The organism is Thermaerobacillus caldiproteolyticus (genome assembly GCF_013761245.1).
Taxonomy (GTDB): Bacteria; Bacillota; Bacilli; order Bacillales; family Anoxybacillaceae; genus Thermaerobacillus; species Thermaerobacillus caldiproteolyticus.
This window is the reverse complement of record NZ_JACDUT010000005.1, coordinates 1-57092: the sequence shown is the minus strand read 5'-3', so window position 1 is coordinate 57092 and position 57092 is coordinate 1. Positions and strand designations below refer to the sequence as shown.

At 42.2% G+C, this 57092-nt stretch carries 67 protein-coding genes and 1 pseudogene (1 of these 68 running past the window's edge); 8 read left to right on the top strand and 60 right to left on the bottom strand.

Features of this window, described 5'->3' with window-relative positions:
* Positions 1-110, top strand: the 3' portion of a protein-coding gene (locus HNR31_RS08925) for a YitT family protein (protein WP_181555917.1). The gene continues 763 nt to the left of window position 1, outside the view; the window shows 110 of its 873 coding nt (coding positions 764-873); its start codon lies off the left edge, out of view; it ends in the stop codon at positions 108-110.
* Between the two features lie 86 nt (positions 111-196).
* Here HNR31_RS08925 and ypjB read toward each other — a convergent pair whose 3' ends face one another.
* The 39 genes and pseudogenes from ypjB to HNR31_RS08735 all read right to left on the bottom strand — a co-directional run bounded on the left by ypjB (position 197) and on the right by HNR31_RS08735 (position 32941).
* On the bottom strand, positions 197-982 hold the full coding sequence (ypjB, locus tag HNR31_RS08920) for a sporulation protein YpjB (protein ID WP_181555916.1): 786 nt from the start codon (positions 980-982) through the stop codon (positions 197-199).
* A 59-nt stretch (positions 983-1041) separates the two neighbouring features.
* Positions 1042-1635, bottom strand: a complete 594-nt coding sequence (lhaT, locus tag HNR31_RS08915) for a lipoprotein heptaprenylglyceryl N-acetyltransferase LhaT (protein ID WP_181555915.1) — start codon at positions 1633-1635, stop codon at positions 1042-1044.
* A gap of 78 nt (positions 1636-1713) precedes the next feature.
* Positions 1714-2481 carry a menaquinol-cytochrome c reductase cytochrome b/c subunit gene (locus HNR31_RS08910; RefSeq protein ID WP_181555914.1) on the bottom strand — a complete coding sequence of 256 codons (768 nt, stop codon included), beginning with the start codon at positions 2479-2481 and terminating at the stop codon, positions 1714-1716.
* Positions 2482-2529: 48 nt separating this feature from the next.
* On the bottom strand, positions 2530-3204 hold the full coding sequence (qcrB, locus tag HNR31_RS08905; RefSeq protein WP_181555913.1) for a menaquinol-cytochrome c reductase cytochrome b subunit: 675 nt from the start codon (positions 3202-3204) through the stop codon (positions 2530-2532).
* A 3-nt stretch (positions 3205-3207) separates the two neighbouring features.
* A complete protein-coding gene (locus tag HNR31_RS08900; RefSeq protein WP_181555912.1) occupies positions 3208-3714 on the bottom strand; it encodes a QcrA and Rieske domain-containing protein in 507 nt (168 codons plus the stop codon).
* Between the two features lie 146 nt (positions 3715-3860).
* Positions 3861-4322 carry a YpiF family protein gene (locus HNR31_RS08895; RefSeq protein WP_220129472.1) on the bottom strand — a complete coding sequence of 154 codons (462 nt, stop codon included), beginning with the start codon at positions 4320-4322 and terminating at the stop codon, positions 3861-3863.
* Positions 4323-4405: 83 nt separating this feature from the next.
* Entirely contained in the window at positions 4406-4939 is a 534-nt protein-coding gene (locus tag HNR31_RS08890; protein ID WP_181556109.1) for a ReoY family proteolytic degradation factor, read from the bottom strand.
* A gap of 62 nt (positions 4940-5001) precedes the next feature.
* Complete coding sequence (locus HNR31_RS08885) at positions 5002-6261, bottom strand: tetratricopeptide repeat protein (RefSeq protein ID WP_181555910.1); 1260 nt, start codon at positions 6259-6261, stop codon at positions 5002-5004.
* 15 nt (positions 6262-6276) lie between these two features.
* Positions 6277-7179 (bottom strand): hypothetical protein, encoded by a 903-nt coding sequence (locus HNR31_RS08880; protein ID WP_181555909.1) that lies wholly within the window; start codon positions 7177-7179, stop codon positions 6277-6279.
* Positions 7180-7273: 94 nt separating this feature from the next.
* A complete protein-coding gene (gene aroA, locus HNR31_RS08875; protein ID WP_181555908.1) occupies positions 7274-8563 on the bottom strand; it encodes a 3-phosphoshikimate 1-carboxyvinyltransferase in 1290 nt (429 codons plus the stop codon).
* A 15-nt stretch (positions 8564-8578) separates the two neighbouring features.
* Complete coding sequence (locus HNR31_RS08870) at positions 8579-9682, bottom strand: prephenate dehydrogenase (RefSeq protein WP_181555907.1); 1104 nt, start codon at positions 9680-9682, stop codon at positions 8579-8581.
* A 69-nt stretch (positions 9683-9751) separates the two neighbouring features.
* Entirely contained in the window at positions 9752-10849 is a 1098-nt protein-coding gene (hisC, locus tag HNR31_RS08865; protein WP_181555906.1) for a histidinol-phosphate transaminase, read from the bottom strand.
* Between the two features lie 52 nt (positions 10850-10901).
* Positions 10902-11666: a tryptophan synthase subunit alpha gene (trpA, locus tag HNR31_RS08860; RefSeq protein WP_228485718.1), complete on the bottom strand. Its 765-nt coding sequence runs from the start codon at positions 11664-11666 to the stop codon at positions 10902-10904.
* A gap of 4 nt (positions 11667-11670) precedes the next feature.
* Entirely contained in the window at positions 11671-12885 is a 1215-nt protein-coding gene (gene trpB, locus HNR31_RS08855) for a tryptophan synthase subunit beta (protein WP_181555904.1), read from the bottom strand.
* On the bottom strand, positions 12866-13519 hold the full coding sequence (locus HNR31_RS08850; RefSeq protein ID WP_374058299.1) for a phosphoribosylanthranilate isomerase: 654 nt from the start codon (positions 13517-13519) through the stop codon (positions 12866-12868). The genes trpB and HNR31_RS08850 overlap by 20 nt, the downstream gene beginning before the upstream one ends.
* Complete coding sequence (gene trpC, locus HNR31_RS08845) at positions 13503-14282, bottom strand: indole-3-glycerol phosphate synthase TrpC (protein WP_181555902.1); 780 nt, start codon at positions 14280-14282, stop codon at positions 13503-13505. The genes HNR31_RS08850 and trpC overlap by 17 nt, the downstream gene beginning before the upstream one ends.
* Complete coding sequence (gene trpD / locus HNR31_RS08840; protein ID WP_181555901.1) at positions 14275-15294, bottom strand: anthranilate phosphoribosyltransferase; 1020 nt, start codon at positions 15292-15294, stop codon at positions 14275-14277. Before trpD ends, trpC begins: the two co-directional genes overlap by 8 nt.
* Positions 15287-16813: an anthranilate synthase component I gene (trpE, locus tag HNR31_RS08835; protein ID WP_181555900.1), complete on the bottom strand. Its 1527-nt coding sequence runs from the start codon at positions 16811-16813 to the stop codon at positions 15287-15289. Before trpE ends, trpD begins: the two co-directional genes overlap by 8 nt.
* 200 nt (positions 16814-17013) lie before the next feature.
* Complete coding sequence (aroH, locus tag HNR31_RS08830) at positions 17014-17394, bottom strand: chorismate mutase (protein WP_181555899.1); 381 nt, start codon at positions 17392-17394, stop codon at positions 17014-17016.
* Positions 17387-18490, bottom strand: a complete 1104-nt coding sequence (aroB, locus tag HNR31_RS08825; protein WP_181555898.1) for a 3-dehydroquinate synthase — start codon at positions 18488-18490, stop codon at positions 17387-17389. The genes aroH and aroB overlap by 8 nt, the downstream gene beginning before the upstream one ends.
* Before the next feature lie 2 nt (positions 18491-18492).
* On the bottom strand, positions 18493-19656 hold the full coding sequence (aroC, locus tag HNR31_RS08820) for a chorismate synthase (protein WP_181555897.1): 1164 nt from the start codon (positions 19654-19656) through the stop codon (positions 18493-18495).
* 117 nt (positions 19657-19773) lie between these two features.
* Positions 19774-20547: a CheR family methyltransferase gene (locus HNR31_RS08815; RefSeq protein WP_181555896.1), complete on the bottom strand. Its 774-nt coding sequence runs from the start codon at positions 20545-20547 to the stop codon at positions 19774-19776.
* Positions 20548-20795: 248 nt separating this feature from the next.
* Entirely contained in the window at positions 20796-20999 is a 204-nt protein-coding gene (locus HNR31_RS08810; RefSeq protein ID WP_181555895.1) for a hypothetical protein, read from the bottom strand.
* Positions 20999-21445 carry a nucleoside-diphosphate kinase gene (gene ndk, locus HNR31_RS08805; protein WP_181555894.1) on the bottom strand — a complete coding sequence of 149 codons (447 nt, stop codon included), beginning with the start codon at positions 21443-21445 and terminating at the stop codon, positions 20999-21001. The genes HNR31_RS08810 and ndk overlap by 1 nt, the downstream gene beginning before the upstream one ends.
* Positions 21446-21634: 189 nt before the next feature.
* Positions 21635-22597: a heptaprenyl diphosphate synthase component II gene (gene hepT, locus HNR31_RS08800; protein ID WP_181556108.1), complete on the bottom strand. Its 963-nt coding sequence runs from the start codon at positions 22595-22597 to the stop codon at positions 21635-21637.
* 146 nt (positions 22598-22743) lie between these two features.
* Positions 22744-23448, bottom strand: a complete 705-nt coding sequence (gene menG, locus HNR31_RS08795) for a demethylmenaquinone methyltransferase (RefSeq protein WP_181555893.1) — start codon at positions 23446-23448, stop codon at positions 22744-22746.
* A 5-nt stretch (positions 23449-23453) separates the two neighbouring features.
* Positions 23454-24248 carry a heptaprenyl diphosphate synthase component 1 gene (locus HNR31_RS08790; RefSeq protein ID WP_181556107.1) on the bottom strand — a complete coding sequence of 265 codons (795 nt, stop codon included), beginning with the start codon at positions 24246-24248 and terminating at the stop codon, positions 23454-23456.
* 115 nt (positions 24249-24363) lie between these two features.
* On the bottom strand, positions 24364-24588 hold the full coding sequence (gene mtrB / locus HNR31_RS08785) for a trp RNA-binding attenuation protein MtrB (RefSeq protein WP_181555892.1): 225 nt from the start codon (positions 24586-24588) through the stop codon (positions 24364-24366).
* A 58-nt stretch (positions 24589-24646) separates the two neighbouring features.
* Complete coding sequence (gene folE / locus HNR31_RS08780; protein WP_181555891.1) at positions 24647-25216, bottom strand: GTP cyclohydrolase I FolE; 570 nt, start codon at positions 25214-25216, stop codon at positions 24647-24649.
* A gap of 145 nt (positions 25217-25361) precedes the next feature.
* Positions 25362-25634, bottom strand: coding sequence for an HU family DNA-binding protein (locus tag HNR31_RS08775; protein WP_149917072.1), 273 nt, complete (start codon positions 25632-25634; stop codon positions 25362-25364).
* A 339-nt stretch (positions 25635-25973) separates the two neighbouring features.
* Positions 25974-27452 (bottom strand): stage IV sporulation protein A, encoded by a 1479-nt coding sequence (gene spoIVA / locus HNR31_RS08770; RefSeq protein ID WP_181555890.1) that lies wholly within the window; start codon positions 27450-27452, stop codon positions 25974-25976.
* 159 nt (positions 27453-27611) lie between these two features.
* Positions 27612-28334 (bottom strand): hypothetical protein, encoded by a 723-nt coding sequence (locus HNR31_RS08765; RefSeq protein WP_181555889.1) that lies wholly within the window; start codon positions 28332-28334, stop codon positions 27612-27614.
* Positions 28335-28362: 28 nt separating this feature from the next.
* A complete protein-coding gene (locus HNR31_RS08760; RefSeq protein ID WP_181555888.1) occupies positions 28363-28566 on the bottom strand; it encodes a DUF2768 domain-containing protein in 204 nt (67 codons plus the stop codon).
* Between the two features lie 215 nt (positions 28567-28781).
* On the bottom strand, positions 28782-29825 hold the full coding sequence (locus HNR31_RS08755) for an NAD(P)H-dependent glycerol-3-phosphate dehydrogenase (protein ID WP_181555887.1): 1044 nt from the start codon (positions 29823-29825) through the stop codon (positions 28782-28784).
* Between the two features lie 19 nt (positions 29826-29844).
* A complete protein-coding gene (gene der, locus HNR31_RS08750) occupies positions 29845-31155 on the bottom strand; it encodes a ribosome biogenesis GTPase Der (protein WP_181555886.1) in 1311 nt (436 codons plus the stop codon).
* A 226-nt stretch (positions 31156-31381) separates the two neighbouring features.
* On the bottom strand, positions 31382-31492 hold the full coding sequence (locus HNR31_RS19270) for a hypothetical protein (RefSeq protein ID WP_374058298.1): 111 nt from the start codon (positions 31490-31492) through the stop codon (positions 31382-31384).
* Positions 31455-31586: a hypothetical protein gene (locus HNR31_RS18670; RefSeq protein ID WP_258561037.1), complete on the bottom strand. Its 132-nt coding sequence runs from the start codon at positions 31584-31586 to the stop codon at positions 31455-31457. The genes HNR31_RS19270 and HNR31_RS18670 overlap by 38 nt, the downstream gene beginning before the upstream one ends.
* A pseudogene (locus tag HNR31_RS08740) lies at positions 31586-32337 on the bottom strand (YIEGIA domain-containing protein). The gene HNR31_RS18670 and the pseudogene HNR31_RS08740 overlap by 1 nt, the downstream one beginning before the upstream one ends.
* A gap of 4 nt (positions 32338-32341) precedes the next feature.
* Complete coding sequence (locus HNR31_RS08735; protein WP_181555885.1) at positions 32342-32941, bottom strand: YphA family membrane protein; 600 nt, start codon at positions 32939-32941, stop codon at positions 32342-32344.
* 115 nt (positions 32942-33056) lie between these two features.
* On the opposite strand from HNR31_RS08735, the gene HNR31_RS08730 reads away from it, so the two are divergent.
* Positions 33057-33191, top strand: coding sequence for a YpzI family protein (locus HNR31_RS08730; RefSeq protein ID WP_181555884.1), 135 nt, complete (start codon positions 33057-33059; stop codon positions 33189-33191).
* A 391-nt stretch (positions 33192-33582) separates the two neighbouring features.
* On the opposite strand, the gene HNR31_RS08725 is transcribed toward HNR31_RS08730, so the two are convergent.
* The 13 genes from HNR31_RS08725 to prsW all read right to left on the bottom strand — a co-directional run bounded on the left by HNR31_RS08725 (position 33583) and on the right by prsW (position 45645).
* Entirely contained in the window at positions 33583-33810 is a 228-nt protein-coding gene (locus HNR31_RS08725) for a hypothetical protein (protein ID WP_181555883.1), read from the bottom strand.
* A complete protein-coding gene (locus tag HNR31_RS08720) occupies positions 33810-35009 on the bottom strand; it encodes a Ger(x)C family spore germination protein (protein WP_181555882.1) in 1200 nt (399 codons plus the stop codon). The genes HNR31_RS08725 and HNR31_RS08720 overlap by 1 nt, the downstream gene beginning before the upstream one ends.
* 41 nt (positions 35010-35050) lie before the next feature.
* The gene (locus tag HNR31_RS08715; RefSeq protein ID WP_181556106.1) at positions 35051-36160 is read right to left on the bottom strand and encodes a GerAB/ArcD/ProY family transporter; all 1110 of its coding nucleotides are present in this window, start codon (positions 36158-36160) and stop codon (positions 35051-35053) included.
* Positions 36161-36162: 2 nt separating this feature from the next.
* Positions 36163-37788: a spore germination protein gene (locus tag HNR31_RS08710; RefSeq protein ID WP_181556105.1), complete on the bottom strand. Its 1626-nt coding sequence runs from the start codon at positions 37786-37788 to the stop codon at positions 36163-36165.
* 214 nt (positions 37789-38002) lie between these two features.
* Positions 38003-39052, bottom strand: coding sequence for a type 2 isopentenyl-diphosphate Delta-isomerase (gene fni, locus HNR31_RS08705; RefSeq protein WP_181555881.1), 1050 nt, complete (start codon positions 39050-39052; stop codon positions 38003-38005).
* Positions 39053-39065: 13 nt separating this feature from the next.
* Entirely contained in the window at positions 39066-40226 is a 1161-nt protein-coding gene (rpsA, locus tag HNR31_RS08700; protein WP_181555880.1) for a 30S ribosomal protein S1, read from the bottom strand.
* Between the two features lie 177 nt (positions 40227-40403).
* A complete protein-coding gene (locus HNR31_RS08695; RefSeq protein WP_181555879.1) occupies positions 40404-40991 on the bottom strand; it encodes a lysophospholipid acyltransferase family protein in 588 nt (195 codons plus the stop codon).
* On the bottom strand, positions 40988-41662 hold the full coding sequence (gene cmk / locus HNR31_RS08690) for a (d)CMP kinase (RefSeq protein WP_181555878.1): 675 nt from the start codon (positions 41660-41662) through the stop codon (positions 40988-40990). Before cmk ends, HNR31_RS08695 begins: the two co-directional genes overlap by 4 nt.
* Positions 41663-41756: 94 nt before the next feature.
* On the bottom strand, positions 41757-41936 hold the full coding sequence (locus tag HNR31_RS08685; RefSeq protein ID WP_181555877.1) for a YpfB family protein: 180 nt from the start codon (positions 41934-41936) through the stop codon (positions 41757-41759).
* A 54-nt stretch (positions 41937-41990) separates the two neighbouring features.
* Positions 41991-42650, bottom strand: coding sequence for a flagellar brake protein (locus HNR31_RS08680; protein ID WP_181555876.1), 660 nt, complete (start codon positions 42648-42650; stop codon positions 41991-41993).
* Positions 42651-42727: 77 nt separating this feature from the next.
* Positions 42728-44059: a germination protein YpeB gene (ypeB, locus tag HNR31_RS08675; RefSeq protein WP_181555875.1), complete on the bottom strand. Its 1332-nt coding sequence runs from the start codon at positions 44057-44059 to the stop codon at positions 42728-42730.
* A gap of 17 nt (positions 44060-44076) precedes the next feature.
* On the bottom strand, positions 44077-44853 hold the full coding sequence (gene sleB / locus HNR31_RS08670) for a spore cortex-lytic enzyme (RefSeq protein ID WP_228485719.1): 777 nt from the start codon (positions 44851-44853) through the stop codon (positions 44077-44079).
* A gap of 117 nt (positions 44854-44970) precedes the next feature.
* Positions 44971-45645 (bottom strand): glutamic-type intramembrane protease PrsW, encoded by a 675-nt coding sequence (gene prsW, locus HNR31_RS08665; protein WP_181555873.1) that lies wholly within the window; start codon positions 45643-45645, stop codon positions 44971-44973.
* Positions 45646-45752: 107 nt separating this feature from the next.
* Between prsW and HNR31_RS08660 the strand changes: the two genes are divergently transcribed.
* The gene (locus HNR31_RS08660) at positions 45753-46724 is read left to right on the top strand and encodes an asparaginase (RefSeq protein WP_181555872.1); all 972 of its coding nucleotides are present in this window, start codon (positions 45753-45755) and stop codon (positions 46722-46724) included.
* Between the two features lie 146 nt (positions 46725-46870).
* On the opposite strand, the gene HNR31_RS08655 is transcribed toward HNR31_RS08660, so the two are convergent.
* From HNR31_RS08655 to HNR31_RS08630, 6 genes are all read right to left on the bottom strand, one after another.
* Positions 46871-47845: a YpdA family putative bacillithiol disulfide reductase gene (locus HNR31_RS08655; RefSeq protein WP_181555871.1), complete on the bottom strand. Its 975-nt coding sequence runs from the start codon at positions 47843-47845 to the stop codon at positions 46871-46873.
* Positions 47846-47936: 91 nt separating this feature from the next.
* A complete protein-coding gene (locus HNR31_RS08650; RefSeq protein ID WP_181555870.1) occupies positions 47937-49214 on the bottom strand; it encodes a Glu/Leu/Phe/Val family dehydrogenase in 1278 nt (425 codons plus the stop codon).
* A 601-nt stretch (positions 49215-49815) separates the two neighbouring features.
* A complete protein-coding gene (locus HNR31_RS08645) occupies positions 49816-50406 on the bottom strand; it encodes a genetic competence negative regulator (RefSeq protein WP_181555869.1) in 591 nt (196 codons plus the stop codon).
* Positions 50407-50541: 135 nt separating this feature from the next.
* A complete protein-coding gene (locus HNR31_RS08640; protein WP_181555868.1) occupies positions 50542-51423 on the bottom strand; it encodes a MerR family transcriptional regulator in 882 nt (293 codons plus the stop codon).
* Positions 51410-52189, bottom strand: a complete 780-nt coding sequence (locus tag HNR31_RS08635) for a metallophosphoesterase (protein WP_181555867.1) — start codon at positions 52187-52189, stop codon at positions 51410-51412. Before HNR31_RS08635 ends, HNR31_RS08640 begins: the two co-directional genes overlap by 14 nt.
* 14 nt (positions 52190-52203) lie before the next feature.
* Positions 52204-52593 (bottom strand): hypothetical protein, encoded by a 390-nt coding sequence (locus HNR31_RS08630; protein WP_181555866.1) that lies wholly within the window; start codon positions 52591-52593, stop codon positions 52204-52206.
* 105 nt (positions 52594-52698) lie between these two features.
* On the opposite strand from HNR31_RS08630, the gene HNR31_RS08625 reads away from it, so the two are divergent.
* The 3 genes from HNR31_RS08625 to HNR31_RS08615 are packed head-to-tail and all read left to right on the top strand — an operon-like array spanning position 52699 to position 53788.
* A complete protein-coding gene (locus HNR31_RS08625; protein WP_181555865.1) occupies positions 52699-52929 on the top strand; it encodes a spore coat associated protein CotJA in 231 nt (76 codons plus the stop codon).
* Positions 52926-53186 carry a spore coat protein CotJB gene (locus HNR31_RS08620; protein ID WP_181555864.1) on the top strand — a complete coding sequence of 87 codons (261 nt, stop codon included), beginning with the start codon at positions 52926-52928 and terminating at the stop codon, positions 53184-53186. Before HNR31_RS08625 ends, HNR31_RS08620 begins: the two co-directional genes overlap by 4 nt.
* Before the next feature lie 32 nt (positions 53187-53218).
* Positions 53219-53788 (top strand): manganese catalase family protein, encoded by a 570-nt coding sequence (locus tag HNR31_RS08615; RefSeq protein ID WP_181555863.1) that lies wholly within the window; start codon positions 53219-53221, stop codon positions 53786-53788.
* 30 nt (positions 53789-53818) lie between these two features.
* Here the strand turns inward: HNR31_RS08615 and HNR31_RS08610 are convergent, their stop codons facing one another.
* Complete coding sequence (locus tag HNR31_RS08610; protein WP_181555862.1) at positions 53819-54265, bottom strand: YpbF family protein; 447 nt, start codon at positions 54263-54265, stop codon at positions 53819-53821.
* A gap of 632 nt (positions 54266-54897) precedes the next feature.
* Positions 54898-55269, bottom strand: coding sequence for a winged helix-turn-helix transcriptional regulator (locus HNR31_RS08605; protein ID WP_181555861.1), 372 nt, complete (start codon positions 55267-55269; stop codon positions 54898-54900).
* Positions 55270-55462: 193 nt separating this feature from the next.
* Here HNR31_RS08605 and HNR31_RS08600 point away from each other — a divergent pair, with 193 nt between their 5' ends.
* Positions 55463-56656 carry an MFS transporter gene (locus tag HNR31_RS08600; RefSeq protein ID WP_181555860.1) on the top strand — a complete coding sequence of 398 codons (1194 nt, stop codon included), beginning with the start codon at positions 55463-55465 and terminating at the stop codon, positions 56654-56656.
* 106 nt (positions 56657-56762) lie between these two features.
* Positions 56763-57092: helix-turn-helix domain-containing protein (locus HNR31_RS08595; RefSeq protein ID WP_258561036.1), on the top strand; the 330-nt coding region annotated here is incomplete at its 3' end.

Below are 57092 nucleotides of genomic sequence, written 5' to 3'. Positions count from 1 at the left end.
GCGTTATTATTTCTGTTGACCCTCATGCATTCGTAGCGGTGAGCGATGTACACGATGTGCTGGGCGAGGGCTTTACTCTTGATGAAAATAAACGACCGATTGAAAATTAGTCTTTTATTGAGAAATATGGTTACCAAAGAATATTACGAAAGGGGCTAGCGCAGCCCCTTTTAGCGTCGCGTATAAAACGTTACTTTTATTCTTGCTCATGTGTCCGATTTTTTTCTTTTTCACCGCGATATTTGCGCCAACCGACGTAGGTTAACGTTAAAATAATGATGCTTCCTGTAGAAATCATTACCCATAATAATGATGAGTCTGCTTCATCTTTTTTCACATGGTCAAATACCGCTTGCAAGTGTTGTTCCATATCATTCAGTTGTTTCATTTGCTCATCTTGACTTAGTTGCCGGAATTGCGGAGTTTGTAACCGCTGTAAGTCGATATCCACTTGCTTGGCCCATTCTGGCTCAACATCAATTTTTACACTTGGTTCAATGATTTCATATTGATTTAAAAACTGATGAAGGGATGTTTCAAATGCTTGCTGTTCTCCTCTCTCAACTGTTTGCTTGAGTTGTTGGAACGCCTCCATAATAGGTTCTTTCATTTCCGACCAAAGTGGTTGATGAGTCGAATGAATGGCATCCACAACAAGCCGAAATTGGATGACCTTGTCAATGCGTTCTTCTGTTGGCAATGTGGATGCAGTAAGCGTTTTTAAGGCACCTTCATGGGTAATCGTAATGGCACGAAGCTCATCCGCCGATTTAAGTTGTTCACGGGCATGCAATTTCAAAAACTCTTTCGAAAAATATGTGAGTACTTCCTTCGCTTCCTCAAAGCGTTCGTTTTTTGCCAGCTGTAATGCTGTATCGGAAATTTGATCAAGCTTTTCCCAGCCTGCTTGATCGGAAGCAGCGTAAGTAATGATCGGAAATAAACATATTATTATCATAAACAATAGCGATATTCGCCTCATTCTTGTCCCTCCTCCGCTAACTACTATCAATGTATGAGGAGGTGGACAAGAGTAGACCATTATTTTAACGGAAAGTGAAGGCGATCGTTTCGAACACATAGAACATATGCAATACTAATGGAAGCAATGCTTAACCAAAATGTGAAGTAGCCGATTTGTGGAATATATTGTTCAAGGACACTATATCGCGGTAACATACGAAACACATAATCAATGACATCATTATGTAAGGTCCATATCGCGGCAACGGCTAAATGTGGCCATTTTATACGATAAAATGGCGCGTACACGATCCCTTCGATCGCCATCGCCCCGTGTGATAAAATGAGCATCCAAGCAATCGGATCAAGCGTTCCAGTTACCTTCCATACTAATATATTCATGACAACCGCCCAAATGCCGTATTTAAACAATGTCACGATTGCCAACGCTTCCATTAGCGGCCAATTTCGTTTCAGTAAAAAAGCAATAAGCACGAATACAAAAAATAAACTGGCCGTCGGACTATCAGGAACGAATAATAAAAATTTCGCGGGAGTTTCAGATAATTGGTTACCATACCATATGTATCCATAAACAGTTCCGATGATATTAACAATCAATAACATCCATAAAACGGAACGATGAATAAGGAAAGGAAATATCCACTTCATATGTTACACCTACTTTCTATGTAGCCGTAAAGAAAAAAGCTGACTAACAGTAGCCAGCTTTTTTTCTGTTGTGTATCATTATTTTTCTTTTAATCCTGCGATAAATTCAGAAAGCTTTTTCAACTCTTCGTCTGTACCTTTAAAGACGCCCGGTGGCATGTTACCTCTACCGTTTTTCGCAATTTTCGCGATTTCTTCCGGTTTTAAGCCTGTGCCAACAAGTGAAGGTGCTGCTGCTCCACCAGAAAGGTTTTCGCCATGACATGTTGTGCATGTATTGGCTTGAGCAATTTTATATCCTTCGGCGTTTTTATCAATTTCCACTTGTGCACGAATTTTCCCTTGTTCAGCCGCTTTTTTCCAGTCGTGAGTAACAACTGACTCCCAAGTAAGGAAAATCATTGCAGCAAGCGTTAACAACATCATTCCTACCGCCACTGGCCGCTTCGTCGGACGACGCTCCGGTCCACGATCTAAAAACGGCGCTAACAACAAAGCACCAAAGGCAAGGCCCGGTATAATAATAGCGCCAACCACCGTATAAGGACCTGACGCATACGAATATTTGAGCAATTGATACAAGAATAAGAAATACCAGTCTGGAAGCGGAATATACGACGTATCGGTTGGATCAGCGATACGTTCCAATGGAGACGGATGAGCAACGGTTAAGCATAAAAATCCGACTAAAAAGACGGAACCGACCATCCATTCTTTTAATAAGAAGTTCGGCCAAAACGCTTCTGTTTTCCCAGGATATTCCGAATAGTCTTTCGGAATATTCGGCTTTCTTACGGCAGAAACGCGGGAATCGCCGACAAATTTCATCCCTTTTCCGCGATGCATATGTTCCCCTCCTTTTTCTCATAGGCTCTCATGAACAGCCTGTACATTTTACAGCGGACCAGAAATCCCTTGTTTGCGAATCATTAAGAAGTGGGCAGCCATTAACCCCAGCAATATTCCCGGTAAGAAAAACACATGAATCGCAAAGAAACGCGTTAACGTTTGGGCACCGACGATTTCAGGGTGACCAGCAAGTAACGTTTTCACCGCTGTTCCGATGACAGGAGTTGCCTCTGCAATTTGTAAACCTACTTTTGTCGCGAATAACGCTTTCATATCCCAAGGCAATAAGTATCCTGTAAAGCCAAGTCCCATCATAACCATGAAAATTAATACGCCAACAATCCAGTTTAACTCACGTGGTTTTTTGTACGCACCTTGGAAAAAGACACGTAATGTATGTAAAAACATCATGACGATAACGAGACTTGCTCCCCAGTGATGCATACCGCGTACAATTTGCCCGAACGCGACTTCATTTTGTAAGTAATATACAGATTCCCAAGCGTTTTTAATATCCGGAACATAATACATCGTTAAAAACATTCCAGATAAAATTTGAATGACCGTGACAAAGAATGTTAATCCGCCAAAACAGTAAACAAACGCAGAAAAATGGTGTGCCGGGTTCACATGTTCCGGAACTTCATGGTCAGCGATATCGCGCCACAAAGGCGTAATATCTAGACGTTCGTCCACCCAGTCATAAATCTTATTTAACACGTATTACGCCCCCCCTCGTGGTTTCGCTTTACCTAAGTATAATTTGCCGTCTTTGACCTTGTATTCGTAACGGTCTAACGGATGCATAGGCGGTGTTCCCGGAACGTTGGTACCATCTTTTGTGTAACGTCCATAGTGACACGGACAGAAAAACTGATTTGGGTGTTCTTTATCAGCGTTCCAGTTGACCGTACAGCCAAGATGTTTACAGATTGGAGATAATGCGACGATATCGCCTTTCTCATTCTTATACACCCACGCAGATTTCGGCTCTTCCGATTCATACCATGCGTCTTTCACTTTGACTTTAAAGTCAAAGCGTTGAGGCTCTGTCGTGATATCCTTTACTTGCGCCACCGGTACCATCTCTGCACCAGCTTCTTCCTTTAGAATCGGATCGAGTGCAAAACGCACCATCGGCATTAACATTCCAGCAGCCATAAATCCGCCAACACCTGTTAACGTGTAGTTTAAAAATTGACGTCTAGACACCCGATGTTTGTTGCTCATCGTTTTCCCCCCTCTATACAAAGTTAAGTCCATCCGGACAGAATCGTATAACACATATAAAACTAGGACATTCTAATGATAGCTCAAGACGCCGACAAGGTCAATATTATCATCAGTGTAATCGCTAACATTCAAAAAATATCCATCTATGTCCATTGCGAAATGAATGCGCTTAACAATTGAGATATTTGTTCGTGAATGACTTGTTGCTTGTACGTTTCGTCCATATCATAAAACGGAATCATCGGCAATGAAAAAAGCGTCCCTTCCAGCTTGGATTCTGCTTCCTTCCATTCACGGTCGCACGCTACATAAAACACGTGTTTCATACCGTTTTCCTTTAATTCTCTTGTCCATTCTGCTAGTCGCCGAACTCGCTCCTCATGTCGTTCCGTCACGAAATAAGTAAACGGTGGTAATAAAAATAGCCGTCCTTTTAATTGTCGCTCCAGTTCCCCTGTCAACAGTTGAACGAATTCCCCCACAGAAGCAGTAGCCTTCGCTCCGCTAGAAAGCGAAAGCGGCATAAGCGGAATCACCGCGGTATCAATATAGTCTTTTTCTTTTAAATACAATTCCACATCATTGACGGTCCACTTCACACTCATTCTCTCCTCTTTTTTACAAAATCATCCCTTATCAACATACCATATTTACAGCCAAAAAGAAAAACCTTGCCGGCAGCAAGGTGTTATAATCGTTTTAACTTTTCTGTCAATCGCTTAAATTCTTCTTCATCTTGGCGATCTAATGCCTCATCGATAAGCTTCATTAGGCGTTCTTTTTGAAAATCATGGAGCGATTTTTCTAAAAATTGTTCTGCTAACATCTGGTCTTTTTCATTTACATACAAGTGCTTTGGTGCGTATGGATTTTCTTCTAATACGGCGACGTATTGCGGCGAATGGAAGGAAGCACGGAAATTCAGCTGAATATAAATATCTTCATCGCGGTTTAAACGAATGTCATGAAATGATTTTTCTGCATCTGTTGTCATTACATTTCCTTTATAAAAACGAAACGGCACGTCGTCCACACAATGGGTGGACATAACGATGCCACGCGGGCAATATTGAGCATTTTCGACAAAATGAACTTTTTGCATCAACTGGTCATGGCTCATTAAATAGTTTAAAATCCATACACACTCACGTCTTTTGAGTTGATAATGACTTAAAAACCAGCGAATAAACTCCTTTTTCTCATTTACGGATACATGGGCCATCATTTGCTTCCCTCCTCTATCGTTTTCCAAGAAAGAGGTCATGTTCCCCCGATACACGTACATTATTCTTCTTCTAGCTCAAGTAACATATGCGCTGCCTCTGTATGTGTAGGATCGATGCGAACGATCTCTTGAAAAATGGCTTTTGCTTCCTTGCGCTGTCCTTCTTCAATAAGAAAATAACCATATTCTTCCAAAAAGTCGACGTCATTCTTAAAGAAAGTATATGCCTCTTGGTAATGATTTAATGCATCGGAATACATCTCTAGCTTATGTTTGGCACGAGCTAAATCCCATTCAAATTGCGGATCGTACTCTCCTTGTTTGATCGATTCTTCGATGTAAGCAACTACGTCCTCATAGCGTTCTTGATGCAATAATACTTTTGTTAGCGTCAGCAGTGCCTCAATATATCCTGGATCGATTTCAATTGCCTTACGTAAGAACGGTTCCGCCTCATCCGCTTTTCCAAGTTTCAAAGCAATTTTTCCAGCATATAACAATAACTCCTTGTTCCATTCATTAATCGCCAATCCTTGTTTGGCTGTTTCATAGCTTTGATCGAGCTGTCCCTCATGCTCATAAGCTTTCGCTAAATACAAATATAATGGTACATATTCTGGGTCAAGAGTTTTTAGTTCTGTGAATTTTTCAATGGCGGTTTGATAATATTCCGCTTGAAATGCGGTAAATCCGTAGCCGAACAACGTATGGCTATCCACTTTTTCCTGTAATGCTTGCTCATAATATGGAAGTGCTTGTTCAAACTCTCCGAGTAAGCTAAGCGCTTCGGCCATCCGCTGTGGAATATATGTTCCAGCAATGGTCGTCTCTTTTTCCAATACTTTCTGATAAAAGTCGATGCTTTTTTGATAATGTCCGTTCGCAAAATAAAGTTCAGCAAGAGCAAACTGAACAATCGGCTCATCGGGCATTTTCTCATATGCTTTCTTTAACTTTTGTTCGCTCACTTCCTCTAACCCTTGCATTTGATAAAGGTCTGCCGCAAGCAAGCACGCACGTGGAAACAACGGGTCGTCTTCGTCAATGTCCGCTAAAATGTCGAGCGCCTTTTCCTCTTCATCAAGCTCCGTATACACTTCTGCTAAAAATAGCAACACGTCTCCTTCATCGGGATAACGAAGCGCCAGCTCCTCGAGAATCGCGCGAGCTTCATCTAACATTCCCCACGAAAACAAGTGTTCCGCGAGCATATATTTTTCTTCATCGCTACATTCCGCTTTTACTTTTGGAACGAGCGCTAACGCTTTTTCAATTTCCCCGTTTTCAACAAGCTGGACGATTTCGTCGATTCGTTTCATGTATAAAACCCTTCCTTACTCAAAGTATGCGGAAAACATTCCCGGCGCGCGAATCGTTCGCTCTTTGCCAAAGCCGGGGTAGAAAAAGAATTGCTCCTGTACTTTTAACAGTCTTCCTTTATGAACTGTAATAACAGGAACATGATTATCATAATCGACAATCTCATTTTGAGCAACTAAACGGCTCAATAACTCATGCTCATACAGGTTATAATCTACTTCGCCACCAATGCGCAGATCTCCTTTTTGTGGATAAATACCAATTTTCTTCAATACGTCTAACGACAATGGTGTACGCTCTTGTAGTGAAAACGGGACAAATGGCAGGCGATTAGCGTATAACACCTTGCACCAGAGCGCTTCTAGCTTTTTTGATCGTTCATTGTTCATCCAATGTGGAACGAACGTAAGCGGATACGCATACAGCGCTTCGTAAATCCAGCTCCATGGGATATCGTGCAATACTTCGTCCCCTTGCAAGTCAATAAAAATGACTGGAATTTTCAGCCGTTTGCATGTTCGAACAAATGATGGAGTTAGCGTACGGAGAGGGATCTTCACACCGATGAAATAATCAATGGGGCTGTTTAATAAATGTTGTCGCAATTGTTGTAATGCTTTTGGTAATTGTTTTTCATATACAACATCACATACAGCAAGCAATGTTGTACATCCTCTTGCAATCAAGTGTTGCTGTACATATTGCTTAAATTCGGAAAAAGTACGCGGCTGTTGAAAAGAAAAGTCAAGCATAACATGCCCGGGTGTCAGCAAAAATTCTCTTACCGGCATGCGAATCCATTGATACTGCTTTGTCTGACCGCTTATGTAATCAATGCGATTCCCGTCAACAACTAATGAGCAGCGCTCAATTCGCTGATTTTTTACTAAATGTGCTTCATCAATAATATAAGGCATGTTTTCATCCCTCCTTTTAAGACAAGCTATGAAGGAAATGAGAAACATATGAATAAAAAAGCAAGAAACCGTAACACGGCTTCTTGCCTTTTCGTCATTCTATTAAAGAGTGAAGATGCGCAAAAAACATCGGATACGAAACCGCAATCGCCTCAGGGCGTTGCAAAAAGACTTCTCCTTTGGCGAGGCAGGCAGCAATAGCCAGCATCATACCGATGCGATGATCACCATGGCTATCGACGATCGTTCCATTCGCCTTCAGCGGAGTTTTTCCGTGAATGATCATCCCGTCTTCTGTCGCTTCAATATCGGCCCCTAGTTTTCGTAACTCTGATACAACGGTGTCAATACGGTTTGTCTCTTTCACTTTCAGCTCGCTTGCGTCTTTAATGACCGTCGTTCCTTCCGCCTGTGTAGCTAACAGGGCGATGATCGGGATTTCGTCGATTAGGCGCGGAATGAGGGCACCACCAATTTCCGTCCCCTTTAATTCGGAAGTGCGGATCGTAATGTCACCGAGCGGCTCTGTTTCTTCATTTCGGACATTTTCAATTACAATGTCCGCTCCCATTTGTTGAAGTACGTCGATAATGCCTGTTCTTGTTGGATTCAAACCAACATTTTTTAAGACGATCTCGCTGTTCGGCACAATCGCACCAGCCACTAAGAAAAAGGCAGCTGAAGAAATGTCACCAGGAACGTATATGCTTGTCGCTGTTAGTTGCTGTGATCCGGTAACAGAAACAGTTACACCATCTACTACAACTTCGCCGCCGAATAATCGCACCATGCGTTCGGTGTGGTCGCGCGATTGGTGTGGCTCTGTAACGGACGTCGTGCCGCGAGCATGTAACCCCGCCAATAAAATGGCTGATTTTACTTGTGCACTGGCTACCGGTGATTCATATTGAATCGCCTCTAAGCTCCCTCCGCGAATCGAAAGCGGCGTATAGTTACCATGATCCCGCCCATCAATATGCGCTCCCATCATGCGCAGCGGCTTCGTTACCCGTGCCATCGGCCGTTTCGCAATCGATTCATCGCCAATGAGGCACGCATGAAACGGGCAGGAAGCCAAAATACCAAGCAATAATCGTGTCGTGGTTCCGGAATTTCCAACATTTAAAATCTCTTTTGGTTCTTGTAATCCGTTAATTCCTTTTCCTTCGACAACGACTTCACTTCCGTTTTGCGTAATTGAAACACCCATTTTACGAAAACAGTCAATCGTACTTAAACAATCTTCTCCCGTTAAAAAGTTCGAAATCTTCGTTGTCCCGTTCGCGATCGCTCCCAGCATCACAGCGCGATGCGAAATCGATTTATCGCCCGGAACATGAATCGTTCCGTTCAGCGACGAGACATTCGTCCGCAATGGTTGCATAGGATTCTCCTCTCCTCACACTTCGTACGTTTCATAATTTGTATGCTTCTTGATGCACGCTTTTGCTTTCGCTCGGTCTTCTTCGCTTTGAAAGCTAAGCCGAAGCACCCCGTAAATTTCTTCCCTCGTTTCAATGATGCGAATATTCGTAATGCTGATGTTTTCCTTTGCTAAATAGCCTGTAATTTCGGAAATAACGCCCGGATAATCAGGAACATCGACGTATAAATCGTAAAATGACGGAATCGCTCCCTTCGTTCTCACCGGTAACCCATCACGAAATTGTTTGGCTGTTAAAAAATAATGATAAATTTTCTCGCTGTTCTCTTGCTCGACCAATGAACGGATCATGTTCATTTCCGACAGCCAACGGTCAAACAGGGCGAGAAGTTCTTCCTTGTTATGTATGAAAATATCACGCCACATTTCCGGATTGCTTGAAGCGATGCGCGTAATGTCACGAAATCCACCCGCTGCTAGGCGGCTGACAAGCGCATGTTCACTTTCATATTGCTGCGCTTGATGAACAAGACTAGCGGCAATAATATGCGGAAAGTGGCTAATGACGCCAGTAATTCGATCATGTTCTCTCGGCGAAAGAATGACAAATTGCGCTTTTGTTCCTTTCAACCATTCTTGCAATCTTTCAACTTTGTCGGAAGGAACTTCTGATGTCGGTGTTAATACATAAAATGCATTTTCAAACAAATGTGCTCTCGCTGCAGTAACGCCGCTTTTATGTGAACCTGCCATCGGGTGACCACCGATAAATGTAATTCCCCGCTGTAATAATCGTTCTGCTTGCTTGACAATTCGTTGCTTCGTGCTGCCAACATCGGTAACGATTACCGTTTCCTTGAGGCGAAATTCCAGCATGTCAGCTAAAATGTTTTCTGTTTGCATAACGGGTGTCGCTAAAATAATGACATCGGCGCGCTCCATGCCGTCTTCAAGGGAAACAGCAATTTCATCAATCACTTTTAACGAGCGCGCTAACTTCGCTTCGTCTTCATTGACATCAAATCCGATGATCGTAGCCTCTGAATGCTCTTTTTTAATCGCTAACGCTAGCGATCCCCCAATCAATCCAAGTCCAACAACAAAGATGTTTCCTTTCAACGATTTCACCTTCTCTTTTTACGCGCGCCCGTTGCTGCCCAATAAGCAATGGGCGCGTTATCCGTCCGTTTATACAAGCTGTTTTTCTTTGATCATTTGTTGTAACGCTTCGCAAATTTGTGCGTTTTGTTCCTCGGAGCCAACCGTAATTCGTACAGAAGTCGGAAACCCAAGCGCATTGCCGGAGCGCACGATAATGCCGCGCTCTAGCAAGTATTGAAACACTTTGTTTCCTTCGATTCCAAAATCAATCAAAATAAAGTTCGCTTCAGATGGATAGTAGTGTAACCCATTTTCTTGGCAAAAGCGATAAAAAGTTTCCATCCCTCGTCGATTTTTCTCCACGCATTCTTTGATGAACGATTGGTCCTCTAAAGCGGCAATCGCTGCAGCTTGAGCCACAATTGATGTATTGAACGGCTCACGCGCCGGTTCGATTTGACGAACAAGTGTTTCGCTCGCAATGCCATAACCGATGCGCAACCCCGCTAATCCGTATGCTTTGGAAAACGTACGTAAAATCATGATGTTATCATATTGGCGAAGCAGCGGAACCGTCTCTGGATAATCGTCCGCTGTGACGTATTCATAATAGGCCTCATCGAGCACGACAAGAACGTGTCTTGGGACTTTCTGTAAAAATGATAATAACGCTGATTCATTGACATACGTCCCTGTTGGGTTGTTCGGATTACAAATCCAGACAACGCGAGTTTGTTCATCGATCGCGGCAAGCATTCCTTCGAGATCGTGCCGACCATCGACAAGAGGGATTTCACGAATTTCCGCCCCTTCGATCGTCGCATTATGACGGTATTGTGGAAACGTCGGAGTCGCCATCACTGTGTTCGTTTCAGCTGATAAAAAGGCGCGGCAAATAATTTGTACAAGCTCATCAGAACCGTTGCCGAAAATCAATTGTGTTTCGTTCACCCCTACATGTTCGGCGACTTTTTCGCGAAGCTTGCGCGCATATCCGTCTGGATATATGGCAAGCTGATCTAGCTCTTTCGCGATCGCTTCTTTCACAGATGGTGAACAGCCGTACGGATTTTCATTGGAAGCAAGCTTAATGACTTTGGTTAACCCATATTGCCGTTTCACTTCGTCTATCGGTTTTCCTGGCTGATAAGGAGGTAACCCTTGTAACTGATTTTTAATTTTCATTTTCTCACCCCATTGTGAAAATTTGCACTTTGTCCACCGGGTTCAAGACATTTCATTCTAACGGTGCAACCAATGATTGGGCGTAGCTGCGAAATTCGTTTAGTGCATCCGTTTTTGTCTCTTCCTGCTGCAACTTATCGGCCAGCTGCTCGATTTTTCGCACAAGCGCACTGCCGATCACTACACCGTTACAGCGGTCTTTCAGCATGTTCACTTGCTCGCTCGAAGAAATCCCAAACCCTACAGCAACTGGAACGCGGCTATATCGCTTGACTTCCTCTAAAAACTCGCCTAATTCATCCGGCAATGTGTCACGAATCCCCGTCACTCCCAGCGATGATACACAATATAAAAATCCTTGAGCATGGGAAGCGATCGCTTTGATTCGTCGTTTAGACGTCGGTGCAACTAACGAAATGAACGAGATCCCGGTTTCAGCACTCCGCTTTCGAATATGTTCGCTTTCTTCAAATGGTAAATCAGGAATAAGGATGCCATCCACCCCATTTTTTCGCGCTAAAGCGAAAAAGGATTCTTCTCCTAATTGTAACACAGGATTGTAGTACGTAAAGATAATAATTGGTATTTTTACGCCTTTTTTTCTCATCTCAGGCACTAACTCCATCGCTTTTTGCAGTGTCATCCGATGACGCAACGCCCGTGCCGCTGCTCGTTGAATAATCGGTCCATCTGCCAGCGGATCAGAATAAGGGACGCCAAGCTCTAATATATCGGCGCCTGCCTCCTCGAGCGCAAGCGCCAGCTCGATTGTTACATCTGGATGTGGATCACCAGCAACAATAAAAGGAATAAACATCGGTTTAGCTGTTGTGAGTAGTTGCAATGTCGAGCCCTCCTTTGAGATCATTCATGACCGCTTGCACATCTTTATCACCGCGTCCCGATAAACAAACGAGCACCGTCTCATCTTTTCGAAGCATTGCAGCAATTTGAAACGCTTTTGCCAGAGCATGAGCGGATTCAATCGCCGGAATAATCCCTTCTTCTCTTGCGACCAATTGGAACGCCGCAAGAGCTTCTTCATCTGTTACACTTTCGTAACGCACTCGGCCAATGCTCGCTAAGTACGCATGTTCTGGACCGACACCCGGATAATCAAGACCGGCAGAAATCGAATATGGCTCAAGGATTTGCCCGTACTCATCCTGCAACAAATATGTCAAAGAGCCGTGAATAACCCCTTTTGTTCCTTTTGTTATCGTGGCGGCATGATAAGGTGTATCCACTCCCTTTCCTGCTGCTTCCACTCCAACAAGTATCACATCATCTTCTAAAAATGGATAAAACATACCAATCGCATTACTTCCTCCTCCGACACACGCAACAACAACATCCGGTAGTGTTCCTTCACGCTCTAAAAATTGACGTTTTGCTTCATCGCCGATAATGCGTTGAAACTCACGCACCATCTTCGGATATGGGTGCGGACCGACAACCGAGCCAATCATGTAAAAATGATCGTCACAATGTTGGACCCAATAACGAATCGCTTCGTTTGTTGCATCTTTTAGCGTCCGGTTTCCGCTGTAGACAGGAACAACTTCCGCTCCTAATAATTTCATGCGAAAAACGTTTAATTCCTGCCGCTTAATATCTTCTTCTCCCATAAATACAATGCATTCCATTCCGAAGCGCGCTGCAACCGTTGCCGCTGCGACCCCATGCTGCCCCGCTCCCGTTTCAGCAATTAATTTTTTCTTTCCCATTCGTTTTGCAAGCAGCGCCTGTCCAATTGCATTATTAATTTTATGGGCACCTGTATGGTTTAAATCTTCACGTTTGAAATAAATTTTCGCACCATTTAGCTTTGCTGTCAGATTGGGAGCGTACGTCAGCTGTGTTGGACGCCCTGAATATTCTTGTAAAATATGAACATATTCAGCTTTAAACTGTTCATCTGCTAGCGCTTTTGTTAATTCCTGCTCGATTTCTTCAAGCGGCAGCATTAGCGTTTCTGGCACGAATTTACCGCCGAAATCACCAAATCTCCCATTCTCATTCGGAACATTGTACATATCGGTTCACCTTCTCTTCAATCTGTTTCATTTTTCTTGTACATTTTTCTCCGTTTTTTTCAATGCCACTGCTGATGTCTATACCATGCGGGCGATAGCAAAGCAGCTCTTCAATATTGTCGGGGTTCACTCCGCCAGCAATCAAACAAGGAACAGCTTGGCGCTCAGCCTCTTCTAAATAGAATGGAATGTGGCGCCAATCGAATGAAATGCCTGTTCCTCCCCATGTGCTGCTAACTCGGCTATCAACGACATAGCCGTCTACAAAACTTGCATATTGTTTCATTTTCTCAAGAGCGTCTTCTTGGTGATGAATCGCTTTCCAAACAACAAGATTGGTGGCTTCTTTAATTTTTACTACTTGTTCAACCGTTTCACTGCCGTGGCATTGAATGACGGAAAGCGGGACGGTGCGCACAACCTTACAAATGTCTTCAACTGAAGCATTAACGAATACACCGACAAGTTGTTTTCCGTTCAATGATACCGTCTCAAGCCATTTTTTTACCTCATGCGCCTCTACTTTCCGTTTGCTTTCTGCAAAAATCAATCCGAGATAATGAGCACCGCTGTTTGCACTTTTTTGTAAATCCGCTGCCGAACGATTTCCGCAATACTTAAGAAGAACGGACAATACCGTCCACCTCCTGAAACAGTTCATGAACTGCTGCACCGACATCTTCTTTTCTCATCAACGATTCTCCAACTAATACAGCTTTTGCTCCGTATGTTTGCACCGTTGTCAAGTCAGAAGCATTACCGATGCCGCTTTCGCTGACAATGATGCTGTCGGCCGGCACGAACGGCACTACTTCTTTTGTCGTCTCTAATGAAGTAACGAACGTGCATAAATCACGGTTATTAACCCCAATGATTTCCGGTGTAAATATCGCTAAAATGTTTTCCAACGTTTCACGTTTATGCACTTCAACTAAACACTCTAATCCTTTTTCATACGCTTCTTTGTACAGCTCATATAACGTTTTTGGAGGAAGAGCTTCACCGATTAATAAAATGGCATCCGCACCGATTCTGACACTTTCTTCAATTTGAATGCGGTCGATAATAAAATCTTTACGAAGAACAGGAAGTTGAACGGCTTGTTTCACATCCGTCAGGTACTGGCGATGCCCTTGAAAATATTTCACATCAGTAAGGACAGAAATCGCGTCAGCGCCCGCTTGCTCGTAAGCTTTGGCAATGTCTACAGGATGAAAGTCCGGACGAATCAATCCTTTCGATGGGGACGCTTTTTTCACTTCAGCAATGAGACCGATCGATCGTTTCGGTTTTCGCAATGCCGCTGACAACGATGCACGTTTCACCTCCGACCATGTTGACGGCAACGTTAATGTTGTGACTTCCTTTCGTTTCGTTGTGAGAATTTGTTCAAGCATATTTTTCGACCTCTTTCGTTTGCAAGCGTTGAAATTGCATCAATGCTCGCTTGGTAATGATCGCTTCTTTTGCCATCTCTACCCCTTCGCGAATCGACGTGACTTTTCCAGCGACATACAAAGCAACTCCAGCGTTTAAGCTTACAATATTAATGGCACTTTCGTTTGCCGTTCCTTCCATTACCGCTTTCAATAACTCGGCGCTTTGCTGAACGGTATGGACTTGAATGTCTTTCAAACTTCCGCGCGACAATCCACACTCTTCGGGTGTTAGTATATAACGGCGAATTTCTCCATTTTTCAATTCGACGACATCGGTTTCTGTCGTAATGCTGCATTCGTCTAGGCCATCTTTGCCGGTTACTAACACAACGTGTGACGAGCCAAGACGCCCTAATGCTTCGGCAATTTTTTCCGCATAACGTGTAGAGTAAACACCAATAACTTGCCGCTTACATCTCGCCGGATTGGCAAGAGGTCCAAGCAAATTAAAAGCGGTGCGAAAGCCGATTTCTTTGCGCGGTGCGGCTGCGTATTTCATTGCAGCATGGTAAAGCGGTGCAAATAAAAAGGCTAACCCTTTCGTGCGCAATGACTCTTTGGCTTCCTCTGGGGTTTCTTGAATATCAATGCGAAGCGCCTCAAGTACATCAGCGCTGCCACTTTTTGAAGAAACAGCACGATTACCGTGTTTGGCTACTTTCACTCCAAGTGATGAAACAACAATCGCTGCTGCTGTGGAAATATTAAAGGTGGAAGCCTCATCTCCTCCTGTGCCACATGTATCAATGACCTCTTCATCATAATGGATCGTCATCATCCGGCTGCGCATTCCTCGAGCTAGTCCGGTTAATTCCTCAACCGTTTCGCCGCGCAAACGCAAAATAGACAAAAAACTCGCTATTTGGCTTGCAGTTACTTCCCCTGACATAATCGCGCCCATCGCATCATACGCTTCCTGTTCCGTTAATGTGTATCCTTCGATGCATTTGGCTAATAGCTGTTTAAACATAGAGATTCTCTCCTTTCACAAACAATCGTTCCGCCCTTTCGATCGCTTTGATGAGTGCACTTGCTTTATTGCGCGTTTCTTTCCACTCGAGTTCAGGAACGGAATCAGCAACAATGCCCGCTCCTGCCTGCACATAAGCATAACCGTCTTTTACAACAGCGGTGCGAATCGCAATACATGAATCGATATTTCCATCAAATCCGATATAAGCGATGGTACCCGCGTATAAATTTCTTGCTGTCGGCTCTAATTCTTGTAAAATTTGCATCGCTCGCACCTTTGGAGCCCCGCTCACCGTCCCAGCTGGAAACGCCGCTAACAACGCATCGATCGGATGAACATCGTCTTTCAGTTCTCCCGTTACTTTCGAAATAAGATGCATCACATGAGAAAATTTGCCAATCTCCATTAAGACTGGTGTTTGGACTGTTCCATATTTCGCAACTTTTCCAATATCGTTGCGTGCTAGATCCACTAACATGTAATGCTCTGCACGTTCTTTCGGATCGTTGAAAAGCTCCTCGGCAAGCTGTACATCTTCTTTCGGCGATCTCCCTCTCCTCCTTGTTCCGGCGATCGGATGGATTTCCATATGGCCGTGTTGCACTTGAACTAACTTTTCTGGTGAGCTTCCGATAATTTCGATATCGTCCGTCTGAATGTAAAACATATACGGCGATGGATTAATGTTGCGAAGCACGCGATACAACTGAAACCCGTTTACGCGAATCGGAACGGTAAATCGTTGCGACAATACCGCCTGAAAAGTATCCCCTGCTGCGATGTAGTCCTTAATTTTTTCAACGTCTCTTATAAATGTTTCTTGATCGTACGTCGACATCACACGATCGAACGAAACATACGTATCTTGCTCATCATCTACAAGCGGTAATACTGGCTGCTTCAATCCGCTTGCTGCCTTCTTCATTAATGACTCAATCCGCTTTGCCCCTGCTTCGTATTTCTGCCGTTTCATTCGTTCGCTGTCATTATCAAGGAGACGAACGTAGTGAATGAAAACGATCTCGCGTTTCATATGATCAAAAACAATGAGTGATTCACAAAATGTAAAATGAGCAACCTTCATTGTCAAATCATGATTGGGATGGAAAGGAACTTTTTCGATGGAAGAGACCAAATCATACCCTAAAAACCCAACGGCGCCGCCGATAAACGGAATTTCCGTAACGATCCGTTTCACTCGCAACTGTTGTTCTGCATACAAAAACGCTTCTTTCAAAGATGAAGTAGCTGTCATTTCTTCTCCCCGTTCATTGACAACCAAAAACGAATGCCCTGTCTCACTTTCAATCGTCATAAACGGTGATAAGCCAATAAACGAGTAACGCGACCATGGGGATTGTTCATCTTTACTTTCTAATAAAAACGTTGCTTCCTGCTTGAGATTTTCAAAGATTTGTAGCGGTTCAAACACATCAGCAAAAAAGCGGCGCACAATTGGAATCGTTCGAAACCGGCCGGCATCTTCCAAAAAGGTGGTGATATTGCAGTTTTTCATCCTTCTCTCCTCCGTCTTGTCGGATGGAGAATGAGGGTTTGTGAGGCTGGTTGTGAGGAATAAAAAAACCCAAAGACGGATGGTCTTTGGGTAGATTTCATTTCATTGATACGTAAAGCTTACCTCAACTAAACTCGCTCATTCTCATCTACCCTATACTCGTCTCACTCAACTCATGCCTTACTTTAGTTTCTATCATATTATAATTCCTTTTTTCTTGTCAATGACAAATCTGGTCGTAGTTGGACGGCGTTCCGCAAATAAATATGGGCAATTTCCTCTTGTGCCTTCGTCGTATGAACCGTCATCATGACGCGAATGCAACGCGGCAACGAATGAGGGACAGGAATTTCCTGCATGCACATGACCGGTACGTACGTCCAGTCTTCAATGCGGCGAAGCGCTTGTGCCGGAAACGCCGCGGTTACATCCTCTGTTGCGGAAATAAGTACAGATGCAACATCGCTCGCTTTAACATCGTTCGCACGAATCATTTCCCGCAACAGTTCCTCCGTTGCATCGATGATTTCGTTCGCCTCATTCTTCTCAATGGTCGTCGCTCCTCGGATCCCCCTAATCATTTTTTTCTTCCTTTCTTTCCAAAAATTCATGAAGTAATGATAGCAGTTGTTCATCTTCGATTGTTTCAATTTGTACGTTTCCAATGTCTCTTAATAAAACCATGCGAACAGTTCCCGCTTTTGCTTTTTTATCCCCTTTCATTTTTTGCAATAGTTGTTCAGGGGAAATATGCGGCGGAAGCGAAGTTGGAAAACCGTATGTTTGAAACCACGAACAAAACTGATGGTCATGAAACGAAACACCATACAGACGTTCGCTCACAAACAGAGCAAATAACATGCCGACTGCGACCGCATCTCCATGCGTGATCGTTCCGTAACCAAGCTCACTCTCAAGCGCATGGCCGAGCGTATGTCCGAAATTTAAATAGGCGCGAATACCCGTTTCTTTTTCATCTTCTTGGACAATCCCTGCTTTAATTTGGATTCCTCTGTGAATACAATACTGCAACTTTTGTCCTTCTAAATCATCTAAGCAATGGATTTCTCTTTTCAGCCACTCATAAAAAGCACGATCGTGAATGAGGGCGTGCTTAATAACTTCGGCAAAACCGGACCGCAACTCTTTTTCCGGAAGCGACCGCAAAAAGGCGATATCATAAATAACCGCTTCCGGCTGATGAAACGCTCCAATCATGTTTTTCCCTAACGGGTGGTTAATCGCTACTTTTCCTCCGACGGCGCTATCGTGCGCAAGCAAAGTCGTCGGCATTTGAATGTACGGGATGCCGCGCATAAACGTCGCCGCAACAAAGCCAGCTAAATCGCCAACAACACCGCCACCGAACGCAATGATAAGGGAATGGCGATCGAGCCCGTATGTAAGCGCTGCTGTTTGACATGCATAATAGTTCTCAAATGATTTCGAGCTCTCCCCGCTTGGCACCACGTAGGTGTACACATCGTATTGTTGGGATAAAACGGAACGAAGCTTTGGACAATATAACGCTTCGACGGTTTCATCGGTGACAATCAGGATTTTTGTTCCGCTCGGAAACGATAATTGTGCTAATAGATGCGGGAGCGATTCGGTGATTCCTTCTCCTAGAAAAACTGGATATTGTTTTGTTTTTGTTTCAATGTTGATTCGTTCCATCGTTAAAACTCCCTTGCATAACGGCGCATGTTTTCAACATTTTCTTTAATGACATCCATTCGATCTTGACCGAACTGATCGACAATCGCCGATGCAATTTCCCAGGCAACGACCGCTTCAGCGACAACACTCGCCGCTGGAACAGCGCAACTGTCGGAACGTTCGATGCTTGCAGCAAACGGTTCTTTCGTGTCGATATCGACGCTTTGCAGCGGTTTATATAACGTCGGAATCGGCTTCATCACTCCGCGCACAATGATCGGCATGCCGGTCGTCATCCCACCTTCAAATCCACCAGCGCGATTCGTGCGCCGCTTAAATCCTTCCGTGTCGTTCCAAATAATTTCATCGTGCACTTCGCTGCCCGGACGTCGTGCTGCTTCAAAGCCAATGCCGAACTCTACTCCTTTAAACGCATTGATGCTAACAATCGCTGCGGCAATTTTCGCATCGAGCTTCCGGTCATAATGAACGTAACTACCGACTCCCACCGGTACCCCTTCGACAATAACTTCGACGATGCCGCCGATCGAATCACCGTTTTTCTTCGCTTCATCGATCGCTTCCATCATTTTCACCGCTGCTTCTTGATCAAAGCAGCGCACCGGTGATTCTTCAGTAACACGCTGCAATTCTTCTAAGGAAGAATACGAAAGATGCTGAGCGCGCACTCCACCAATTTCGAGTACATGACCAACCACTTGAATGCCAAGCTCGGCTAAAATGCGTTTCGCTACCGCTCCAGCGGCAACGCGCACCGTCGTTTCCCGGGCTGACGAACGTTCAAGCACATTGCGCATATCGCGGTGCCCATACTTGATCGCACCGTTTAGGTCGGCATGCCCCGGACGCGGACGGCTCACTTTTCGTTTCACTTCTTCCTCTTCAACTGGCTCAATCGCCATAATCTTTGTCCAATGTTTCCAATCGCGATTTTCCACAACGAGCGTAATCGGTGACCCTAACGTTTTTCCGTGTCGTACACCGCTTAAAATATTCACTTCATCTTTTTCAATTTGCATTCTTCTTCCACGTCCATATCCTTTTTGCCGCCTTGCTAGCTCTGTGTTAATATGTTCCGCTAGAAGCGTCAAGCCAGCGGGTACCCCTTCTAAAATGGTCGTTAGTTGCGGTCCATGCGACTCGCCTGCTGTTAAATATCTCATGTTTCTCTCTCCCTTCAACTCTTTAACGCGTTTATGTAACAATATATCATAATTTCAGCAAATTAAAAGAGTCTATGAAAAAAAAGAATTCATCGTGTCGATGAACCCTTTCTATTCTTATTCGACTTTTCGATAAAAAAATGTATCTTCTGTTTCGAATCCATAAGATAACGGATTAAAAATTTGCTCGGTGCTGCCTACAAATAAAATGCCTCCTGGCCGCAACGCCTGATTAAATTTATGATAAAGTGATTGTTTTGCTTCTTCCGTAAAATAAATTAATACATTACGACACACAATTAAATCATAGTTTGTTTCAAATGGATCCGCAAGCAAATTATGTTTTTTAAACGTAACAGCCCCTTTTACCTGTTCATCAATTTTATAATATATTCCTTCTTTTGTGAAAAACTTTTTCTTCACCTCATCAGGAACTTCTTGCAGCGACCGCTCCGGGTAAATTCCGATTTTGGCTCGTGAAATCGCATTTTCATCTAAATCGGTCGCTAAAACCGACACTTGAGAAAGCGGCATGAATTTTGATAAAATCATCGCCAATGTATACGGCTCTTCCCCTGTCGAACACGCGGCACTCCATACTTTTAGCCGGCGATTTCGCTCAAAGAGCTTCGGCAAAATCCTCTGTTCCAGCACTTCCCACCGCTTGGCATTGCGGTAAAACTCGGACACATTAATCGTCATCCGATCAAGGAACTCATGAAATAAGTTTTGATCGGTCTCCATCGCTTGAAAAAATTCTTGAAAGCTTTTAAATCCTCGTTTTTCATACAGCGACGTTAATCGCCGTTTCATTTGAGCTTCTTTATATTGGGCTAAATCAATGCCCGTTTTCTTTTTTATGTTTACGATAAACTGCTGGTAATCATTCATTCAGCGCTTCTCCTCTTCCCATTAGTCTAAAATTGCCTTCACCAATATCTCTCATCATTAGTATATCGTAAAATAAAAGAGAAAAAATAGCAGATTTTATAAAAAAGCGTCCTCTGCGCGCGGATGGGCAATGCTCTTTCCTCACAAAACATTACGTTTCTTTTGCACGGATAGCTATTCAAGAAGTGAACTGGTCAGGAGCCTGCGCTAGACAACAAGAAAAACAGAGGCGAGCTAGACCATTCTCCTTAAAAAAGGAAGTAAGACTTAAATTCTGGATATGATAAGAAAAATGTAAGCGCTGCGGCGATATCTTGAAGCCAATGTGCTTCATCTGTAGAAATTTTCATTATTTCTACGGCAAAGGTTATTCGACATAAGAGAACGAGACAGTTTAGTAGAACGATAAAGGCGACTAGCTCATCTATCAAGCCAATCGCCCCCATTTTCATTAATATACCCACTCATTCATTAGCTTTGAATAATCGACAAGTTCTTCTTCTTTAAAAAATAGATGGATTTCGCGTTCAGCACTTGCTGGTGAATCGGAACCATGAATGACGTTTTTGCCGACGGTTAAACCGAAATCTCCGCGAATCGTGCCAGGTGCTGCATCTTGTGGATTCGTTTTCCCCATCATTTGGCGTGCTGTCGCAATGACATTTTCTCCTTCCCAAACCATTGCAAACACAGGACCAGATGTGATGAAATCGACTAGCTCGCCGAAAAATGGACGCGCTTTATGTTCAGCATAATGTTGTTCTGCTAATTCACGGGACACTTGCATCAGTTTGGCACCAACAAGCTGAAATCCTTTTTTCTCAAAACGAGCAACAATCTCACCAATTAAATTGCGTTGAACCCCATCAGGTTTGACCATTAAAAATGTTCTTTCCATAGCGAATTCTCCACCCCTGCCATCATTATATGTACTAGGAAATAGGATTCCCATCAAAATAGTACCATTGTTTTCGTCGATTAGCAATATCAACCATGAAAACGCTTTATTTTTTCTCGTCAACGATGCAGTTTATCATGCTCAAGCAGACAAGACAGCTCGCCTGCTTGAGCGACTTATGTATGCCTGTCAAAATTTCCGCTTTCCAATATATTTTGCTAAATCATATAACGTGGAACGCGCTTTGTTCTTCGGTAATGTTTCTAATACACGAAATGCTTTTTCCAAATAAAGGTCGCTAACAGCGTACGATTTTTCAATCGCTCCCGTCTGCTTAATCAACGAAATAATCTCCTTCATTTCATCAGCTGATGTATGCGGGGTCACTTGTATAATTTTTTCTTTTGCCCTGTGATCTTCCATGGCAAAAAGAACCGGTAACGTAATGTTTCCTTGCAGCAAATCGCTGCCTGCTGGCTTGCCAAGCTGCTCTTCCGTACCGATAAAATCGAGAATATCGTCTGTAATTTGAAACGACATCCCGACGTAGTAACCAAATAAATAAAGTCGCTCAGAGATATCGTTGGCAGCATTGGCCGCTATCGCTCCAAGTTGACAGCTGACGGCAATCAATAGCGCGGTTTTGCGCTTAATGCGCCGTAAATAACAGCGAAGATTTTGATCAAAGCGGTATTTGTCCTTGATTTGTTCAATTTCTCCGCGACACACTTCGACAATTGTATGCGCCAAAATACGATGAGCAAGCGGATTTTCAAGGTGCGCCATCAGCTCAAGGGAACGGGCAAACATATAGTCCCCTGTATACATGGCAAAGCGATTGCTCCATTTTGCTTTAATCGTCTCCCGGCCGCGACGCAGCTGAGCATCGTCGATCACATCATCGTGAACAAGAGAAGCCATATGAATAAGCTCTAATGCGACAGCCACGTATTTCATTCGATGAATATCGTAGTCACCAAACTTTCCTGAAAGCAATACAAAAACAGGACGGATTCGTTTTCCTCCGGCTTGTAGCAAATGAAGGGCCGCTTCGCTAAGCAACGAATAGTCCGACTGAATCGCCGTCTCTAATTCCTGTTCAACGGCATGCAAATCTGTATTCAAAAACGAATACATCGCTTTTAACTTCATGATGTTCACCTTAATCTTTATCAACATTTTTGACACTCACACGAGGCAAGCCCCGTGAATTCTTGCTTCATCGTCGAAGGCGCCCCTTCCACTCCACAAGCGTTACTTCCCGTTCGCCCAACCGGTACAAAACATCATCTTTCAAGTCATTTTTTATAACCTAAGTGCATCGCCGCTACACCAAACGTATACGGTTTCACCTCAATGTCAACGAAACCGGCATCTCGAAACATTTGTGCTAATTCATCCATTCCCGGAAAATCGCGTGCTGATTCTTGTAGCCATGAATATTCTTCATAACTTTTCGCAAATATTTTTCCAAAAAGAGGCATGATAAAACGAAAATAAAAATAATATAATTGGCGAAAACCGATTAAGGTTGGCTGCGATGTTTCAAGGCAAACGACTTTCCCCCCCGGTTTAGTGACGCGATACATTTCCTTTAACACGGTCATATAATCAGGGACATTGCGCAACCCAAACCCAATGGTTACATAATCAAACGTATTGTCCGAAAACGGCAATTTCATCGCGTTACCGTGGATGAGCTTCACATTTTGCAAATGGCGCGCTTTTACTTTTTCTTCTCCCACTTGCAGCATATTTTGGCTAAAATCAAGCCCATATACTTCACCGGCAGGACCTACCGCCTCGGCAAGTGCAATCGTCCAATCGGCCGTACCACAGCAAACGTCAAGCGCTTTCGCCCCTTTTCGTACATTCATTCGTTTCATCGTATCTTCGCGCCATTTGAGATGGCGTCGAAAACTAATCACCGAATTCATCTGATCATAATTTTTATAAATTTTCTCAAATACATGATGAACTCGTTCTTCCTTCGATTGCTGCATACCTTTTACCCTTCTTCCACCGTCTTTTTCGCGATGACCGAAAAGTTGCCAATAAGTTCGGAAATGCGCGTTTGCAATAAATCGTTCAAATCGAGTTTCATATTCAATAGCTCTTTCTTGCAATGATCAATGTAACGATTACAAATATGAAGTAAATAATGTTTTTGTTCTTTCGTCATTATTTTCGTTTTTTGAAATAAAATAGTTGCCATCTGTTCAAAAATGGTCGAAGAGCCTAAGTTCATGAATTTCTCCTTTTCATTATGCAAACGTTTTAACAGCAAATAATAATACGCAAACTTCGACCATAGCGGCGATGAACAATGTTCACTGAGTTTACAAATAAGGGAGGATTCGATCACTCCAACGCTATGAAAAAGCGTTTCGATTCGTTCAATATCCCTTTGATATAAGCGGAGTTTATGTTCATTAATTTCCTTAATCGCTTCTGCAAAAAGGCGAATAATGGGAATTTGGTTCAGTTTCGCTAAATAATCGTAATATAAACCGCTATATAAATCCCCTGCAAGAACAACTAATTGCCTCGTTTTCAACTCATCGTTTTCGCAACAAGGAAGAGAATTCGTCACTTCGTCATGGGTATCAAGGGCGATTTGTACAAGCATCATCGGAATGATATAATGCTCGACTTCTTCAGACGAGATGCGTGCATCTTCTAATATAGATAATGACAGTAAAATCCGATCTTCATCAACTTGTCTTGTTGAGATATGTTGTAACAAGTATGGATGATGAAGAAAACGCTCAATTTGTTCTTTTAACATCACCATTTTTTTCATGATGGTTTTCAATATCAATCACCCTTGTCCCCAGAAATTCGTATCAAAACATAGCGTTTTTAATTATAACATAATTTTTTATGAAACGCTCTAGTTTCATAGAAAATATCGCCCATTACTTTTTCCCTTCGGACTGAATTTCGCCGTGGTTCGTTTGAATGAGCGCTTTGCCTCGTACTTTAATCGCTGATGTATGTTCTGTAAATTGAGCAATCAGCACTTCACCTTTATCGAGTTTTTCTGAATGATGGAAGCGAGTGTCTGCCCCCCTTGTCAAACCAATCACATTGACCCCATCTTCTAATGCTTTAATGACGATATAATCGCTGTTTGGATACATAGACGCCCTCCCTTCTATTTTTCCACAAAATGAAAGAATTCATAACTAAAAGATGATTTTAGCCTTTTTTAATAAGCGAAACCACTTCCGCACGGGCAGCATCGTTTGTTTCAAATGTCCCTCTCACAGCCGTCGTGACCGTTTTCGCTCCCGGCTTTTTCACTCCTCGCATTGTCATACACATATGCTCGGCTTCCACTACCACCATAACACCGTGTGGTTCTAATGTTTCCATAATTGCATCTGCAACCGTCGCTGTAATGCGTTCTTGCAACTGCGGTCTCCGAGCTACCGCCTCGACAGCGCGCGCCAGCTTGCTTAATCCTGTCACTTTTCCACCGCGTGGGATATAAGCGACATGAGCAACCCCGAAGAACGGAACTAAGTGATGTTCACACATAGAGAAAAACGGAATATCTTTTACAAGAACTAATTCTTCATGATCTTCGCTAAACACTGTTTGAAGATGTTCCTTCGGATCTTCGACTAATCCAGCAAATACTTCCGCATACATTTTCGCAACACGTTTTGGTGTATCTCTAAGTCCTTCTCGATTCGGATCTTCGCCAATCGCTTCCAAAATTAAACGAACCGCATGTTCAATTTGCTCATAATTTACGTTTAACATCAACCAACATCCTCCTGCAAGATAAATGCTACATGTACCCCGATTCTAGCATAGATGATGAAAAAAAAGCAAAAAAGAAGGGCAGCGCAATAGCTTACCCTTCCTTGAAAGCTCTTGAAAAGCTTGTTCCTCGTTTATGTAAAACTTACTTTACAGCATCTTTAAGAGCTTTACCTGGTTTAAATGCAGGAACTTTGCTCGCAGGGATTTCCATTTCTTCCCCTGTTTGCGGATTGCGTCCTTTGCGCGCTGCGCGTTCACGCACCTCGAAGTTCCCAAAACCGATTAATTGAACTTTATCGCCATTTTTTAAAGCTTCTGTAATAGACTCAAATACAGCATCAACTGCTTTTGTTGCGTCTTTTTTAGAAAGACCGCTTGTTTCTGCAACCGCATTGATTAACTCTGTCTTGTTCATGCCATTCACCTCCTCCCAAGGAATGTATAAAAAAATCATTGCTTATTCCATTTCTTCACACTTTCTCGCATTTCTATACATATAAGCTGGTGACATGCCTAATATTAAATGATTTATCGTCATAATTCAACATATTTTCAGCACATGAATGCAATTTAGGCACATTTCACCAAAGAAACTAACTTTTTCTGATAAAAGATTATCACATGTCCTATGTGTTATCAAGACAAAAATCCTTGTTTTTCTAGGCTTTCATTTATTTTTTGTAAAAAAACATCCCTGAACACTTTTTTGTCGAGGTTTACACATAAAAAAGACCCCAAAACTGGAGTCTATCGTTTACAGTATAATAGCAATCAATCCACCGGAACCTTCGTTAATGATTCGCTCTAGCGTTTCTTTCAATTTGTAACGAGCGTTTTCCGGCATTAATGCGAGTTTGGCTTGGATGCCTTCGCGAACAATCGAGCTGAGCGAACGCCCAAAAATATCGGAATTCCAAATAGATAGCGGGTCATCTTCAAAGTCTTGCATTAAATAGCGGACAAGTTCTTCACTTTGCTTTTCGGTACCGATAATCGGTGCAAATTCCGATTCGACATCAACTTTAATCATATGGATGGACGGAGCCACCGCTTTTAAGCGCACCCCGAAGCGCGACCCTTGACGAATAATTTCCGGCTCATCTAAGCTCATGTCGGAAAGGGCCGGAGCAGCAATGCCGTAACCAGTTTGTTTCACCATTTTTAACGCATCAGCAATTTGATCATATTCCGCTTTCGCATGCGCAAAATCTTGCATCAATTGAAGCAAGTGATCTTTCCCCCGAATTTCGACGCCGACGACTTCTTTTAAAATTTGATCGTACAAATCATCCGGAGCATATAAATCAATTTCCGCTATCCCCTGCCCCATTTCAATGCCGGCAAGGCTTGCTTTATCAATAAAATCGTACTCGCCAAACTGCTGAACAACACGGTCAACATCGCGCAACCGCTTAATATCTTTCACCGTATCGCGTACAGCCTCTTGGTAGCTTTCACGAAGCCAGTGATCTTCACGGAGCACCATTACCCAACTTGGTAAGTTCACATTCACTTCTAAAACTGGAAATTCATATAATGCTTCACGGAGCACATTATATACATCGGCATCACGCATGCTCTCTACGCTCATCGCCAACACTGGAATATCGTACTTTTCGATTAACTGTTGGCGAAGTGATTCCGTGTCTGGATGATGCGGACGAACAGTGTTAATAACCATAATAAATGGTTTTCCTACCTCTTTAAGTTCATTAATGACGCGCTCTTCTGCGTCTACATAGTCTTGGCGCGGAATTTCTCCAATCGTGCCGTCCGTTGTGATGACGACGCCAATCGTGGAATGCTCTTGAATCACTTTTCTTGTGCCAATTTCCGCTGCTTCATGGAATGGAATTGGTTCTTCGTACCAAGGTGTATGAATCATTCGCGGGCCGTTTTCGTCCTCGTACCCTTTCGCCCCTGGAACAGCATAGCCAACACAATCAACTAAGCGAATGTTGACTTCTAATCCTTCATCGACTTTTACTTTCACGGCTTGGTTTGGCACAAATTTCGGTTCTGTTGTCATAATCGTTTTTCCTGCCGCACTTTGCGGCAATTCATCCTGCGCGCGCGCTTTATCCGCTTCGTTTCCAATATTAGGAATAACAACGAGTTCCATAAACTTTTTTATGAAAGTCGATTTACCGGTTCGCACGGCACCGACTACTCCTAAATAAATATCGCCCCCCGTGCGTTCGGCGATTTCTTTGAAGATATCCACTTTTTCCAAATGACTCCCCTCCAGTCTTTGAGTCGTTATGTTCGATAGACCTGTTTGCTAGTACTCTAGGACACTATATGAATATGATGTTGTCCTATTCATTTATGACTAAAATATATAAAAAAAATCCCTTCTCTAGAATGTATTCGCTAGAGAAGGGTTCATGACTTATTTCGTTAAAAAAATAGGCTCGTTTTTTTGCGGATCAATTGTATATGGAAGGGAGTAGGCAGGAACAAATAAAGAATCTTTTACTAATATATCGCGAATATCATCTCCAGGTTTGTAAGAATGTTTTGTTTTTTTCAATGCTTCGTATAAATCAATACGATAGTCAACATAAATTTCACCATTATAATCAATAATCAGCGGTAAATTATTTCCAGAAAAAGGACTAACAACATACGGTGGTTCTTTATAACCTAATTTTTTATAGTCTAATGTAAAAATCCCTTTTGCTAGCATGTCTTTAAATGGAGGGTACCCATGAGAATCTTGATACATTTTTAAGCGCAGTTTTACATCGCGAATTTGCTCCGCCATACGTAAATCAAGGAGCTTGACCGTCGGGTGCTTCTCCACATCAACAAGGACATATTGAAAGACACCGCCGCTTTCAAACGCATTCCCCGGTGGCTCTTGCATATAACGTGGAACGAGACGATGAAAATCAATCGGGTACTTTTGATAAATCTGCGTTTTCATATCGCGCGTCTGAATCGGCAACAATCCTCCTGTCGCCTCACGGTACTGATCCACTGCTGATTGTACTGCGGCAACTTGATCTGCATATGGAATTTGATTTTGTTTTAATCGTTCTTCTGGGTATAAGCACCCCGAGAGCAGGAACATCATACATATAGAAATGATCAGTCGAAAAATGAGTTTCATATCGATCCATCCTTTGGCTGCATGTCCATTATTCTTGAACCGGCCCGCTAAATACAACAAAAATAATAATGATACCCGCTAAAATCATGAGTATATAAGCGATTAACGCCAATATAAATTTAACGATTTTATTTTTTATTTTATACCGGCTCAAATAAATCGAAAATACAGAAATAAACATAAAAGCCATTGACGTAAGTGCAATCCACATTTTTATTAATCCCGGTGACACGTGTGTTTCCCCCTTTTTCGACAATTATTATAACAATAAGCGGCTCTATTTTCACTATCCTAGCCTAGACTCACACACAAAAAAACTGAAGTAAAGCGGGGCTACTTTACTTCAGTCAGACAATGATACCCTTTGTCCGGAAGCTCAGGTCTATAATTGTTCGTAGTATTGTATGCGCCGCATAAATACCTTGCATCATCGAATGCCTATTTTTGTCACTTTTCTTGCTCCGATTTGTCCAAAATGTTCACTAAGTCTTCCATCTCATGTGTTTTTACACGTGACATGAGAGAATCGACAGCGTCTTTTGGATTTTTTTCATTAAACAATACATCGTAAAGCACTTCCGTAATCGGCATTTTCACACCGAGCTTTTTCGCCAGCTGATAGGCGGCTTTTGTCGTTCGAACACCTTCCACTACCATTCCCATACTATCAAGCACTTCATCAAGTTTTTTCCCTTTTCCTAACAAATGTCCTGCCCGCCAATTTCGTGAGTGAACGCTCGTACATGTCACAATTAAATCGCCAATCCCTGTAAGCCCAGAGAATGTAAGTGGATTTGCCCCAAGCGTGCTTCCTAATCGAGCAATTTCTGCCAATCCCCTTGTAATGAGAGCGGCTTTCGCATTATCTCCATACCCTAACCCATCGGTAATTCCAGCGGCCAAGGCGATAATATTTTTGAGCGCCCCACCGATTTCTACACCGATTAAATCCGGGTTCGTATAAACACGAAAATATTGATGATTCATGAACAAATCTTGAATACGTTCTGCTGCCTTCATATTTTTTGAGGATACCGTCACTGTCGTCGGATGACGTAAACTGACTTCCTCCGCATGGCTCGGTCCTGATAATACAACAACATCTTGCAACAGCGAGCCCATTTCTTCTTCAATAATTTCAGAAATGCGCTTATGTGTATCCGGCTCGATTCCTTTGCTGACCGTCACAATCGTAATCGGTTCTTTCAGACATTGACGCACGTTTCCTAACACTTCGCGAATCGCCTTCGTTGGAACCGCTAATACAACCGTTCGCACGTTTTCTAATGCTTGACAAAGATCGGCATATCCAACAATCAGTTCAGGAAGCTCGATGCCCGGCAAATATTTTTCATTCGTTCGCTTCGTATTAATTTCCTTAATTTGTTCAGGTCGATGTCCCCAAAGGCGAACAGCATGTCCATTATCAGCAAGCACCATCGAGAGCGCCGTTCCCCAGCTTCCTGCTCCTAACACCGCAACTTGCTCCACCGTCTCTCACTTCCTTAGTTTATTTTCTCGGTCTAGCAATCAGTTTGATTGGCGTACCTTCAAAACCGAATGCATCGCGAATACGATTTTCTAAAAAGCGCTCGTATGAAAAATGCATCAGCTCTGGATCGTTCACGAAGACAACAAATGTTGGTGGTTTTACAGCTACTTGCGTCACATAATAAATTTTCAACCGCTGCCCGTTATGCGTCGGCGTTGGATTCATCGCGATTGCGTCCATAATGACTTCATTCAATACGTTCGTCTGCACGCGCATCGCATGATTTTCGCTCACAGTTTGAATGAGTGGCAGCAGCTTATGTAGTCGCTGCTTCGTTTTCGCTGAGACGAATAAAATTGGCGCATAATCAAGAAATTGAAAGTGGTCGCGGATTTTCCGCTCAAATTCAATCAATGTTTTATCGTCTTTTTCAACCGCATCCCATTTATTAACCACAATAATCACACCGCGTCCTGCTTCGTGAGCGTACCCAGCAATTTTTTTATCTTGCTCGATAATTCCTTCCTCCGCGTTCAACACAACAAGAACAACATCGGAACGTTCAATAGCTTTCAACGCGCGCAATACACTATACTTTTCGGTGTTTTCATAGATTTTTCCTCTTTTTCGCATTCCCGCGGTATCAATAATAACGTATTCTTGTCCTTCCCGTGTAAACGTCGTATCGACTGCATCCCGTGTCGTTCCAGCAATATCGCTTACAATGACCCTTTCCTCTCCTAAAATGGCATTTACAAGCGATGATTTACCGACATTCGGGCGGCCGATTAAACAAAATTTAATGACATCTTCTTCATAGTCGTTTGGCTCTCGTTTTGGAAAATGGCGAACAACTGCATCCAATAAATCGCCAAGTCCCGTGCCATGCGCGCCAGAAATCGGATATGGCTCACCAAACCCAAGCACATAAAAATCATAAATCAAATCGCGCATATCTGGATTATCAATTTTATTCACAGCCAATACAACCGGCTTGTTAGAGCGATGTAACATTTTTGCGACTTCTTCATCCGCCGCCGTTACTCCATCGCGTCCATTCGTCATAAAAATAATGACATCTGCTTCATCAATTGCAACTTCCGCCTGTTGGCGTATTTGCACTAAAAGTGGCTCATCGCCAATATCAATTCCGCCTGTATCAATAATGTGAAATTTGTGATTTAACCATTCTCCGCTACTATAAATTCGGTCGCGAGTGACTCCAGGTACATCTTCCACAATCGAAATGCGCTCACCAGCAATTCGATTAAAAATCGTTGATTTGCCGACATTTGGACGACCAACAATAGCTACGACTGGATTGGTCATATTATCACCCTTTCTCTTCATATCGCGACTGTAAGAAAAGCGGAAGCGCCATGGCCAGCTCCCGAAGTCAAATGTTCTTCATGCACAAGACAGTTTGTCACTTCGAAAGCGTGAAGGTTTTGAAACAAGAGAGCTAGGCGCTTACGCTAGACAGTGTTTGAAAATGTATACTTTCTTGTCCTCAAAAAAGAACCCTTCAAAAGAAGGGTACAGCTGTTTTATTGTATCAAAAACAACAGCGTACAACAATAGAAACAGGCCAATGCTTCACAATAATTAACTGCTCATGGGTAATACCGTTAAGAATCTCTTCTAAATGCGCCGCCACTTGTTTCATTTCTTCTTTTGTTTCGCATATAAAAATAGAATACCGCCAGCGATTTTTTCCTGTTCGTTGTCATGGCCGCCACAATGACTTTTTCATGCGTCATCATAACCTTCTCCCTTTCTTATTCGCTTCTGATCTTGTCAGCATGCGAATCGCACTTTCTATGTCTTGGAACATTTCCAATGATCACCTGCGCCCTTTCCATGTCTTTTTCTTATGTCAAAATAAAAATACCGACACGTCTACCATCGTACACACCGGGCGCTGTCAAAATATCGTGCGATATCGCTTGCCGTTGTCCTAGGTTGGCGATTGTTGACTGCGCATTAAAGTTTCGACTTTAAAATCTCCTATTCCATACCATAAAAACTCCTTATGTCATGTCGTGCCGATAACCCAATATTCATAATATAAATGTTATCAACATGCGATCCCGCCTCTTCAAAATGCGGCTCCACATATTCAATATCAACAATATCCTTTAAACGGCTGCCAGACATACATTTTCGCACCATAAATGGTCCGATGATGCTTACGACAATCGCCGCCAAATATTCATCGAAAATAATTAAATAAATTCGCCCCTCAAACAATATTGCAATTCGATATATGCTTTCCCACGCGGAACGAGCTCATATTGATCAATCGCTCTATATTATACGCATCACGAATTTGTGAAGCAGCAAGCACTAAAAGCAAGCTCTTTGCCCATAATCGCCGGAACAGCAATTATTCCTAATCCAGCCGAAACGACTCCTCACACAATATTGAATAATTCGTACGTGTAAATGCGCAGGATATTGACAATAATCCGTTTTTAACAAATACACTCCGATCAATGCACTAGATAATATATTCTCATGTTTGCTTCGTCCCTTTTGCCGGCTTTTTCAAATCCACGTGCAACGGTAGCTGTTCTAACAATGTCCAACCTAGCAAACAGAAGCAGCACACGGAGATGGTATCAAAAAATGAAAAAGACCCAATGATATACGGAAACGAAAACGATTTTAAAACAAAAGCATATAACACATCACCTTGACAACTGCCAATGATAAGACATAAAAACCGTGCAACCATATCTCGATAAAACATGAAAGAGATGATCAATAATATGATGGCCATCATCCATGTGGGATTCGTCCATATCCATATCGGGTCACATAACGCAAGCAAGCGGAAGGAAGTATACGCGAACGTAATGGTAATCGTTGCAAGAAACATATACGCTAAATTCCAAACTGCTTGCCTTGCTGCTAATAAATAATAAGCACTTACTAGAAGAAACAAAAATGAAAGTGTTACCCGAAACGAACCAATATTCATGCCAAAACGAGATAATGCCATTGTCATTAGTGTAGCCGCAGCTAACTTTGTCCGTCGCTCCGTTTTTTTCATAAAAAAAGTTGCGATTATCCATATCATCCAAAAAAATATATAAAAATAAATCCCTTTCACTTTTTCTACCTCCTACTATCTCCATTATTTCATTTTTTATGAAAGTTAATCCGCGTATAAGAAAAACAAAAAACAGTTATAGTAAAAATGAGAAAAAAGAAAGGAGCGTTATAAAATGGGTAAAGACCGCCAAGAAAAAAAACTTAAACAATCGCATCGTGTGGAATCTGATCGCGACCAATCCCTCACATACAAAGGAGCAGGAAGACTCGAAGATCCCGAAGCGGCAAGAGAACGAAATAAACACTAAGAAAAATTGGGAAGCAGAAGCTAGACGATCAAGAAAAGCAAAAGCGACTTGCTTGCCCCCGACACGCGCTGGAAGACTCAAGAAGATAACATCAAAAAAGCTGACTCAATGATCACCAATCGAGTCAGCTTCCAAAGCAGTGAAAACGTCGAGCATCAAACGCACCTCATGAACATAAACCTTTTTTAAATTATTGAAATTTGTCAATGTATTTGATGTCCCCCCCTTTAATCGCAGTAAGAAAGCGGACGTAAATCAACTCCATTATCCATCTTGTTCTGTACTTCTATGTTTCATCCATCATCCCATTGACAAAGAACCTGTTTTGAATGATATAGTTTCTATTTTATTAAGACAAAAAATCCACGAGACAGAATAGGAAAACTTTCCTTTATTTTTCAAGCATTCGCCCCAGAGGTTTATAAATGTATTCAATCATCTGCGTCGGACCTGGAAGATCGGGGTTCAATATTAACATAATCGCAAGAATTGTTCCAAGACTTAGCAGCACAATAAAAACAACTTTTTCTTTTTTTTGTGTTCGATTTATTCGCGGCCACTCGTATAGAAAGATGAGCGCAACCAGAACAAGAGTACCTAGTATAACCCCCGCTTTCATTACTGTTTCACCTCTTGTTCAGGCAATCCTTGCGGAGCGGTGTTTACTCCCGGTCTGCGGACGTACGCCTTAGTCTCTACGATCACTTCAACGGTCGGGAAGATTTGCTCCCAACGATTTTTTACCTGATTCCATTCTCTTGGATATTTTCGGTGGAAAATGTCTGCAAAGTCAAAAATATCGGCTTTCATCTCTTTTTGTACTGTCTTCAATGCGGCTCTAATGCGTTTATTTGTCTCATTTTCCAATTCTTTTTCGATCATTTTCGTATACTTAGGGTTTAGCAAGTCCAATTTCGTTCCGTTTAATATAATATCGTCTTCCGCGGTCACTTTCACAATCATCTTCCATTTACCTTTCTCATATTTGGGAATGAATTCTGTATGCGCTCTTATCAGCGTAGCTGTGATATTTCCCTTTTCTCCTTTAAGCGTAACTGTGACATTCGCTCGTTTGATCTCATTTCTGAGCCAAAGTACACCTCGAGTCAACTTATCATCAATATCCCCGATCATTTTATCCTTCTTAAAAATGGCGGTACGTTGAATAAACGCAATAGTTTGTAGATCTTTTTTCCCTTTTTCCGGCGGCAAGATCTTCACCATAGGAAGAGCCGCTACATCGGCATCGCTGCTTAGCATTTGCATAGCTTCTTTTATCGTTACTCGCAATAAAAGTTGCGATTCTGACAATTCCCGCAGCACTTCTGCTGAGCTTTGTTCAATCGGAGGGAGCAATTCGAGCACACTTTTGGCAGTTCCTTTACTTACTAATACATTGGAACGAAGGCGAATTTGCGGATTGCGGCTCAAAAAGTCTAGATGCTGGCGAATCCCTGCTTTTGCTGCTTTCTCTCCAAACACGACCACCTTGGTGTGTCCCCAGAAGACACGGCGAGAAAGCTTTTCTTGCAGGTTCGAGATCGCATCAGCCACGGTGGTACCCGTTCCCGATCTTACTACCGTTTGACCGCTGACACCGCTGCCGCCACCTCCTCCCATCATCTGACCGCCTCCACCGACTGCTTGCGGGACGATTAGTTCCGCTGTAAGCATGATTTTCCCATCTTTTTTTTGATCAATTCCTAACCCTACAATTAGCGCTAAATCGTTTACTTCCGTTCGGTCCCAGCAGCCGCTTAGCAAAATAAGATGAACGGAAACGAAAAGAATTTTTGCTGCTTTTTGTACGATGCTCATTCTTATTGATCTCCTTTTTACCCCTTGTTTCGTTGCTATCCTTATCCTTGTTGTGTTAACTTTTGGTTATTGGTTTTTCTGCGCCATTTTGCGATGAATAGCAGAATAAGAGGAATTCCTGTTTGGATCGAAATTCGGTAAAACGGAGAAGAGCTTCCTAGAAAATGGATCAATTCGATTAAATTCGGCGCCGACCAGACGGCAAATAACAGCAGTAAAAATCCTATGGGAAAAGTGATCGGGCGATAATCTGACAAATTCAGCCATTGAGCTGTTCCTAACACTAAAGCGTAATAAAAGACGGCAATCTTCACAAAAACCCCTGCTACCCAAAGGGCCATTACGATGGCTTCAATGTGTTCTAGAAAATCCGCGATGCTAACGTAACGGACAGCGCTAAACGCGGGATAGAGAAAACGGGATGTGATCCCTCCTAGGACGAAAAGGACTGCAATGTTGATGAGAGATAAAGTCAACATGACGGCGGTGACCGAAATCATGCCCCATTTCTTTCCTTTATTGCGATCGTCAACGTAAGGAAGCAGAAAAGCGATGAGGAGGAATTCAGTAAACCAACCTTGCGGGATGATCGCCCCCATGAGCGAAGGCATTATTCCCTTTTCCATGATTGGAAACATATTCTCTACTTTCATATCCGGGATCAACAGGATAATATTGGCCAATATCAGGATAATCACAACAGGTACAATCACTTCCGCAAGCCGGCCTATCACTTCCACACCGCTACGAACGGCAAAGGAGCATACGAGAATCATACTTCCCATTACAACGACTAATGGGGTATGACTAAGAAAGTTACCTACAACAAATTCGCCATACTCTCGGATAATAATTCCATTTGCATGCAAATAGAAAAATAAAAAGATAAATCCAACCGCTTTCCCTAGAAACTTGCCGAGAATATCCTCACTGTACTCAATGAGGGTTTTTTGCGGATAGAGATGATGTAACTGAACAGCAATGTAAACTGTCAGAAAGCCAATGAGAGAAGCCCAGAAGGGAGAAAGCCACATATCCTGCTTCGCATATCGGGCAGTGATGGCAGGGACTAAGAGAATGGCTGTTGCGGTGATAGTAGGATACATCATTATTCCCATTTGCATGGCAGATATTTTTCCTTTCTCAATCATCATCATGATCCTCCTTTTCCTTTACTCGTCTTGTCATTTCCGTAATCAGGATCTGGTTTCTGATCCGAACCTTGCCGTTGGATGTTATCTGTTCTCGTTAAACGGGGACGCGTATTTAACTTCCACCAAGGTGCGCGTATCAACACGTCTTTCATTTCTCTCACTTGCATTGGAGCCATAGGAGATAAATAGGGAACGCCGAAAGAACGAAGCGTCGCCATATGAGTAAGAATCATGAGCAGCCCGAGCATAATCCCGAGAAGCCCTAACGTCCCTGCCAATAAGATCATGGGAAAGCGCAGCATCCTTAATGCTATTCCGGTCGTATAGCGGGGAATGGTAAAAGAGGCAATTCCTGTTAATGCAACCACCATGATCAGTGGAGAAGAAGCAAGCCCTGCTTGGACCGCAGCTTGTCCAATCACCAGAGCACCAACGATACTAACAGCAGCACCCGCTTGTTTAGGAAGCCTCAATCCCGCTTCACGTAAGGCCTCAAATACCACTTCCATAAGTAACGCTTCAACCAGTGCCGGAAACGGAATCATCTCCCGAGAAGCAGCTATGCTAATCAAAAGCGTAGTAGGAATCATTTCCTGATGAAAGGTCAGGATCGCCACATACAATGACGGCAGCAAAAGCGATATCAAGAGAAATATATAACGCAGCCAGCGGATTACCGTGCTGATTAAAAATCGTTGGTAGTAATCTTCACTTGATTGCAGTAAGGAATAAAAAGAAACCGGTACAATCAAAGCGAAAGGAGTGCCATCTTGAAGAATCGCCACTCGTCCTTCAAGCAGACTCGCCACTACAATATCAGGACGTTCGGTATCCAATACTTGAGGAAACGGGGAATAAGGATTGTCCTCGATGAACTCTTCAATATAGCTCGTTTCCAAAATTCCGTCTACCTTGATACGGTTAAGCCGGCTCTCTACTTCTCGGATCAATGCTTGATCGACAATTCCTTCAATATAAGAGATGACCACTTCGGTCTGGGTATACTCCCCTATTTTCATTGATTTCATTTTTAGCTGTGGGCTTCTTATTTTTCTGCGCAATAAAGAAAGGTTAGTCCCTAATGATTCGGTGAATCCCTCCCGAGGTCCTCTTATCACGGATTCCCCCGTTGGTTCTTCGATGGAACGTTTTTCCCAATTTGACAAACCTAATGCGAATCCTTCGCTTTGTTGGTCGATAAGCAAAACCGGGTTTCCGTCAGAGATATGTTCAATGCATGCTGTAATCGTCTGTACCTTCTCTACCTTCGAAACGGTCAATTTTTGTTCTAGTATATGATAGACAGGAATTAGCTGGTCGGTATTCTCATTCTCCTTGGCATTATTTTCTTTCATCAAAGGGATGAGTACGCTCGCATCGATTTCTTCGATGTTAGCTAAACCGTCGATATAGATAAGGGCAGCTTTTGTTTTCCCGCCAATTTTAAATGGGCGAAAAACGACATCCATACAATTTTGATAGATGCTTTGCAGTTCTTGTAGATTTTGATCTAAATCGGTAGAAAGAAAGTCCTGCTGTTGATGATTTTGGTTCTGTTGTTTTTGCTCTTGTTGGTTCTTAGCTATTTGTTTTTTTCTTGCTTTCTTAAAAAAAAAACATACAATTCCCTTCTTTCTATCGGTAGACGTTCTGTTCTCAACCTCTATTTTTCCCTTTTTAAAATGAGATAATCATTTTTCTGATAATAAAAGTTATATAAGCATATAAAAAAGTGGAGGGTTTCTCATTTCTGAGAAAACAGATAGAAAAGGTCTATGCCCATTTCATTAAAAACCCCTTCATCCCGTGAATTTTAGTCATCGAGATGAAGGGGTGAATTTATCGACAACTATATACTTTCGTGTCAAATCCTCTTTCCGTTAACCAATGATGCGTGTCACCGCGAATAACAAGTGGAACGCGCCGCAATTCCTCAATCGTTTTCGCCCCAAGTGCGCTCATAATCAATGATAAATCGGTATGCAGCGCATGAATTTCCTCCACTAATGATTCGGCTCCTTCTTCTATCAATAATTTTAAAAACGAACCAGCAACGCCAACAGCCGCTGCTCCTAAAGCAATCGCTTTAGCGGCATCAAAAGCGGTGCGTACACCGCCGCTGCCAATGACAGAAAGATGGGGAACCGTTTGGGAAACTTCGACAATGGACGCAGCTGTCGAAATCCCCCATTCGTTAAAATACGATAATATAGCGGAACGTCTTTGATTTTCAATGCGGGCAAAATTCGTTCCGCCAAATCCACCAACATCGACGATCATAACACCTACATCCGCTAGCTGTACAGCTGTTTCTTTACTCATGCCAAAGCCAACTTCCTTGACAATGACAGGAACGTCGACATGTCTTACGATTTGTTCAATCCGTCTTAACGCTCCTGTAAAATCGCGATCCCCTTCTGGCATGATAAGTTCTTGAACGACATTTAAATGAATTTGTAAGCCGTTCGCTTCAATCATATCGACCACACGCTTGGCATCCTCAACCGTTGCTTCACTTCCAATATTAGCAAAAATCACTCCATTCGGATTTACTTGTCGCACAATTTCAAAAGAAGGGCGTTCGTTTGCATCCTTGAGCGCCGCCATTTGTGAACCGACCGCCATAGCAATACGACATTCTTTCGCCGCTTCCGCTAGCCCTTTGTTAATTTCCAACGTTGCTCGTCCGCCCCCGCCGGTCATCGCATTGATAAAAAGAGGCGAACTTAACGTAAGTTCGCCTAAGGTTGTACGTAAGTCAATATCATTTGTACGCAGATTAGGCAGGCTTTGATGCACAAAAACGATGTCGTCGAATCCATGCTTCCCTACTGAACCAGTAGAAAGCGCGTGCGCGATATGTTCGATTTTTCGTCTCGCCCTGCTCATTACGTTACCACCATTATTTTAATTTTTTTAACTGTTCACCGATCACTTCGCCTAACTGGAATCCTTTTGACTCGTTAGATGGCTTTGTGTACTGGCTATAATCTTCCTCAGCAGCCACTTCTTCAGTTAACTCGCGAATGCTGAGGGAAATGCGGTGCTCCGCCTCGTTGACTTCGAGCACTTTCGCTTTTACTTCTTCTCCTTCTTTTAACGCTTCGTGTGGAGTGCCGATACGCTTATTTGAAATTTGCGAAATATGCACTAATCCTTCCACACCCGGGAAAATCTCAACGAACGCTCCAAATGGAACTAATCGTTTTACTTTACCTGTTACCACATCGCCAGGAGCGATTTTTTCACCAATACCTTCCCACGGACCCGGCAATGCATCCTTAATTGATAAGGAGATGCGGCCATGTTCTTCATCAACAGAAAGCACTTTGACTTTTACTTTCTCACCCTCTTGAACTACATCGGATGGATGAGCGACACGCGTATGGGAAAGTTGAGAAATATGTACAAGCCCGTCAAATCCACCAATGTCGACGAATACGCCAAAATCCGCGATGCGCCGCACAGTCCCTTCAAGCACTTGGCCCGGTTCTAAGCGACGAAATGCTTGTTTTCTCTGTTCCTCTTGCTCTTGTTCAATAACAGCACGATGCGATAAAATAACGCGATTTTTCTCACGATCCAATTCCACGACTTTGACAGCAAGCGGACGATCTTTATAATCGGAAAAGTCTTCAACAAAATGAGGCTCGACGAGTGAAGCTGGAATAAATCCACGTATCCCTACATCAGCGACAAGCCCACCTTTGACGATGTCTTTGACGACGACATCGAACGTTTCACCGCTAGCAAATTTTCTTTCTAACTCTTCCCAAGCACGATCAGCATCTACGGCTTTTTTCGATAAGATTAACAGCCCTTCTTCTTCGTTCGTGCCTTCCTCTACTTTTTTTACTTTAGCGGTAATTTCGTCACCTACAGAAACGGCATCGCTCGTTTTCTCGATATGAAGGCTCGATAATTCGCTAATCGGAATAATACCGCTTTGCTTGCTTCCCTCAATATCGACAAGCACTTGCTTGTCTTCTAATTTGACGACTTTTCCCTGAACGATGTCACCTACCTTATAAACCTTCACTTCTAAATTCATGTCCTCTACCATTCTTAACCCTCCTTAGTCGACTGACGGTCCATGCAGCTTTACCAAACATCCGTAAAGTTGGAACATGTTCCCTACTTAACTATATCATGTCCAAACAAAAAAACGTTATGATTTTCCCGAAGGACCGCTTTTCTATTTATTATACCATATTTTCACAAAAGACATGTAAGCGAATGCTTACTGATATTGGTCCAAAAGCGCTTGAATATGGTCCATAATATAATCCGTTGCTTCCTCAGGGGAAGCTTTTTTCGCGCGAAGCGGCTCCATATGAATCGGAGCTCCGTAAACAACTTTCAATTTTTTAAACGGTCGATATGGTCCGATGATAGCACAAGGGACAACGGCTGCATTTGTCCGTAATGCAAAAAAGCCAACGCCGGATAGCCCCTTCTGCAATTTTCCGTCCTTGCTTCGCGTACCTTCCGGGAAAATCCCTAATACATGTCCTTGCTTTAAAACATCTAATCCGACTCGCAACGCTTGGCGATCGCTCATTCCTCGTTTGACTGGAAATGCGTGTAACGAAGAAATCAAGTTTTTCAATACCGGTACATGGAACAACTCCTCTTTTGCCATAAAATGAATCGGTCGAGGAGCCGTAATTCCAACAATCGGAGGGTCAAGGTTGCTAATATGGTTTGCACAAAGGAGCACTCCTCCCTCCTTTGGAAACTGTTCTATCCCAATCACTTCAACACGGTAAAGGGGCTTTAAAATCCCTTTTACTACTCCTTTGGCAAAGGAATAAAAATCCAATGTCACCCCGTCCTTTCATCTACAATTTCCATAATGCGATTAACGACATCGTCAACCGATAAAGAAGTTGTATCAATTTCAACAGCATCTTCCGCTTTTTTGAGCGGGGCTACCTTCCGTTCTGAATCAATTTTGTCGCGACGGGCTATTTCCTCTTTTAACGTTTCTAGATCGGATTCAAATCCCCTTGCAATATTTTCAGCATGACGGCGCTGTGCCCTTTCTTCTACAGATGCTTTTAAAAAAATCTTCACTTCTGCATGTGGAAGGACATGTGTACCGATATCGCGGCCATCCATCACTACCCCCCCATGCTGCGCTAAGGCGCGCTGGCGTGCAACCATTTCTTGGCGCACTAGCGGATGCTTAGCAACGATCGATACAGAATTCGTTACTTTCTCATTGCGAATAATGTTGGTCACATCTTCCCCATTGACAAACACAAGTTGTCCGCGCTCTGATGGCTTTAACTCAATATATGTATCTTTTAATAAAGCAATTAATGCCTTTTCATCGTCAAGGTCAATTCCTTCTTGCAAGGCACGATACGTCAGCGCTCGGTACATCGCTCCTGTATCAATATAAAGATAAGAAAGTCTTTCCGCCAAAATTTTAGCGACAGTGCTTTTTCCTGCCGCTGCTGGCCCATCAATCGCAATCGATATTCGTTTACTCATCATAAAACCACCCACAATTCGTTCAAATCTATTTTATCAAAGAAAAAAGCAGGAAATTCCTGCGTACTCCGATGATATTTTATCATATGAACCGTCACTGGTCGACGATTGTTTCCATTGTTTTTGTTTTTTCTTGTTTACTGACCCCTTCATATTCATACACTTTTCCTAAATAGGGAGCAAGCGGCGTGTATAGCAGCAAGCATTGTGCAATAAATAAAAAAATAAATTGAATGACAACTACTTTTAACAATAGCTGTTCGATTCGTTTCATCCCTACACACCCGACTTCCGTTTTTGTCCCTATTATTGCACATGAACGCTTCATTTATTCTTCTTTTTGGCGTAGTTCTAATTGCCGCTCAAAACTATAACGAATGAGCAATAACCGCTCTTGCGGAGACATCGTGAGAAATTGTAACGATGCTCGATAGACATCGCTGCACTCCGCTTGAAAAACGCGAATGACCTTCGCCGGTAGTTTTAAATAATGGTAGTCTCCCGATTTCATACATAACACAAGCCAAGCTTCTACAACCATCCCCGGTAAAAACTGCTGAACCTGCTGCGGCAGAACAATGGCAGCTCCCCCTGCGCTAATATCCGTCGTCATCGTTGTAAACGGTGAAAATTCACCATGAAGCGGATGAATCGCGACATCTACGTTTGCTTCTACCCGAACGTATTGACGGCGCTGAACGCGAACGAGCTGTTCTTCTCCCGGATATGAAAGAACAACCATTGGAACTGGATCGCGCACTTTTCCCGTTACTTCGGTGTCAAACAAATAAAGATTGTCATCTTTTCCAACAAAACTTGCTTTAAATTGCATTCCATTTAATAAAAACACCGTTTTTCCTGTTTTCATATTCACGGGATAATCAATATGTACATGGTTCGGAAAAACGTCAATGACTTTACATTTATATTCATGTACCTCTTTTCCATTTGTTGATTCAAGAGTTAAAGTATCCCCAATTTTTATCATTTGTTTCCCCCTCGCATTCATGGCGGTCTCTTTATCTTAATTAAACAAAAAGGAAAAGCTGATGACAAGCTTTTCCTTTAATCATAAAGTTGTTCCACGCCTTGTAGTTTTTCTACTTTCTCTTCCGTACCAGTTTTCGCGTTAACAAAGATTTGATACGTATCGTCACCCAATGTCCCTAAAAATTCATAACAGAGTACTTCTTGATTCATATCATTCGTGATGATCGCTTGACGCTGTTCCATCACTTTTAAATTTGGATTGATTTTCGTTCTTGCCTGTTCGACCGTTAATGCCGGTTTTGGCAAAGGACGCTTGATGTTCGAGGATAAATAGTCGCGCGCAGAAAAGCCGACGATCTTTCCATCATCAAGAGCCACCTTCATCTTTATCGCTTCCGGATAAATGCGAACACCGTTTTCATTGGTTACAAACGTAAGAACAGCAACATTATCATATTGTGTACTATCATATAGCTCTAGGTTCGTAAATTTATGCTTCTTTAAAAACTCCATCCCTTTCACTGCCGCTTCATGTACGCTGATCTTTTGTTTTTTAATCGGACGGCTGTCAATGACCCAAATCGGATAGCCGCCTTTTTCCGTAATATCGATATACGTATCAGCATTCGTTTTTGGATCGTGAATTGTTAAGCTATAAAAGCGTTCATCCGCTCCTTTCCCACTGCGAACTACTTTGATTTTTTCTGTCCCTTTTAGCCCTAAAAAGGAAACGGCGACGTGCTTCGCCTCTTCCTTTGTAATCGATTTTCCGCTAACGCGGACAAATCCTTTTTCTTTATTTTCTAAGCTTGTAAAAGTCGGACCGAAATCCGCTGATTCAACATTTTTTTCGACTGCCTTAAATCCATCAATGATGATGTTATCACTGGGTTGTTTCTCTGTCGCCAGCGCAAGCTCGACGTCCATCCAACGCAAATTATTTTGTAATACTAAATGTTGTACATTGCGAAGTTCCTGCTGAATATTCGCAGCACTTTTATAAAGCGCTCGCAATGTTTGATATTCTCCTTTTGTTAACGGTTCTTTCTCTAAGTCACGAATCGCCGTTCGATAGCTAAATTCACCAATTTGCGCAAGAAACTGCTGAGTCTTATTAAAAGGAAGTAACGAAAGTGGCAACTGCCCTACATCCGAATGCGCCTCTGAAGCAATTCGCCACACTTCAGCGAGCGCCGGAGAAAGCGAAGCACGCGAATTCATTGCGAGCGTCGTTCCAATTTTATCGTGCAATAAATCAATTTGATACGTTAAATCATGAAAGGCACGCTGATAGTTGTTTTCAGCATGCAATAAAACCGCGTTTTTTTCTTGATGTTCACGATATCCCCAATAAGCGGTTCCAACAACCCCAAGTGACAATACACCAATTAATAGCACCCGTAACATGTCGTTCACCTCCTAGTTTATTTACAAAAAATATGCTTGCCAATTTGTTTAATTTGCGGGCGATTCCAAATCCAACTGCTCGTCGCCGTTGCTGGATTAAAATAATAAATTGCTCCACCTGTAGGGTCCCAACCGTTAATCGCATCAAGAACTGCTTTTTTCGCCGTTTCATTCGGTGTCAGCCAAATTTGTCCATCAGCGACAGCCGTAAACGCCCCCGGTTGGAAAATGACCCCTGCTACCGTATGCGGAAACGACGGATGATCAAGTCGGTTTAAAATGACCGCTGCCACAGCAACTTGACCGATATAAGGCTCCCCGCGCGCTTCCCCATAAACAGCATTGGCCATAAGTTGAATATCATTTTGCGAAAATCCTTTCGGCACATTGGCGGCCGTTACTCTCGTAGAAGCGCGTGCTGAACCGCCGCCTCGTTTCACCTGTTGGCTTAGCGGCTTGCCACCGTAATGTGTAAAGGAATTTCCTTTTCGAATTTGTTCTTTTACGAATTGTTCGTGATACCTAGACACTTTCACTAGCTTTGCTTTTGTGCTTGCACCGGCAAGTCCATCGACTGGCAAACCATATTCATATTGAAAGTTACGCACAGCCCAATACGTTCCCCATCCGAATACCCCATCGATTTTTCCATTATAAAAGCCGATATATTGTAAACGTGCTTGTAACTCAATGACATCGTCACCTACCGCACCGCGCTGAATCACTTGATTGGAAAATGCGCTTGCTTTTTCTGTAGGCAGCTCGTATACCAATAAAAAAGCGAACAAAAACATAACAATTGGATAGCGTTTCGCCTTCCCCAACATAAAGAACCCTCCTTTTCTATCCTAATAGTTTTATCCCTATTTTTTGTTCAAACTGCCTTTTTATACAAAAAAAAACCAAGTCGTTTAGACTTGGCTTTTTGCTGGGGAGGCGACTTCGTGGTAATGCAGCCCTTTGGCTTGCTTCACTTTGCGAAGCGCCAGCCACCATAAAAATAACATAAATGGCACCATATAATATCCCCATTTTTCTTGCGTTAGTAAAATAAAATCATACGTCCCGTGCAACAAAAGCGGAAATAAAAAGGAAAAGAAGACATAACGGTGCTTCCGGTTAGAAAATTTTGCTTTTCCTAAATAAAATCCCATGATGACGGCAAACAACGCATGGCTTGACACAGGCAACACCGCTCTTGTCACCGCAAACTCAACGCCGTTAGCGAACAAATATAAAATATTTTCCATTGTCGCAAATCCAAGCGACACGCTCGCACTATAAACAATTCCATCATATGGTTCATCAAATTCATGATGATCAAAAATAAAAAAATACACAACAAACCATTTTACAAACTCTTCAAGCAGCCCCGAAACGAAAAACGCCTGTGCGAATTTGGCCGTCACAATTCCTTCCACATGAAGGACATATTGAATAAACATAATCGGAAAAACAAGAATCGCTCCGAATAAAAATGTGCGCAACACAAGAGAAAGCGGCTCTGTTTCATATTCATCTTTTAAATAAAAATAACTAAGTAACGCAACACCTGGAGCAACACCAGCAGAAATTAACGTTAACATACAGATCCTCGTTTCTATCCGTTCTTTTTATCTTTATGGTAACATGAGATTATGATTATTGAAAATGACATTTATTTCTGTTTTTGATCATATTGGGGGGGAAAACGATGAAAAAAATTTTAATCATTCATACTGGTGGAACAATTTCGATGAAAGAAGATGAAAAGACAGGAGCTGTCCGACCGCATGAAACCAACCCTCTTCACGATACAACTCCGTCACTAAAAAATCTCGGCGACATTCAAGTCGAAGAGTTATTTCACTTGCCGTCACCACACATTACACCGGTGGAAATGCTTGTATTGCGCAATAAGATTGAAGAAAAAGTAGCAAAAGAACAAATCGAAGGAATTGTCATTACCCATGGAACCGATACGTTAGAAGAAACAGCGTATTTTTTAGACCTAACCGTTCAGGCGAACGTACCGATTGTTGTTACCGGGGCGATGCGCTCGAGTAATGAAATTGGCGCAGACGGGCTTTATAATTTAATTTCGTCCGTGAAAGTGGCCGGAAGCGATGAAGCTTGCGGAAAAGGCGTATTAGTGGTATTAAATGACGAAATCCATACGGCAAAAAATGTCACAAAAACCCATACCTCAAATATCGCAACATTTCAAAGTCCGCAATACGGACCAATCGGTATCGTTACAAAACGCGGCGTGTTTTTTCATCATGCACCAACGAAACGAACCACATACCCGATTCAACAAATCACAAAAAACGTCATTCTGTTAAAAGCATATGCTGGCATGGATGAAAGTGTTTTCCAAGCAATTCAAACATTGCCGCTCGATGGCGTTGTCATTGAAGCATTAGGGCAGGGAAACTTACCTCCACGAGCTGCAACAGGCGTGCGCTCTCTTCTAGAAGCGAACATTCCGGTCGTGCTTGTCTCCCGCTGTTTTAACGGCATCGTCCAAGATATATACGGTTATGAGGGAGGCGGCAAACAACTGAAAGAAATGGGTGTCATCTTCTCCAACGGCTTAAGCGGGCAAAAAGCACGCATTAAATTGCTCGTTGCCCTTGAACTTACGAACGATCCTCAACAGTTACAAGAAATGTTTATGGAATAATGCGATAAGCAAACATTCTTCCCCACAACAACGCTGATCAAGAGGAAAAGGTGTTTTCTGAAACGCTTCTTCTTTTCTAGGTATCGATTAAAAACAAAAGCCGCTCAGAATTCGATTTCTTGAGCGGCTTTTCTGTTTACTCCTTATTATTTTGCTTGCTCGCGTTTGACAATACAAGCCGCAATTTGCTGTCCGTGGAATCGGCCGTTTTCAATAAAAATTTCATTCGCATCATTTCCTGCCGCAATGACACCAGCAATAAAAATGCCTGGCACATTTGTTTCCATCGTCTCAGGATCATAAAGAGGACGTCCTGTTTCTGCGTCAATTCCAACTCCCATTTTCTTTAAAAATTCATGATCAGGATGATACCCCGTCATCGCAAACACAAAGTCGTTTTTAATCGTTTTCACTTCTTCTCCTACTGTGTAAATCACCGAGTCTTCCGTAATTTCTTTCACATGAGCATTAAACTCCATGTGAATGATCCCTTGACGAACAAGCGAGTCAAACTCTGGCAAAATCCATGGCTTAATGCTTGACGAATATTCGCTTCCTCGATATAAAACAGTGACACGAGCCCCTGCTTTCACAAGCTCCAATGCGGCATCAACACTTGAATTTTTGCCGCCAATCACCACGCAATCGGTATTGTAATATGGATGTCCCTCTTTAAAATAGTGCGTCACTTTCGGTAAATTTTCTCCCGGCACGTTCATATAATTCGGATGATCGTAATAGCCGGTAGCGACAATCACATATTCAGCGCGATATTCTCCTTTTGTTGTCTTCACAATAAACGTTCCATCCTCTTGCTTGGCCACTTGTTCGACTTTTTCAAACGTCTGAACGCGAATTTGTTTTCGTGTGACGACTTCGCGATAGTACGCGAGCGCCTGGTTTCGTTTTGGTTTTCGGTTTTCAGTAATAAATGGTACCCCGCCGATTTCTAATCGGTCACTCGAACTAAAAAACGTTTGATGGGTTGGATAATGATAAATGGAGTTGACAATATTCCCTTTCTCTATCACTAACGGCTGATAGCCGACATCTTGTAACGCAATCGCGGCCGCGAGTCCACAAGGCCCTCCCCCAACGATGATGATTTTTTCATCCTTCATATCGTTCTTCACTCCTTAATCGTACGTAAAAAATCTCCTATCATCAAAATGATAGGAGATTTTTTCATATGTTGCAAATATGTTCACTCGCTTAAATCCATCCGCGGAAACGGCATGCCTCGGCCATTTTTCTAACTCCGACCATATACGCTGCCAATCTCATATCAACGCGGCGCGTCTGTGCCGTTTCATATACGTTATTAAACGCTTTCACCATCACTTTTTCTAACTTTTCTTCTACTTCTTCTTCAGACCAATAATATCCTTGGTTATTTTGCACCCATTCAAAATAAGAAACAGTCACTCCACCTGCGCTCGCTAACACGTCTGGAACGATTAAAATACCTCGTTGTGTTAAAATTTCTGTAGCTTCGAGCGTTGTTGGACCATTCGCTGCTTCTACAACGATGCTCGCCTTAATATTATGAGCGTTTCCCTCCGTAATCTGATTCTCAATCGCAGCTGGCACTAAAATATCGCAATCTAGTTCAAGCAATTCTTTATTCGTAATCGTATTTTTAAATAGCTTCGTCACAGTTCCAAAGCTATCCCGACGATCAAGCAAATAATCAATATCTAATCCATTTGGATCGTAAAGCGCACCGTAGGCATCGGAAATACCGATGACTTTCGCTCCAGCATCATGCATGAATTTCGCTAAAAAGCTTCCAGCATTACCGAATCCTTGAACAACTACACGCGCGCCTTTTAAATCAATGCCGCGCTTTTTCGCCGCTTCACGAATGCAAATCGTAACCCCTTTGGCTGTTGCTGTTTCACGACCGTGTGAACCACCCAACACAAGCGGTTTTCCCGTAATGAATCCCGGTGAGTTAAATTCGTCAATGCGGCTATACTCATCCATCATCCATGCCATAATTTGCGAATTCGTAAACACGTCTGGCGCCGGAATATCCTTTGTCGGACCGACGATCTGGCTAATTGCACGAACGTATCCACGGCTTAATCGCTCTAGCTCACGGAACGACATATTGCGAGGGTCGCAAACGATGCCACCCTTTCCTCCACCGTAAGGTAAATCAACAATTCCGCATTTTAAACTCATCCAAATAGATAACGCTTTTACTTCTCGTTCAGTTACATTTGGATGAAAACGAATGCCCCCTTTTGTTGGTCCAACCGCATCGTTATGTTGGGCGCGGTAGCCGGTGAAAATTTTCACAGTACCGTCATCCATGCGCACAGGAATTTTCACTGTTAGCATGCGAATCGGCTCTTTCAATAGCTCATATACCTCTTCAGGATATCCGAGCTTTTCTAACGCTCTATGTATGACGATTTGCGTCGCCTTTAAGACGTCATGCTTTTCTTCATGCTTTTCTTCGCTGGTATGCTTGTCGGCTACCATACGTAAACCTCCCATACAAGTCACTGTGATATTTGATATTGTCCACCTTTCATGTCATAGTATACACCTTCCACCTCTTTATGCAAAGAAAAAAAATTAAAATTTTTCTCGTTCTTATCGGATTTGTAATCGTTTACATCTTTTTTATACCAACAAATCCCTTTCTTTTCCTTTACAGCTTTACAGTCTGTTGATTTATACGCACATGCATAACATTTTCTAGAAAAATAATATTTGCGGAGTATGATATCCATCACCAGAACACGAAAACCGAATGCATTTATAATGCCAACCTTTCATTAAGAAAAAAGAAAAGCGCAAGCATTCTGATTTCGCTTAAAAACTGCCTGCATCCTGTGGACAAACGGCAAAATGTCGACATCCTAGCCCCTCTCCCGCGACAGACAAGTGTTTTTTGTGGAAGCGCTTGCGGAGATCTCAAGCATCACGTTCAAGTCATGCTTTATGCAAATGTTGCATCGATGTTGATGATTCAAAAGCAAACTGATCGGGCACTGAAGATAGATAATATGTCCATTAAAATTTCTTATTAAGCAAAAGGTCAAACTCCCTCTCCAATAGGAGTTTGACCGAACATTCTCTAATTAGCAGGAAAATAGCGAACGAGTTGTTCAATGGCTCGATGATCAATGATTTTTTTTCCATATTCTTGAACACGATGAATGGTTATCGTTGAAGGGCTCCCAAACTCTGCTAATATCGCGATAAAGTTATCGATATTAACAGGCGGTTCCTCTGATACATGCAAATAAAAGCGATTATGGTACGAATACAATGTACCGTCTAGGCAACCGATCGCATAAAGACGATGGGCGAGCTGAATGACATCTTCAAACGTTTGAAATTCATAAAATATGTCATCACTCTCATCGAGCGTTACCTGCATTTCGATATAATCATCAGCAAATTCTTCCTCTACATCATCATATTGGCCATCGCTTGTTACGATTACAACCATTCCCTGTGCCGGTAAAGAGTATACTTCGACCGCGATAGACCCATTTACTTCAAAGCCGAGTTCCTCACTTGCTTCCTCGATCATATCTCGAAACAACTGGTGGACTTTAAACGTATCTTTCCATAAATCCTCTTTCGTTAAGCCGCGATCCATTAAATCATCAAACGTGAGAAAAATTTTAATTTTATTGTGGGTTAAGCGTTCAAGACGCATCAACGACCCTCCTTACCTACACAGCCATCTCTTATGTTTATTGTATGAAATCATTTGCAAATGGTTCTTTTGTTATTATTAATGAGTTTACATCGTTTTTCATCATTTAGACAAGCATTATGTGTTTCCATATTGCTATTTTTGTTCATCAATGCGTTGAGCCAACCATTCTTCCCATTGTTCCTTCACTTTTCCAACATAAAATGGATGTGACGCTGCCGCTTCTCCAATTAGACCAATGGTAATATCAGGAGCTTGGTCACGCAGCTTGCTAACAAGTTCATTCATTTTTTCGATATGGTCAAAATTCATACAAGAGAAAAAAAGAAAAGTCGGCTTCGCATCATTTAGCATCGCCAGAAAATCAGATTCAGAAACATCTCCCCCTATATAAATGGCATAGATTCCTTTTAAGCGAAGAAAGGCTGTAAATATTAATAATATGAGTTCATCTGTCTCATTGGGCCCAAGAATAGAAACAGCTTTTGGACATTGAGAAACGATCGGAATATTCAATACAATCGCTCCAAGTTTTGAGCGTAAAAAAGAGCGGGCAAACTGTTCATGCGCACTTGTCATTTTTTTCTGTATTCGCCAAAGATAGATGTGACATAATAAAGAGGGAAGAACATCTGTCACTACTGTCTCAACAGTATAAACGCTGAATAAATAGCTCAACGAAGCGTGAGCTCGCTGTTCATCGAACAAAATAAACGATTGCAGTAGCTCGTCCAATTTCTTAGCAACCTCGTCGCCTTTAGTGAACGAAGGTATCGGATCTTTGCTTTCCTCTATCACTAAGGCAACCGCCTGCCGAATCGTCAACCCTTCGTTTACTTTTGCAACTAACTTCCTTAAAATTTCGACTTGCTCATCTGTATATAAGCGATGACCGGAAGCCGTACGCTTCGGAGCAATCACCTGATACCGACGTTCCCATGCCCGCAGCGTTCCGGGCTGAATGCCAAGCATTGTCGAAACCGCTTTAATATTGTATTTGCCTTTATCTATTAACATCGTTTTCCTCCCAACGGCGGATCGTAATCAAATTCGTTTCCGCAGGAGCGCCGAGGCGAAGCGGAACATTTGTCGTTCCATATCCATTGCTTACATATACCGTCGTTCCATTCACCTGTTTCATGCCCCCTTTTTCGTAAAGCCCAAACGTGAAAAACCGAATTTGTCCTCCATGTGTATGACCGCTTAACACGAGTGAAATATGATGCTCTGGACGAATTTTTCGGACAATCTCGGGATTATGGGAAGCAAGAATTCGAAACGATCCTTCGCTAGCATGAAGAAGGGCAGCATCGAGGCGGTCGCGTCGTTTGCTAATATCATCCACCCCAAGAAGGGCTATTTTTTCCCCTTCCCCCGATGTCCATATCACCGCACGATTATCTAAAATATGAACTCCTTCTTCTAGTAACAGCTTTTCCAGCTCGTACTCACTCACTTCATGATCATTGTTGCCCCATACAAAATAAATCGGACCGATTGCTTTGAGCTGACGAATATTTTTCCTTACGCGCGCAAAAGGTACTCCTTTTTCCGTCAAATCGCCCCCAATAAGAACGATGTCCGCTTTTCCCTTCACTCGACGGACAATGGTATCGGATAATGTGCGTCGATGAAGATCAGAAATAAAAAAAATGGTAAACGCATGGAAACTGCTTGGAAAATTTACAAATGATAACTCCACCTCAACGACACGGTTTCGATGCGCTTCCCACCACATATAAATAAACAAACATAAAAAAAGAAAGAGAAAACCGATAAACATAGCGCCTCCTAGAACTATTGATTGTAACGACGATCGCGCTGCAAATCTATCGATATGATACCATAAATCAGCGAGAAAATGAAAAACAACATAGTGAGGACCGTATTCCATTGAAATAAAGAGTAAAAGCTCGGTATCACCCCACAACTCATAAACCATTGCCCCCACTTCATTTGCTTTCGGCGTAACAGATGGGTCATGCCTTCAATGAGAGACCGAATTAATACAGCATTCGCCAAAAAGCCAATAAGAAAACAGACCATCGCTAAAAAAGAGCGAAGTGGATTAAACAAAAATTCTGTAATAAAAGTTGTAAAAACAAACGGTGTTACATTCGGCGTCCATTTTATCATTAAATACCCGCAAATAAATCCTGTTATCACACATAGTAAACGAAATCGCATTGAGTGTTCCCCCTCGTTAACATGTATTCATCGAAAAAGGAAGGCATGAATAAAAAAAAGATTCATACACATAAACTGAAGATTTGTAACAAAGGAGGTTTGCTGATGTTTACAACGCGGAAACAATATATGCCATATGTAAGCCCATTCGATCCATGTCCACCCATTCACGTGAAAACATATGTCACCGCTCCGAACTTATATGCAGGATTCCAGCCACCAAATTTACCGCAATTTTCACTTCACGAAGCCTTAAAAAAAGGAACACTTTGGAAAATTTTTTATGATCCGTACTACGGCCCTTATGAAGTAAACAACAAAGGTGATGGACTATGAAACAAATGCCGAAAGAATATTACGAACTCCTTGAGCAACTGCAAGCCGTTGATTTTGCCCTCGTTGAATTGACACTTTACCTCGACACCCATCCTACCGATTACCAAGCGATTCAACAGTTTAATCAACTCGCTCAAAAGCGGAAGAAACTAAAAAAACAATATGAAGCCGCTTATGGACCTCTTCAGCAATATGGAAATAGCTATTCGAACTATCCATGGAATTGGGATGACACTCCTTGGCCTTGGCAGGTTTAACTGAATCATACGGCAATAGAGGGGGAACTAGCATGTGGATTTATGAAAAAAAGCTACAATATCCGGTGCGAGTTAGTACATGCAATCCAAAACTAGCAAAATATTTAATTGAGCAATATGGCGGAGCGGATGGAGAACTGGCAGCAGCGCTTCGCTATCTAAATCAGCGCTACTCCATTCCCGATAAAGTGATCGGGTTATTAACAGACATCGGAACAGAAGAATTAGCTCATTTAGAAATGATTGCAACGATGGTATACAAATTGACAAAAGATGCCACCCCAGAACAACTGAAAGAAGCGGGGATTGCACCGCATTATGTCGACCACGACCGCGCGCTTTTTTATCACAATGCAGCAGGGGTACCATTTACAGCCACTTACATTCAAGCAAAAGGAGATCCGATCGCCGATTTATATGAAGATATCGCTGCTGAAGAAAAAGCGCGAGCCACATACCAATGGATTATTAATATGAGTGATGACCCTGATTTAAACGACGGCCTTCGCTTTTTGCGTGAGCGTGAAATTATTCATTCCCAGCGATTCCGGGAAGCCGTGGAAATTTTAAAAGAAGAACGCGACCGAAAAAAATTTTTCTAGCATTTATAACATGGCTGAATGGCAAACCATTCAGCCATGTTCATAATATAAGTTAATGTCGTATTTTTCCTTTATCATTTCAAACAGCTTATGTCTCTCTTTCCACGCTCGCTCGTCTTTCCACAAGTCGGTGCTTTTTTGAATAATTTCACAACGAAGTGCATGAAATTCTTCCTCTGCTTTATCACATTTTTTTTTCAAAAACAATACTCCCCAATATGACGTAAACAGCAGCAACAATATATACAAATGTTTCCCGCTCTCAAAAAACATTGTTATTATAGATGCGATCGTCTTGCTTGGGGCAACGACGTAAAAAATGATATAGAGAAAAAACGTCAAAAATCCTAAAAATGTCACAGCTTGCAACATTTTCACCCTCATTTTTAGCCGATCCCACTTTTCCTTTTTCTCAATTACTCCAAGCAACATTTGTTTGGTTACCCCATCGATCTCTCCCAAAAATCGATCATCCATCGCAACTGAATCTCCTTCTCTATAAATCCATTACTTACTGTAACATTATGTACGAGCCTTCTTAATTAGAACCATGAATGAATGTTTGTCTCTATTACATCGTAAAAACGGCACAAAAAAGAAATTAACTGATCAAAACTAACATTATATGCGGCTACTTTTTATTATTCAATGTAGTGCAATGCTTTAGGATTTTTACAAAGGCAGCTACACTAGGAAAATTATCACCACCCGTTAGCTTCTGTGGTGCTTTCCCAAAAACCAACATGGAATTAAATCACAACATGCAATACTTTTATATAGTACATAATCGTTATGGTGTTACCTTATGAACATAACTTTGATTCTCAAATCCCATGGGATTGCGTAGTTTCTATACTTCTTGGTGCCGCGGAGTGCAGCAATAGATGACTAATGGCCAGCAATATTAAACAAAAACTTTAACAAATCTGTATTAATAAAGATATATTTTTACAACTTCTTTTAAGTTTTAACGTACTCTTTGTAAATTAACAAAAAAACGCAACTCCAACGCAGTGAAGTTGCATTTTTGTTTTTTATATTCTCAATAAGCCAAAAGCTGAGATCATAGGATTTTTTTGAATTAAAGCGTCCAATCTATTCAATGTATGTTATTTGAGTCTATCATTTAAAACGCTCTCTTCTAACACAGCAAATTTATCACCATATACTTTGGTAATATGTTTTTCTCCCCATGCACATAGAGAGTCTAAAATATCTTTTAAACTCCATCCATATTCACTGAGCTCATATTCTACTTTTGGAGGAATTTGATTATAAACAATGCGATTAATAATTCCATCTTCTTCTAATTCTCTTAATTGTTGAGTTAACATTTTTTGTGTAATGCCTGGCATAAGACGTTTCAGCTCACTTGTACGTTTTTTGCCATGTGTTAGATGGCAAAGGATCACACATTTCCATTTTCCTCCTATCACTTCTAGTGTTGCTTCAACTGGAATATTGTATTTCTTTTTTTTCATCATTCTCCCTCCTAATCGATAGGTACTAAAAAGTATCTATATCACCTTTAAGTATCTATATTACTTAAAAGTACGTACTTTCCTAAGTGTTTTATATATATCATAATAACATTTGCCGGCCGGTTTTAACCATACTCTTTTATTTATATAGTTTGTTTGCAATGATTGAAACAATTGATTAGGAGGCGAAAAAATGACTTTAGATAAAAAGCGAAGTACATTGGCATTGCTGGCATTAGCAGTAAGTGCATTTGCCATTGGGACAACAGAATTTATTAGTGTAGGACTATTACCACTTATATCTGAAGATTTACAAGTTTCTGTTTCAACAGCAGGGCTGACCGTTTCCTTATATGCGTTAGGGGTAACATTTGGAGCACCGATCCTGACATCTTTGACATCGAATATGTCACGCAAATCTTTATTACTTTGGATTATGATTATTTTTATTATCGGTAATAGCATTGCTGCTAGCGCCACTAGCATAGGTGTTTTGCTAGTTGCTCGTGTGCTTTCAGCCTTTTCACATGGGGTATTTATGTCAATTGGCTCCACGATCGCAGCCAGTTTAGTACCAGAAAATCGCAGAGCTAGTGCTATTTCCATTATGTTCACGGGCCTCACTGTAGCAACGATTACGGGTGTACCTTTTGGCACATTCATTGGGCAGCAATTCGGTTGGAGACTTGCTTTCATATTTATTGTTGTTGTCGGCATGATTGCTTTCATCGCTAACAGTATTCTTGTTCCATCGAATTTGCGAAAAGGTGCTCGTACCACATTTGGCGATCAGTTCAAACTTTTGACAAACGGTCGTTTATTACTTTTATTTATCATTACAGCTTTAGGATATGGAGGTACATTCGTTGTCTTTACGTATTTATCTCCACTCCTTCAAGATATAACTGGATTTAGTGAGAGAACGGTTGCTGTTATTCTGCTTGTCTATGGAGTTGCCATTGCAATTGGTAACGTAATGGGTGGAAAGTTATCTAATCAAAACCCGATTGGCGCATTATTTTATATGTTTATTGTGCAAGCCATTGTGCTCTGTATCTTAACCTTCACGGCTCCATTCAAGGCAGCTGCATTCATTACGATCATCTTAATGGGGCTGTTAGCTTTTATGAACGTTCCGGGACTGCAAGTATATGTAGTGATGCTGGCTGAACGTTTTGTACCGGGGGCAGTAGACGTAGCTTCTGCGATTAATATTGCAGCATTTAACGCTGGAATCGCTATTGGCTCCTACTTGGGTGGTATGATCACCGATTCGATTGGGCTCATTCATACACCATGGATAGGGGGATTAATGGTTCTTGGAGCTGTTATCTTAACAGGTTGGAGTCGCGCCCTAGAGCAAAAAGATCAAAAAAGTATAGTGTAGAAAGTACTCTTTTTTATATAAATTCAGTTTGAAATTCCGACATGTTTAACCAATGCCTATTCTTGTCTATACTGCTCCTAAACAGATGAATCAAAGGAGCGGATGAATGATGAAGAAAAAAGGATTACAAATTACGAACAATCATGGTTGGACCATCGAACGTCTTCAAGAACAGGAACGCCGAATGAAAAATGCGAACATGGCGAAACGAATAGCGGTGATTCGTCTCATTATGCAAGGCTACTTAGGAATCCAAGTCGCTGAGCTTTTGAACATCCATCGTGAAACCGTTTCGATTTATGTTCAAAAGTTTAATCAAGGTGGTATGGATGCGCTATTAGAACGCCATTATGCTCCCGGTAGAAAGCCGTATCTGTCTCCAGACGAAGAACGCGAATTAAGAAAGATGTTGGAAGAAAGCACCCCTGCCGATGAA

Excerpts from the sequence above, each read along its gene's own strand:
- ypjB (WP_181555916.1), bottom strand. The coding sequence starts at position 982 with ATGAGGCGAATATCGCTATTGTTTATGATAATAATATGTTTATTTCCG.
- lhaT (WP_181555915.1), bottom strand. The coding sequence starts at position 1,635 with ATGAAGTGGATATTTCCTTTCCTTATTCATCGTTCCGTTTTATGGATG.
- HNR31_RS08910 (WP_181555914.1), bottom strand. The coding sequence starts at position 2,481 with ATGCATCGCGGAAAAGGGATGAAATTTGTCGGCGATTCCCGCGTTTCT.
- HNR31_RS08900 (WP_181555912.1), bottom strand. The coding sequence starts at position 3,714 with ATGAGCAACAAACATCGGGTGTCTAGACGTCAATTTTTAAACTACACG.
- HNR31_RS08895 (WP_220129472.1), bottom strand. The coding sequence starts at position 4,322 with ATGAGTGTGAAGTGGACCGTCAATGATGTGGAATTGTATTTAAAAGAA.
- HNR31_RS08890 (WP_181556109.1), bottom strand. The coding sequence starts at position 4,939 with ATGGCCCATGTATCCGTAAATGAGAAAAAGGAGTTTATTCGCTGGTTT.
- HNR31_RS08885 (WP_181555910.1), bottom strand. The coding sequence starts at position 6,261 with ATGAAACGAATCGACGAAATCGTCCAGCTTGTTGAAAACGGGGAAATT.
- HNR31_RS08880 (WP_181555909.1), bottom strand. The coding sequence starts at position 7,179 with ATGCCTTATATTATTGATGAAGCACATTTAGTAAAAAATCAGCGAATT.
- aroA (WP_181555908.1), bottom strand. The coding sequence starts at position 8,563 with ATGCAACCATTGCGGACGAATGTCTCGTCGCTGAACGGAACGATTCAT.
- hisC (WP_181555906.1), bottom strand. The coding sequence starts at position 10,849 with ATGAAAATTAAAAATCAGTTACAAGGGTTACCTCCTTATCAGCCAGGA.
- trpA (WP_228485718.1), bottom strand. The coding sequence starts at position 11,666 with ATGTTTATTCCTTTTATTGTTGCTGGTGATCCACATCCAGATGTAACA.
- trpB (WP_181555904.1), bottom strand. The coding sequence starts at position 12,885 with ATGTACAATGTTCCGAATGAGAATGGGAGATTTGGTGATTTCGGCGGT.
- trpC (WP_181555902.1), bottom strand. The coding sequence starts at position 14,282 with ATGCTTGAACAAATTCTCACAACGAAACGAAAGGAAGTCACAACATTA.
- trpD (WP_181555901.1), bottom strand. The coding sequence starts at position 15,294 with ATGTTTAAACAGCTATTAGCCAAATGCATCGAAGGATACACATTAACG.
- trpE (WP_181555900.1), bottom strand. The coding sequence starts at position 16,813 with ATGAAAAACTGCAATATCACCACCTTTTTGGAAGATGCCGGCCGGTTT.
- aroH (WP_181555899.1), bottom strand. The coding sequence starts at position 17,394 with ATGATTAGGGGGATCCGAGGAGCGACGACCATTGAGAAGAATGAGGCG.
- aroB (WP_181555898.1), bottom strand. The coding sequence starts at position 18,490 with ATGGAACGAATCAACATTGAAACAAAAACAAAACAATATCCAGTTTTT.
- aroC (WP_181555897.1), bottom strand. The coding sequence starts at position 19,656 with ATGAGATATTTAACAGCAGGCGAGTCGCATGGACCGCAACTAACGACC.
- HNR31_RS08815 (WP_181555896.1), bottom strand. The coding sequence starts at position 20,547 with ATGAATGATTACCAGCAGTTTATCGTAAACATAAAAAAGAAAACGGGC.
- HNR31_RS08810 (WP_181555895.1), bottom strand. The coding sequence starts at position 20,999 with ATGAAAATGGGGGCGATTGGCTTGATAGATGAGCTAGTCGCCTTTATC.
- ndk (WP_181555894.1), bottom strand. The coding sequence starts at position 21,445 with ATGGAAAGAACATTTTTAATGGTCAAACCTGATGGGGTTCAACGCAAT.
- hepT (WP_181556108.1), bottom strand. The coding sequence starts at position 22,597 with ATGAAGTTAAAAGCGATGTATTCGTTTTTGAATACAGATTTGCATGCC.
- menG (WP_181555893.1), bottom strand. The coding sequence starts at position 23,448 with ATGCAGCAATCGAAGGAAGAACGAGTTCATCATGTATTTGAGAAAATT.
- HNR31_RS08790 (WP_181556107.1), bottom strand. The coding sequence starts at position 24,248 with ATGAAAAAAATGGTGATGTTAAAAGAACAAATTGAGCGTTTTCTTCAT.
- mtrB (WP_181555892.1), bottom strand. The coding sequence starts at position 24,588 with ATGTATCCAAACAGCGATTATATCGTCATTAAAGCATTAGAAGATGGG.
- folE (WP_181555891.1), bottom strand. The coding sequence starts at position 25,216 with ATGTTAAACGTAAATTATGAGCAAATTGAACATGCGGTTCGTTTAATT.
- HNR31_RS08775 (WP_149917072.1), bottom strand. The coding sequence starts at position 25,634 with ATGAACAAGACAGAGTTAATCAATGCGGTTGCAGAAACAAGCGGTCTT.
- HNR31_RS08765 (WP_181555889.1), bottom strand. The coding sequence starts at position 28,334 with ATGAAACTCATTTTTCGACTGATCATTTCTATATGTATGATGTTCCTG.
- der (WP_181555886.1), bottom strand. The coding sequence starts at position 31,155 with ATGACCAATCCAGTCGTAGCTATTGTTGGTCGTCCAAATGTCGGCAAA.
- HNR31_RS19270 (WP_374058298.1), bottom strand. The coding sequence starts at position 31,492 with ATGAAACAAGTGGCGGCGCATTTAGAAGAGATTCTTAACGGTATTACC.
- HNR31_RS18670 (WP_258561037.1), bottom strand. The coding sequence starts at position 31,586 with ATGACGCATGAAAAAGTCATTGTGGCGGCCATGACAACGAACAGGAAA.
- HNR31_RS08730 (WP_181555884.1), top strand. The coding sequence starts at position 33,057 with ATGGGTAAAGACCGCCAAGAAAAAAAACTTAAACAATCGCATCGTGTG.
- HNR31_RS08725 (WP_181555883.1), bottom strand. The coding sequence starts at position 33,810 with ATGAAAGCGGGGGTTATACTAGGTACTCTTGTTCTGGTTGCGCTCATC.
- HNR31_RS08720 (WP_181555882.1), bottom strand. The coding sequence starts at position 35,009 with ATGAGCATCGTACAAAAAGCAGCAAAAATTCTTTTCGTTTCCGTTCAT.
- HNR31_RS08715 (WP_181556106.1), bottom strand. The coding sequence starts at position 36,160 with ATGATTGAGAAAGGAAAAATATCTGCCATGCAAATGGGAATAATGATG.
- fni (WP_181555881.1), bottom strand. The coding sequence starts at position 39,052 with ATGAGCAGGGCGAGACGAAAAATCGAACATATCGCGCACGCGCTTTCT.
- rpsA (WP_181555880.1), bottom strand. The coding sequence starts at position 40,226 with ATGGTAGAGGACATGAATTTAGAAGTGAAGGTTTATAAGGTAGGTGAC.
- cmk (WP_181555878.1), bottom strand. The coding sequence starts at position 41,662 with ATGAGTAAACGAATATCGATTGCGATTGATGGGCCAGCAGCGGCAGGA.
- HNR31_RS08685 (WP_181555877.1), bottom strand. The coding sequence starts at position 41,936 with ATGAAACGAATCGAACAGCTATTGTTAAAAGTAGTTGTCATTCAATTT.
- HNR31_RS08680 (WP_181555876.1), bottom strand. The coding sequence starts at position 42,650 with ATGATAAAAATTGGGGATACTTTAACTCTTGAATCAACAAATGGAAAA.
- ypeB (WP_181555875.1), bottom strand. The coding sequence starts at position 44,059 with ATGTTACGGGTGCTATTAATTGGTGTATTGTCACTTGGGGTTGTTGGA.
- sleB (WP_228485719.1), bottom strand. The coding sequence starts at position 44,853 with ATGTTTTTGTTCGCTTTTTTATTGGTATACGAGCTGCCTACAGAAAAA.
- prsW (WP_181555873.1), bottom strand. The coding sequence starts at position 45,645 with ATGTTAACGTTAATTTCTGCTGGTGTTGCTCCAGGTGTTGCGTTACTT.
- HNR31_RS08660 (WP_181555872.1), top strand. The coding sequence starts at position 45,753 with ATGAAAAAAATTTTAATCATTCATACTGGTGGAACAATTTCGATGAAA.
- HNR31_RS08655 (WP_181555871.1), bottom strand. The coding sequence starts at position 47,845 with ATGAAGGATGAAAAAATCATCATCGTTGGGGGAGGGCCTTGTGGACTC.
- HNR31_RS08650 (WP_181555870.1), bottom strand. The coding sequence starts at position 49,214 with ATGGTAGCCGACAAGCATACCAGCGAAGAAAAGCATGAAGAAAAGCAT.
- HNR31_RS08645 (WP_181555869.1), bottom strand. The coding sequence starts at position 50,406 with ATGCGTCTTGAACGCTTAACCCACAATAAAATTAAAATTTTTCTCACG.
- HNR31_RS08640 (WP_181555868.1), bottom strand. The coding sequence starts at position 51,423 with ATGTTAATAGATAAAGGCAAATACAATATTAAAGCGGTTTCGACAATG.
- HNR31_RS08635 (WP_181555867.1), bottom strand. The coding sequence starts at position 52,189 with ATGTTTATCGGTTTTCTCTTTCTTTTTTTATGTTTGTTTATTTATATG.
- HNR31_RS08630 (WP_181555866.1), bottom strand. The coding sequence starts at position 52,593 with ATGCGATTTCGTTTACTATGTGTGATAACAGGATTTATTTGCGGGTAT.
- HNR31_RS08625 (WP_181555865.1), top strand. The coding sequence starts at position 52,699 with ATGTTTACAACGCGGAAACAATATATGCCATATGTAAGCCCATTCGAT.
- HNR31_RS08620 (WP_181555864.1), top strand. The coding sequence starts at position 52,926 with ATGAAACAAATGCCGAAAGAATATTACGAACTCCTTGAGCAACTGCAA.
- HNR31_RS08615 (WP_181555863.1), top strand. The coding sequence starts at position 53,219 with ATGTGGATTTATGAAAAAAAGCTACAATATCCGGTGCGAGTTAGTACA.
- HNR31_RS08610 (WP_181555862.1), bottom strand. The coding sequence starts at position 54,265 with ATGGATGATCGATTTTTGGGAGAGATCGATGGGGTAACCAAACAAATG.
- HNR31_RS08605 (WP_181555861.1), bottom strand. The coding sequence starts at position 55,269 with ATGAAAAAAAAGAAATACAATATTCCAGTTGAAGCAACACTAGAAGTG.
- HNR31_RS08600 (WP_181555860.1), top strand. The coding sequence starts at position 55,463 with ATGACTTTAGATAAAAAGCGAAGTACATTGGCATTGCTGGCATTAGCA.